Origin of the sequence: Thermohahella caldifontis, from assembly GCF_041153465.1 — a bacterium.
Taxonomy (GTDB): domain Bacteria; phylum Pseudomonadota; class Gammaproteobacteria; order Pseudomonadales; family Oleiphilaceae; genus Thermohahella; species Thermohahella caldifontis.
Genome location: NZ_CP154858.1, coordinates 1896327 through 1952752 on the forward strand (window position 1 = coordinate 1896327; position 56426 = coordinate 1952752).

Annotated in this window: 53 protein-coding genes and 2 pseudogenes (2 of these 55 cut by a window edge); 28 read left to right on the forward strand and 27 right to left on the reverse strand. The window is 61.2% G+C overall.

The genetic code is table 11. The features are described from left to right. Window positions 1-67 carry the end of a nucleotide 5'-monophosphate nucleosidase PpnN gene (gene ppnN / locus AAIA72_RS09175; RefSeq protein ID WP_369600022.1) on the forward strand. Its footprint begins 1322 nt before the window's first position, so only the last 67 of its 1389 coding nucleotides appear in the window; the start codon falls outside the window, past its left edge; its stop codon occupies window positions 65-67. Window positions 68-119: 52 nt separating this feature from the next. Here the strand turns inward: ppnN and AAIA72_RS09180 are convergent, their stop codons facing one another. Beyond that, a complete protein-coding gene (locus AAIA72_RS09180; protein WP_369600023.1) occupies window positions 120-446 on the reverse strand; it encodes a cytochrome c in 327 nt (108 codons plus the stop codon). Between the two features lie 189 nt (window positions 447-635). Between AAIA72_RS09180 and hemH the strand changes: the two genes are divergently transcribed. Both hemH and AAIA72_RS09190 read left to right on the forward strand, forming a co-directional pair. Further along, entirely contained in the window at window positions 636-1649 is a 1014-nt protein-coding gene (gene hemH, locus AAIA72_RS09185) for a ferrochelatase (RefSeq protein ID WP_369600024.1), read from the forward strand. Between the two features lie 175 nt (window positions 1650-1824). After that, entirely contained in the window at window positions 1825-2838 is a 1014-nt protein-coding gene (locus AAIA72_RS09190; RefSeq protein ID WP_369600025.1) for a helix-turn-helix domain-containing protein, read from the forward strand. On the opposite strand, the gene AAIA72_RS09195 is transcribed toward AAIA72_RS09190, so the two are convergent. The 4 genes from AAIA72_RS09195 to AAIA72_RS09210 form a co-directional block, all read right to left on the reverse strand. Next, window positions 2839-3957: a tetratricopeptide repeat protein gene (locus tag AAIA72_RS09195; RefSeq protein WP_369600026.1), complete on the reverse strand. Its 1119-nt coding sequence runs from the start codon at window positions 3955-3957 to the stop codon at window positions 2839-2841. It lies immediately after the preceding gene. Continuing rightward, window positions 3912-4454 carry a response regulator gene (locus AAIA72_RS09200; protein WP_369600027.1) on the reverse strand — a complete coding sequence of 181 codons (543 nt, stop codon included), beginning with the start codon at window positions 4452-4454 and terminating at the stop codon, window positions 3912-3914. Before AAIA72_RS09200 ends, AAIA72_RS09195 begins: the two co-directional genes overlap by 46 nt. Before the next feature lie 55 nt (window positions 4455-4509). Further along, window positions 4510-6336 carry an acyl-CoA dehydrogenase C-terminal domain-containing protein gene (locus tag AAIA72_RS09205; RefSeq protein ID WP_369600028.1) on the reverse strand — a complete coding sequence of 609 codons (1827 nt, stop codon included), beginning with the start codon at window positions 6334-6336 and terminating at the stop codon, window positions 4510-4512. Window positions 6337-6710: 374 nt separating this feature from the next. After that, a complete protein-coding gene (locus AAIA72_RS09210) occupies window positions 6711-7610 on the reverse strand; it encodes an AraC family ligand binding domain-containing protein (protein ID WP_369600029.1) in 900 nt (299 codons plus the stop codon). Window positions 7611-7716: 106 nt separating this feature from the next. Between AAIA72_RS09210 and AAIA72_RS09215 the strand changes: the two genes are divergently transcribed. From AAIA72_RS09215 to mmsB, 5 genes are all read left to right on the forward strand, one after another. Then, a complete protein-coding gene (locus AAIA72_RS09215; RefSeq protein ID WP_369600030.1) occupies window positions 7717-9213 on the forward strand; it encodes a CoA-acylating methylmalonate-semialdehyde dehydrogenase in 1497 nt (498 codons plus the stop codon). 12 nt (window positions 9214-9225) lie between these two features. Then, window positions 9226-10389 carry an acyl-CoA dehydrogenase family protein gene (locus AAIA72_RS09220; protein ID WP_369600031.1) on the forward strand — a complete coding sequence of 388 codons (1164 nt, stop codon included), beginning with the start codon at window positions 9226-9228 and terminating at the stop codon, window positions 10387-10389. Next, window positions 10386-11162, forward strand: coding sequence for an enoyl-CoA hydratase (locus AAIA72_RS09225; RefSeq protein ID WP_369600032.1), 777 nt, complete (start codon window positions 10386-10388; stop codon window positions 11160-11162). Before AAIA72_RS09220 ends, AAIA72_RS09225 begins: the two co-directional genes overlap by 4 nt. After that, entirely contained in the window at window positions 11147-12271 is a 1125-nt protein-coding gene (locus AAIA72_RS09230) for an enoyl-CoA hydratase/isomerase family protein (protein WP_369600033.1), read from the forward strand. Before AAIA72_RS09225 ends, AAIA72_RS09230 begins: the two co-directional genes overlap by 16 nt. A 69-nt stretch (window positions 12272-12340) precedes the next feature. Beyond that, window positions 12341-13234, forward strand: coding sequence for a 3-hydroxyisobutyrate dehydrogenase (gene mmsB / locus AAIA72_RS09235; RefSeq protein ID WP_369600034.1), 894 nt, complete (start codon window positions 12341-12343; stop codon window positions 13232-13234). 72 nt (window positions 13235-13306) lie between these two features. Here mmsB and AAIA72_RS09240 read toward each other — a convergent pair whose 3' ends face one another. Together AAIA72_RS09240 and AAIA72_RS09245 are read right to left on the reverse strand one after the other, a co-directional pair. Then, window positions 13307-14287: a DUF2931 family protein gene (locus AAIA72_RS09240; protein WP_369600035.1), complete on the reverse strand. Its 981-nt coding sequence runs from the start codon at window positions 14285-14287 to the stop codon at window positions 13307-13309. 190 nt (window positions 14288-14477) lie between these two features. Next, window positions 14478-15245 carry a PEP-CTERM sorting domain-containing protein gene (locus tag AAIA72_RS09245; RefSeq protein ID WP_369600036.1) on the reverse strand — a complete coding sequence of 256 codons (768 nt, stop codon included), beginning with the start codon at window positions 15243-15245 and terminating at the stop codon, window positions 14478-14480. Between the two features lie 285 nt (window positions 15246-15530). Between AAIA72_RS09245 and AAIA72_RS09250 the strand changes: the two genes are divergently transcribed. Continuing rightward, window positions 15531-16490, forward strand: coding sequence for a nucleoside recognition domain-containing protein (locus tag AAIA72_RS09250; protein WP_369600037.1), 960 nt, complete (start codon window positions 15531-15533; stop codon window positions 16488-16490). Between the two features lie 42 nt (window positions 16491-16532). Here the strand turns inward: AAIA72_RS09250 and AAIA72_RS09255 are convergent, their stop codons facing one another. From AAIA72_RS09255 to AAIA72_RS09265, 3 genes are all read right to left on the reverse strand, one after another. Continuing rightward, window positions 16533-17138 carry a response regulator gene (locus AAIA72_RS09255; RefSeq protein ID WP_369600038.1) on the reverse strand — a complete coding sequence of 202 codons (606 nt, stop codon included), beginning with the start codon at window positions 17136-17138 and terminating at the stop codon, window positions 16533-16535. Window positions 17139-17223: 85 nt separating this feature from the next. Then, window positions 17224-17823, reverse strand: a complete 600-nt coding sequence (locus tag AAIA72_RS09260) for an ankyrin repeat domain-containing protein (protein WP_369600039.1) — start codon at window positions 17821-17823, stop codon at window positions 17224-17226. Window positions 17824-17975: 152 nt separating this feature from the next. Continuing rightward, on the reverse strand, window positions 17976-18446 hold the full coding sequence (locus AAIA72_RS09265) for a host attachment protein (RefSeq protein ID WP_369600040.1): 471 nt from the start codon (window positions 18444-18446) through the stop codon (window positions 17976-17978). Window positions 18447-18647: 201 nt separating this feature from the next. On the opposite strand from AAIA72_RS09265, the gene AAIA72_RS09270 reads away from it, so the two are divergent. From AAIA72_RS09270 to AAIA72_RS09295, 6 genes are all read left to right on the forward strand, one after another. Beyond that, window positions 18648-20891, forward strand: coding sequence for an ATP-dependent helicase (locus AAIA72_RS09270; RefSeq protein ID WP_369600041.1), 2244 nt, complete (start codon window positions 18648-18650; stop codon window positions 20889-20891). Between the two features lie 86 nt (window positions 20892-20977). Next, window positions 20978-23164 (forward strand): PAAR domain-containing protein, encoded by a 2187-nt coding sequence (locus AAIA72_RS09275; RefSeq protein ID WP_369600042.1) that lies wholly within the window; start codon window positions 20978-20980, stop codon window positions 23162-23164. Beyond that, window positions 23157-23975, forward strand: a complete 819-nt coding sequence (locus AAIA72_RS09280) for a DUF2931 family protein (RefSeq protein WP_369600043.1) — start codon at window positions 23157-23159, stop codon at window positions 23973-23975. The genes AAIA72_RS09275 and AAIA72_RS09280 overlap by 8 nt, the downstream gene beginning before the upstream one ends. An 8-nt stretch (window positions 23976-23983) precedes the next feature. After that, window positions 23984-24802: a DUF2931 family protein gene (locus tag AAIA72_RS09285; RefSeq protein ID WP_369600044.1), complete on the forward strand. Its 819-nt coding sequence runs from the start codon at window positions 23984-23986 to the stop codon at window positions 24800-24802. Between the two features lie 8 nt (window positions 24803-24810). Further along, on the forward strand, window positions 24811-25629 hold the full coding sequence (locus tag AAIA72_RS09290) for a DUF2931 family protein (RefSeq protein ID WP_369600045.1): 819 nt from the start codon (window positions 24811-24813) through the stop codon (window positions 25627-25629). Between the two features lie 8 nt (window positions 25630-25637). Next, window positions 25638-26456: a DUF2931 family protein gene (locus AAIA72_RS09295; RefSeq protein ID WP_369600046.1), complete on the forward strand. Its 819-nt coding sequence runs from the start codon at window positions 25638-25640 to the stop codon at window positions 26454-26456. 103 nt (window positions 26457-26559) lie between these two features. Here AAIA72_RS09295 and AAIA72_RS09300 read toward each other — a convergent pair whose 3' ends face one another. Next, the gene (locus AAIA72_RS09300; protein ID WP_369600047.1) at window positions 26560-28128 is read right to left on the reverse strand and encodes an alkaline phosphatase; all 1569 of its coding nucleotides are present in this window, start codon (window positions 28126-28128) and stop codon (window positions 26560-26562) included. 365 nt (window positions 28129-28493) lie between these two features. Here AAIA72_RS09300 and AAIA72_RS09305 point away from each other — a divergent pair, with 365 nt between their 5' ends. Next, window positions 28494-30017, forward strand: a complete 1524-nt coding sequence (locus AAIA72_RS09305) for a diguanylate cyclase (protein ID WP_369600048.1) — start codon at window positions 28494-28496, stop codon at window positions 30015-30017. Between the two features lie 6 nt (window positions 30018-30023). On the opposite strand, the gene AAIA72_RS09310 is transcribed toward AAIA72_RS09305, so the two are convergent. Beyond that, window positions 30024-31811: an ABC transporter ATP-binding protein gene (locus AAIA72_RS09310; protein ID WP_369600049.1), complete on the reverse strand. Its 1788-nt coding sequence runs from the start codon at window positions 31809-31811 to the stop codon at window positions 30024-30026. Between the two features lie 141 nt (window positions 31812-31952). Here AAIA72_RS09310 and AAIA72_RS09315 point away from each other — a divergent pair, with 141 nt between their 5' ends. Together AAIA72_RS09315 and narL are read left to right on the forward strand one after the other, a co-directional pair. Beyond that, window positions 31953-33791, forward strand: a complete 1839-nt coding sequence (locus AAIA72_RS09315; protein WP_369600050.1) for a HAMP domain-containing protein — start codon at window positions 31953-31955, stop codon at window positions 33789-33791. Continuing rightward, window positions 33778-34422 carry a two-component system response regulator NarL gene (gene narL / locus AAIA72_RS09320; RefSeq protein ID WP_369600051.1) on the forward strand — a complete coding sequence of 215 codons (645 nt, stop codon included), beginning with the start codon at window positions 33778-33780 and terminating at the stop codon, window positions 34420-34422. The genes AAIA72_RS09315 and narL overlap by 14 nt, the downstream gene beginning before the upstream one ends. Window positions 34423-34463: 41 nt before the next feature. Here the strand turns inward: narL and AAIA72_RS09325 are convergent, their stop codons facing one another. Then, window positions 34464-35258: an SDR family NAD(P)-dependent oxidoreductase gene (locus AAIA72_RS09325; protein ID WP_369600052.1), complete on the reverse strand. Its 795-nt coding sequence runs from the start codon at window positions 35256-35258 to the stop codon at window positions 34464-34466. Window positions 35259-35628: 370 nt separating this feature from the next. On the opposite strand from AAIA72_RS09325, the gene AAIA72_RS09330 reads away from it, so the two are divergent. Together AAIA72_RS09330 and AAIA72_RS09335 are read left to right on the forward strand one after the other, a co-directional pair. Then, window positions 35629-36240 (forward strand): glutathione S-transferase family protein, encoded by a 612-nt coding sequence (locus AAIA72_RS09330; protein ID WP_369600053.1) that lies wholly within the window; start codon window positions 35629-35631, stop codon window positions 36238-36240. 164 nt (window positions 36241-36404) lie between these two features. Next, on the forward strand, window positions 36405-37025 hold the full coding sequence (locus tag AAIA72_RS09335; protein ID WP_369600054.1) for a PEP-CTERM sorting domain-containing protein: 621 nt from the start codon (window positions 36405-36407) through the stop codon (window positions 37023-37025). Between the two features lie 79 nt (window positions 37026-37104). Here the strand turns inward: AAIA72_RS09335 and AAIA72_RS09340 are convergent, their stop codons facing one another. Together AAIA72_RS09340 and rsd are read right to left on the reverse strand one after the other, a co-directional pair. After that, window positions 37105-38058, reverse strand: coding sequence for a WD40 repeat domain-containing protein (locus tag AAIA72_RS09340; RefSeq protein ID WP_369600055.1), 954 nt, complete (start codon window positions 38056-38058; stop codon window positions 37105-37107). Window positions 38059-38108: 50 nt separating this feature from the next. After that, window positions 38109-38582, reverse strand: coding sequence for a sigma D regulator (gene rsd / locus AAIA72_RS09345; protein WP_369600056.1), 474 nt, complete (start codon window positions 38580-38582; stop codon window positions 38109-38111). Between the two features lie 245 nt (window positions 38583-38827). Here rsd and AAIA72_RS09350 point away from each other — a divergent pair, with 245 nt between their 5' ends. Next, a complete protein-coding gene (locus AAIA72_RS09350) occupies window positions 38828-39235 on the forward strand; it encodes a flagellar basal body-associated FliL family protein (RefSeq protein WP_369600057.1) in 408 nt (135 codons plus the stop codon). Here AAIA72_RS09350 and AAIA72_RS09355 read toward each other — a convergent pair whose 3' ends face one another. From AAIA72_RS09355 to AAIA72_RS09375, 5 genes and pseudogenes are all read right to left on the reverse strand, one after another. Further along, the gene (locus AAIA72_RS09355; RefSeq protein WP_369600058.1) at window positions 39236-39445 is read right to left on the reverse strand and encodes a ribosome modulation factor; all 210 of its coding nucleotides are present in this window, start codon (window positions 39443-39445) and stop codon (window positions 39236-39238) included. It lies immediately after the preceding gene. Window positions 39446-39645: 200 nt separating this feature from the next. Beyond that, window positions 39646-41214, reverse strand: a complete 1569-nt coding sequence (gene gshA / locus AAIA72_RS09360) for a glutamate--cysteine ligase (RefSeq protein WP_369600059.1) — start codon at window positions 41212-41214, stop codon at window positions 39646-39648. Window positions 41215-41228: 14 nt separating this feature from the next. Then, window positions 41229-43534, reverse strand: a pseudogene (locus AAIA72_RS09365) (Tex family protein). 72 nt (window positions 43535-43606) lie between these two features. Beyond that, the gene (locus AAIA72_RS09370; RefSeq protein WP_369602990.1) at window positions 43607-44467 is read right to left on the reverse strand and encodes a putative bifunctional diguanylate cyclase/phosphodiesterase; all 861 of its coding nucleotides are present in this window, start codon (window positions 44465-44467) and stop codon (window positions 43607-43609) included. A gap of 39 nt (window positions 44468-44506) precedes the next feature. Then, window positions 44507-45344 (reverse strand): annotated as a pseudogene (locus AAIA72_RS09375) (diguanylate cyclase); the annotation flags it as partial. Between the two features lie 159 nt (window positions 45345-45503). Between AAIA72_RS09375 and rep the strand changes: the two are divergent. The 3 genes from rep to AAIA72_RS09390 are packed head-to-tail and all read left to right on the forward strand — an operon-like array spanning window position 45504 to window position 49172. Beyond that, complete coding sequence (gene rep / locus AAIA72_RS09380; protein WP_369600060.1) at window positions 45504-47525, forward strand: DNA helicase Rep; 2022 nt, start codon at window positions 45504-45506, stop codon at window positions 47523-47525. Further along, window positions 47525-48196 carry a zinc metallopeptidase gene (locus tag AAIA72_RS09385; RefSeq protein ID WP_369600061.1) on the forward strand — a complete coding sequence of 224 codons (672 nt, stop codon included), beginning with the start codon at window positions 47525-47527 and terminating at the stop codon, window positions 48194-48196. The genes rep and AAIA72_RS09385 overlap by 1 nt, the downstream gene beginning before the upstream one ends. A 19-nt stretch (window positions 48197-48215) precedes the next feature. Continuing rightward, window positions 48216-49172, forward strand: coding sequence for a cation diffusion facilitator family transporter (locus tag AAIA72_RS09390; protein ID WP_369600062.1), 957 nt, complete (start codon window positions 48216-48218; stop codon window positions 49170-49172). Here AAIA72_RS09390 and AAIA72_RS09395 read toward each other — a convergent pair. The 4 genes from AAIA72_RS09395 to AAIA72_RS09410 all read right to left on the reverse strand — a co-directional run bounded on the left by AAIA72_RS09395 (window position 49167) and on the right by AAIA72_RS09410 (window position 51066). After that, a complete protein-coding gene (locus tag AAIA72_RS09395) occupies window positions 49167-49643 on the reverse strand; it encodes a YchJ family protein (protein ID WP_369600063.1) in 477 nt (158 codons plus the stop codon). The genes AAIA72_RS09390 and AAIA72_RS09395 overlap by 6 nt on opposite strands. Further along, window positions 49621-50091 (reverse strand): nucleoside deaminase, encoded by a 471-nt coding sequence (locus AAIA72_RS09400; RefSeq protein WP_369600064.1) that lies wholly within the window; start codon window positions 50089-50091, stop codon window positions 49621-49623. The genes AAIA72_RS09395 and AAIA72_RS09400 overlap by 23 nt, the downstream gene beginning before the upstream one ends. Window positions 50092-50173: 82 nt before the next feature. Beyond that, a complete protein-coding gene (locus AAIA72_RS09405) occupies window positions 50174-50830 on the reverse strand; it encodes a DUF2959 domain-containing protein (protein WP_369600065.1) in 657 nt (218 codons plus the stop codon). Then, window positions 50827-51066 carry a hypothetical protein gene (locus AAIA72_RS09410; protein WP_369600066.1) on the reverse strand — a complete coding sequence of 80 codons (240 nt, stop codon included), beginning with the start codon at window positions 51064-51066 and terminating at the stop codon, window positions 50827-50829. Before AAIA72_RS09410 ends, AAIA72_RS09405 begins: the two co-directional genes overlap by 4 nt. 164 nt (window positions 51067-51230) lie before the next feature. Between AAIA72_RS09410 and AAIA72_RS09415 the strand changes: the two genes are divergently transcribed. Both AAIA72_RS09415 and AAIA72_RS09420 read left to right on the forward strand, forming a co-directional pair. Next, on the forward strand, window positions 51231-51977 hold the full coding sequence (locus AAIA72_RS09415) for a substrate-binding periplasmic protein (RefSeq protein ID WP_369600067.1): 747 nt from the start codon (window positions 51231-51233) through the stop codon (window positions 51975-51977). A gap of 177 nt (window positions 51978-52154) precedes the next feature. After that, entirely contained in the window at window positions 52155-52901 is a 747-nt protein-coding gene (locus tag AAIA72_RS09420) for a substrate-binding periplasmic protein (RefSeq protein ID WP_369600068.1), read from the forward strand. On the opposite strand, the gene AAIA72_RS09425 is transcribed toward AAIA72_RS09420, so the two are convergent. After that, window positions 52902-54281, reverse strand: coding sequence for an L-serine ammonia-lyase (locus tag AAIA72_RS09425; protein ID WP_369600069.1), 1380 nt, complete (start codon window positions 54279-54281; stop codon window positions 52902-52904). Between the two features lie 344 nt (window positions 54282-54625). On the opposite strand from AAIA72_RS09425, the gene AAIA72_RS09430 reads away from it, so the two are divergent. Continuing rightward, a complete protein-coding gene (locus AAIA72_RS09430) occupies window positions 54626-54835 on the forward strand; it encodes a cold-shock protein (RefSeq protein ID WP_369600070.1) in 210 nt (69 codons plus the stop codon). 303 nt (window positions 54836-55138) lie between these two features. Beyond that, entirely contained in the window at window positions 55139-55348 is a 210-nt protein-coding gene (locus AAIA72_RS09435) for a cold-shock protein (RefSeq protein ID WP_369600071.1), read from the forward strand. Between the two features lie 187 nt (window positions 55349-55535). Here the strand turns inward: AAIA72_RS09435 and AAIA72_RS09440 are convergent, their stop codons facing one another. Together AAIA72_RS09440 and AAIA72_RS09445 are read right to left on the reverse strand one after the other, a co-directional pair. Then, window positions 55536-56141 (reverse strand): hypothetical protein, encoded by a 606-nt coding sequence (locus tag AAIA72_RS09440; RefSeq protein WP_369600072.1) that lies wholly within the window; start codon window positions 56139-56141, stop codon window positions 55536-55538. An 85-nt stretch (window positions 56142-56226) separates the two neighbouring features. Further along, on the reverse strand, window positions 56227-56426 hold the end of the coding sequence (locus AAIA72_RS09445) for a TatD family hydrolase (protein ID WP_369600073.1). Its footprint extends 598 nt past the window's final position; the window shows 200 of its 798 coding nt (coding positions 599-798); its start codon lies beyond the right edge, outside the window — the gene reads right to left on this strand; it ends in the stop codon at window positions 56227-56229.

Below are 56426 nucleotides of genomic sequence, written 5' to 3' on the forward strand. Positions count from 1 at the left end.
CTTCGTGAAACAGGGGCGCATGAAGCTTCCGGGCTCGACGTACACACCCTGCTTCCGTGTGGTCTGACTGATCCGCCAGCCAAAGGCATCCCGGGCGGGATGCCTTTGCAACGAGAGGCTTACTTCAGGCTGGAGTAGTATGCCGCCAGGTTTTCGATGTCCTGATCGGACAGTGCAGCCGCCTGACCCTGCATGATGGCCGCCTGACCGCCGGTGCGCTGCTTGTTCTTGTAAGCCTTCAGGGCTTCGACCAGGTACTTCTCGTTCTGGCCAGCCAGATTGGGATAGGTCGGAATCATGGCCTTGCCGTTGGCGCCGTGGCAGGCTGCACAGACCGCTGCCTTGGCCTTGCCCGCCTCAGGATCTCCCGCTGCCTGAACGTTGAGGGTGAGGCCGGTCAGCGCCAGGCCAGCGATTGCAACGGATACTTTTCTCATCATGCTCATCAGGTTTTTCCTCTTTGTTGGAGTGCACGTTCCCGAAACACAAGGCTTTTATAGCACTTGCGGCCCGGTACAACAAGCCAGCCTGAAGTATTGCACAGGCTTTCTGAATACGCACTTAACATGGATCAAGAGTGCTTGCAGTCTGCGCCCCCTTCAACAAGAATACCGGTTCCGCAGCGAGGACAGGACATGACAGATCGTTCCAATCAGGACATCGGCATCTTGCTGGTCAATCTGGGTACACCCGACGCGCCTACTCCCCGGGCGATCCGACGTTATCTGCGCGAGTTTCTCGGCGATCCGCGCGTGGTGGAGATTCCGCGCCCGGTCTGGTGGCTGATTCTGAACCTGTTCGTGCTGCCCTTCCGGCCCAAACGGCTGGTTGAACCTTATGAAAGCATCTGGACCGAACGCGGCGCACCGATTCGCTATATCACCGAGAATCAGGCTCGGGCGCTGGAAACTTTGCTCAACAGCAGCGCCAGCGAAGGCGCCCGTTTCCGTGTCCTGCCCGCCATGACCTACGGTGAGCCGGCACTGACCCGTCAGCTGGAGGCCCTGCACCGGGAGGGTATCCGGCGGATTCTCTGCCTGCCGCTCTACCCCCAGTATTCCTGCAGCACCACGGCGGCCACACTGGATGTGCTCTACCGGGCGCTGATGCGCTACCGGGACATGCCGGAAGTGCGCACGGTACGCAGCTATGCGGATTTTGAGCCCTGGGTTGAGGCGCTGGCCAGCCATATCCGCCGGCATTGGGAGGCGTCAGGCCGGCAGGGCCATCTGCTCTTTTCCTTTCACGGCATTCCCCAGTCCTATGCGGACCAGGGCGATCCCTACCCCCTGCACTGCGAGCAGACCGCGCATGCTGTGGCCGGCCGGCTGGGGCTTCGGGACAGCGACTGGACCCTGAGCTATCAGTCCCGTTTCGGCAAGGCGCAGTGGCTGACCCCATACACGGATGAGACGGTTCGCCGGCTGGGCGCAGAAGGCTGCAAGGCGCTGGATGTGGTGTGTCCGGGCTTTGCGGCAGACTGTCTGGAAACACTGGAAGAGATTGATGTGGAGAACCGCCGGTATTATGAAGAGGCGGGTGGCAAGGATTTTCGCTATATCCCGGCACTGAACGATTCGCCCGGGCATGTGGCGGCGCTGGCCGAATTGATCCGGCGTCACTGCAGCGGCTGGCCGGCACAGCCCTGAGTCACACTACTCGCCTGATTTCAAATAGTTTATCCGCACACACCAGGCATTGCACCCGGCCATGCGCCGGGTGGCGGGTTATGACCGTGTTTCGGCAATTTACTACACCAAACCGTTTTACTTAAAATATGAATCATGGTTCAATTTTTCCATTCACTGCTGTATGGGAACTGCCATGATTGAAATCGCTGTAGGCCAGTGCCTGATTGCTCTTCAGGCTGCCATCCGTTCCGGTATGGACACTTCCGAGGCAAAGGAATTGCGTGCACAATTTGTCGCCCAGGCGAATGAGGGCCGCGTTCCGCTCGAGGTCTACAACGAGCTGGCGCGCACCATCTTCCGGCGCATGGGACGCCCTGATCTGGGGCTGGAGTTCGGCAGCAACATCCGTCTGGTGCTGCCCTATTTCATCGGTGATTTTTCGCCCGTGACCCACACGCTGAAGGATGCCATCCAGAACATCCTCATCAACAGCCAGATGCGCTGCAGCCACAACCACAATGCGAGCCTGCATGTGTGGTTCGAGGACGCCATCCTGCGCAGCCCCACCCATCTCGGGGATGACGATCTGCAGGCCTTTTTCGAGGATCTGTTCGTGTCCTGCTGGCTGCATTTCTTCAAGGAAGCCGGTATTCGCCAGTTTGACGGGTTCCAGGTGTTCATGAAGCAGCCACGGCAGAGCTGGCATGGTCAGCTCGAGGAGGCATTTGATGCCCGCTTCCACTGGAATCATACCGAAACCCGGATTCAGTTTCCGGCCCGTCTGCTGCATCAGGAGTTCAGCGTGGATCGCTTCAATCTCGAATCTCTGCCTCAGAAACTGGAACGTGCGGTACTGGAGAAGACCATGGGGTCGTCCGAGTACGTGGACAGGGTGGTGCGCCACATGCTGCAGGCCATTCTTCACGAGAAGGTGGCGTCACCCAATGCGGCGGACATGGCGCGGCTGATGCACACCAGCGCGTCAACCCTGCGCCGCCGTCTGGCAGATGCGGGCTGGTCTTACCAGAAACTGCTGGATCATGTACGTGCCCTGCTGGCTTCCGCACTGCTGGAGTCCCGCCTGATGAGCACCAAGGAAGTGGCCCACTATCTGGGCTTTACGGACACGGGCAACTTCCGTCGGGCATTCAAGACCTGGACAGGCTATTCTCCTGCCGAATACGTGCGCACCCGTCAGGCGGCGTGATCAGAGCCAGGCCGCTGCCTTTTCCCTCAGGAACTGGTAGCGGCTGAACTGCCGGTGATCCGGGCCGATGCGGCTGACACGCTGCAGGCAGTCCCGGATGAGGGCCCGGTCGGATGCGTCTCCACCGCTTTCCAGCTTTTTCAGCAAAACCTGCACGCAGTTGAGATTGAGCGCCACGTGCCGGGGCGAGTAGGTCAGCGCTTCCCGGAATGCGGCAATGGCCCCGGCCACATCCCCGTTTTCGAAGAGCTGAATGCCCCGGCGGTTGTGTCGTGCGGCCTCCGCCCGGGCGGCCTCGCTGACCGGTTCCTCGCGCATGGCGGCGATGCGCTCGGCATAGGCCGGGTCGTTCCCTGTCCGCAGCTGGATCTGGGTCAGCAGCATTTCCGCATCCATGTCCTTCTCGTAGGCGAGCAGTGTACGGGCCAGATCCAGCCCCGCCTCCACATCCTCGGCCAGTCCGACACGTTCGTACAACCCCAGCGCCTGATCCAGTGCGGCTTCCCCGCCATGCTTGTCGCCCAGTTCCAGACAGGCCCGGGCCCGGACCGTCATCTGTCGCATCCGGTCACCATCGGTCAGCTCAAAACGGTTCTCTGCCGCCGCCAGGATGCCGAGTGCCTCGGCGGCGGTGTGCTGACGCTGTTCCGGGGGCTGGGCACTGGCCTTCTCCACCAGCGCCTGAGCCAGCCCGATGTGGTATTCCACCTTGTCCAGCACGCTGTTGCGCCCCAGGTCCACGGCGTTGCGCCAGGCTTCGGCCGCCTCATCCACCTTGTTAACCTTCCAGCTCAGCTCCCCCAGCCGGCCGTGGCGATGTAACGACAAGGGTGAGCGTCCCACCGCATCTGTCATTAACGCCTGAGCTTCCTCAACCCGACCGAGATGTTCGAGGACCTCGGCCATCAGGTCGTAGGCAATCAGGCAGTGGGGAGACTGTTCGATGATGCGCCGGAGACTGTCTTGCGCCTGCTCCCATTCCGCCTGGGCCATGTACACGCGCACGCGCCCCACCTGCGCCCAGATGAGCGGGCGTTCCGCCAGGACTTCATCGTACACCCTGGCTGCTTCCCTCAGATTGTTTTCCCGAAGGTAAAGCTCGCCCAGGGTTTCTGGCACCAGCGGCTGTACTTGCTGCCCTTGATGATCTTTTCCTCGCAGCGCTGTATGGCCTCGCTCCAGCGCTGCATGTCCATCGCGTGCTTGATCTCGTAGAGCACCTCGTTGTCCACCAGCAGGGCATCCAGGCGTGCCTTGAGCACATCACAGGTAATGGGCTTGTTGATGTAGGCGTCCGGCTGATGGTCGATGGCCCCCAGCACCATCTCCCGCGTGGTTTCCGAGGACATCATGACGAAAAGGGAGGTATGCCGCAGCAACGCCTTGACGCGCAGCTCTTCCAGCACTTGCTGACCGGTGCGGCCCGGTAGCTGGTAGTCACAGATCACCACGTCGTAGAGGCCGCCGGCACACTTGCCGACAGCCTCTGCCCCGTCAGCGGCCAGATCAATGACCCAGGCGCCGAAGGATCTGAGATATTTTTCCAGGGTGAGACGCACCTTGAGGTTGGCGTCCACCACAAGAAAGCGCGAGTTCCGGTATTCCCGACTGAGCATGCATGGGTTCCTTTCATGGCCAGCCCAGACGGACCGCATCCTCGCCCGGGATCACTTATTCCAGATTAGCATGAAATCCCTCGTCAGCCAGGTGCATGAGGTTGCGCGCGCCGCTCATCATGCAGGCGTAATGCTGTTTGGTGCGGGGCAGGATGCGGTCGAAGTAGAACCAGGCCGTATCCACCTTGGCACGCAGGAAGGTTTCATCCCCTTCTTTACGGGCCAGTTGCTCCAGCGCCTTCTCCGCCTGCAGCAGCCACATGTAGCCAAGTACGATGTAGCCGGAATACATGAGGTAGTCGTAGGCGGCGGCGCCCACTTCATCCCGGTCGCGCATGGCACTGAAGCCCACGCGCAGCGACACGTAGGCCCACTGCCGGTTGAGCCAGGTGAGGCGCTGAATGAGCGGCTTGATCTTCTTGCGGTGCTTGCCGGTGACAAACGGCGACTTGCCGCTGAGGTAGTCCGACAGTTCCTTGTGAAAACGGCGGAAGGCCTCGCCCTTGTCGAGGATGAGCTTGCGGCCCAGCAGGTCCAGCGCCTGAATGCCGGTGGTGCCTTCATAGAGCGTGGCAATGCGGGTGTCGCGGACAATCTGCTCCATGCCATGTTCGCGGATATAGCCGTGCCCGCCGAACACCTGCATGCCGAGATTGACCGACTCCCAGCCGGTTTCCGTGAGGAACGCCTTGACGATGGGTGTCAGGAAGCCCAGGGTGTCGTCGGCACGTTCGCGTTCGGCTTCGGTGGCGCCGTGAACGTATACATCCGCCGTACGCGCCACGTAGTACAGCAGTGCGCGGCCCCCTTCCACAAAGGCTTTCTGGGTCAGCAGCATGCGCCGGACATCCGGGTGCACGATGATGGGGTCCGCCGGTTTTTCCGGATACTTCTTGCCGCTGAGGGATCGCATGGACAGCCGCTCCCGGGCATAGCGCACCGCATTCTGAAAGGCCAGCTCGGCGGCCGCCGTGCCCTGCATGCCGGTACCGATGCGGGCGGTGTTCATGAAGGTGAACATGCAGGCCAGGCCCTTGTTGGGTGGCCCCACCAGCCAGCCTTTGCTGCCGTCGAAATTGAGCACGCAGGTGGCCGACGCATTGATGCCCATCTTGTGTTCCAGGCCGCTGCACACCACCTGGTTGAACTCGCCCACGCCACCACTGGCATCGGGCAGGTATTTGGGCACCACAAACAGGGAAATGCCGCGCGTTCCCTTGGGGGCGTCGGGCAAGCGAGCCAGCACGATATGAACAATATTTTCGGCCAGGTCATGATCGCCGGCGGAGATGAAGATCTTGGTTCCGGTGATGCGGTAGCTGCCGTCCGCTTCCGGTTCGGCGCGGGTGCGCACCTGTCCCAGGTCCGTGCCGCACTGGGGTTCAGTCAGGCACATGGTGCCCGTCCAGGTGCCTTCGATGAGCTTGCGCAGGTAGAGCTGTTTCTGCTCTTCCGAGCCATGCAGGTAGAGCGTGTTCATGGCACCGATGGAGAGACCGGGGTACATGCCCCAGGCCCAGTTGGCGGTGGCGATCAGTTCGGACTTGAGCACTCCGAGCGACAGGGGCAGCCCCATGCCACCGTATTCCGCCGGGTGCGACAGTCCCTGCCAGCCGCCTTCAATGAACTGCTGATAGGCTTCGCGGAACCCCCTGGGGGTGATGACCTTGCCATCCTCGAGCCGGCAGCCCTCCTGATCGCCGGACTGATACAGGGGGAACAGTACCTCCTCGCTGAAGCGCGCGGCTTCGTTGACGATCTGGTCCACCACGTCGGCGGGGGCGTCGCGGCCTTCAGGGAAGGTCTGATAGTGGGTCTGGAAATCGAACACGTCATTGAACAGGAACATCATGTCCCGCAGGGGTGCCTTGAATGTGGCCATACAACCTCCTCGTCCGGTCTTTGCCTGAAGATGGGACCAGTGTGACGCAGGCAGGCGGGGCTGACATTGACGGCAGCGACGGACTGGGTTGTCGCCAGAGCCAGAGGATGACGGATAAAACCTGTGCAGACGCAAAAAAGAAGAAAGGCGCGGAGTCCGTCCGCGCCTTGCAAGGGGTGCATCCAATGCGTGTCAGTCCATTGAGCTCGTTCTTCCCTGTACGTCCGTGTCCGGTTGCCCTGATCCTTCGGGCTGAACTGCCGTCCTGACTGCTCTGTCTTCCCTGAGCGGATGTCGTCCTGACACTGTCAAGCTTACGCCAGTGTCCCCGGGCCCTGCGAGTCGCGATGTCGCAAAAGCATGTAATACATTGACTACATCTGACCGCGGTTTTTTGCCCGGTAGGCGCTGGGAGACTGGCCCATGATCTTCCGGAAGACGCGTGAGAAGTAGAGCGGATCGTCATAGCCCAGCTCCAGGGCAATGGACTGGATGGGGCGGGCGGAAATGTCCAGCAGGTAGGCCGCATACTGCATTTTCATCTGCAGGAAGTGCTGCAGCGGAGTTTCACCGGTCAGCGCCTTGTAGCGCCGGTGCAGGTGCGCGCGGGAGAGACCGCAGAAGGCCGCCATGTCGTCGAGCCGGACCATGTCGCGCAGGTGCGCCTCCATCCAGCCGTGCAGGCGGTCCAGGTCCAGTCCGCCCGCCTCCCCTTCGTGAATGCCCCGGACCGCCAGCAGGGTCAGCAGGGCACGCAGCTGCTGGGCCAGATGCAGCGCCACCAGCGGGCGCTGGCCTGCCGTCCGGGCGCTGAGCAGGGACTGGAAGGCGGCGACGAGGGAGGCCGAGTCTCCGGCATGCCAGCACATGCCCCAGGTCTGCACGCCCGTTTCCCGGCCCAGGAGGACCAGGACGTGTCCCAGGTCCGTCCCCTGAAAATGCACCCAATACAGGGTCCAGGGGTCAGTATGATCCGCCTCGTAGGCATGGCGGACACCGGGAGGCAGGAGCACCACGTCTCCCGGACCGACGCTGACAGCCCCGGCATGATCCGCCATCCAGACGCTCCCCTTGCCCTCGGTACAGTACATGAGCAGACAATCGTCATGATGCGGGCGACGCATGCGGTGCTGCGCTGCACGGGGATAATACCCCATGACCGTGGGATACAGCCCGGCGCTGAGCGGGTGCCGGCGCAGGCTTTCCACCACCGCCGGTGGCAGCCGATAGCGGATGCCATCCGGCGGCAGGGGCCAGTTGGAAGGTTCAGACATGATGATTCATGCAACAATTGTCCATATCTGTGCAGTTTTATGGCATAGCCGCCGCTTTGCAAGCCCCGTATGATGGTTGAAACACAACAAGAACAAGGATCCGATCATGTCCCGCGTTGTTCCTCACTATATTGATGGCGAATTCACCGAGGGCACCGGCGAGCGCCGCCTGCCCAATCTCAACCCCGCCACCCAGCTGAATCTGTCGGATGTGCCCTGTGCATCCGAGGCGGACATGGAGCGCGCCGTTCGTTCCGCCAGACAGGCCTTTGCGGAATGGAAAGAAGTCCCGCCCATCGAGCGCGCCCGGCTGCTGATGCAGTACCAGGCCCGACTGAAGAAGGCGCACGAGGACATTGCCGAAATCCTGAGCCAGGAAACCGGCAAGACCTTCGAGGATGCCAAGGGCGACGTGTGGCGGGGCATGGAGGTGGTCGAGCAGGCCTGCAACACGCCCGCCTTCCTGCTTGGCGAGACCCTGGAGAATGTGGCCCGCAACATCGACACGGCCACCTATACCCAGCCTCTGGGTGTCTGCATGGGCATCACCCCGTTCAACTTTCCGGCCATGATCCCCCTGTGGATGTACCCCATCGCGCTGGCCTGCGGCAACACCTTCATTCTCAAGCCCTCGGAGCAGGATCCGCTGACGCCGGTGCGTCTGGCCGAGATCTTCGACGAGGTGGGTTTCCCCAAGGGGGTGTTGCAGGTGATTCACGGCGACCGGGAACAGGTGGACTACCTGCTCGGCCATCCCGACATCAGGGCGGTGTCCTTTGTGGGGTCCGCCGCCGTGGGGCAGGCCATCTACCGGGGCGCCACACAGCATCTCAAGCGCGTCCAGTGCATGACCGGCGCCAAGAATCACATGGTCATCATGCCGGATGCGGACAAGGATCAGGTGATCAGCCACCTGGTCGGCGCGTCTCTGGGTGCCGCCGGTCAGCGCTGCATGGCCATCAGCGTGGCCGTCTTCGTGGGTGAGGCCGCCAACTGGCTCCCGGACCTGCAGGAGGCCTTCGGCCGGGTCCGCCCCGGTCTCTGGAATGAGGAAGACGCCGCCTATGGCCCGCTGATCAGTGCCGCGGCACGGGACCGGGTCCGGGCCCTCATCCGGCAGGGCAAGGATGAAGGGGCCGAATGCCTTCTCGACGGCTCGGACTGGACCCACCCGGATGCCCCGGAGGGCAACTGGATCGGCCCCACCCTCTTTGCCAATGTCAGTCCCGACATGAGCCTGTACACCGAAGAAATCTTCGGCCCGGTGCTGGTCACCATGCAGGTACCGGATCTGGACGCCGCGCTGGCGCTGATCAATGCCAATCCTTATGGCAACGGCACGTCCATCTTCACCAATTCGGGCGGCGCGGCGCGTTACTTCCAGCATCACGTTCAGGTGGGACAGGTGGGCGTGAACGTGCCCATTCCGGTGCCGGCGCCCTTCTTCTCCTTCACCGGCTGGCGCGGTTCCTTCTACGGCGACCAGCACGCCTACGGCAAGCAGGCGGTGCGCTTCTATACGGAGACCAAGACCGTCATCAGCCGGTGGTTCCACCAGGGTGAAGAAACCCTGGGGCCGAACATGACCATCCACCTGCGCTGAACCGGAGGAATCATGGACTTTGCCCTGAGCGAAGAACAGCAGGCCTGCTTGGCCACGGCCCGGGCCTTTGCCGAAAAGGCGCTGGCCCCGAATGCCGCCGAATGGGACCGGACCGGCACCTTCCCGGTGGACACCATCCGGGCCGCGGCCGGGCTCGGATTCCTGGCCCTTTACACGCCCGAGTCCGAAGGCGGCCTGGGGCTCTCCCGGCTCGACAGCAGTCTGATCTTCGAGGCCCTGTCGGAAGGCTGCACGGCAACGACCGCGTATCTGACCATTCACAACATGGCCACCTGGATGATTGCCAGCTTCGGCAACCCGGCCACGCGAGCGACTTTTTGTCCGGATCTCGTCAGCGGGCGCAAGCTGGCCTCCTACTGCCTCACCGAGCCGAACGCCGGATCCGATGCCGCGTCCCTGCGCACCCGGGCCGTGCGTGACGGCGACCACTATGTGCTCAACGGCAGCAAGATGTTCATCTCCGGCGCCGGCAGCACGGATGTTCTGGTGGTCATGGCCCGAACCGGTGGCGAGGGCCCCAGGGGTATCAGCGCCCTGGTGGTACCGGCCGACACACCCGGCATCAGCTATGGCCGCAAGGAAGAGAAAATGGGCTGGAACTGCCAGCCCACGCGCGCCATCACCTTTGACAACGTGCGGGTACCGGTAGGCTGGCGCCTGGGCGAGGAAGGGGAAGGATTTACCTTCGCCATGAAGGGACTCGACGGAGGCCGCATCAATATCGCCACCTGCTCGCTGGGCACGGCAAAGGCGGCCCTGAAGCAGGCACACCGTTACCTGCAGGAGCGCGAGCAGTTCGGCAAGCCGCTGGCGGCCTTTCAGGCGCTGCAGTTCAGGCTGGCGGACATGGCGGCCGACCTGGCCGCATCACGCATGATGGTGCATCAGGCGGCCTGGCGTCTGGATCAGGGCGACCCGCAGGCGACCTACTGGTGTGCCCAGGCCAAGCGCTTCGCCACCGATGCCTGTTTCAATATCTGCAACGAGGCCCTGCAGTTGCATGGCGGATACGGCTATATTCGGGAGTACCCGCTGGAACGGCATGTGCGGGATGTGCGCGTCCACCAGATTCTCGAAGGCACCAACGAGATCATGCGCGTCATCGCCGCACGCCGGCTGCTGGCACTGGATTCACTGGAGGAACTGTTTGCATGAGTGACCTGCTGAAACTGGAGGTGGCCGAAGGCATCGCCCGGCTCACCATCGCCAATCCGCCCGCCAATACCTGGACGGCAGAGAGTCTGTGCGCACTGGAGCGCATGGTCAACGAACTCAATGGCCGCAAGGATGTCACGGCACTGGTCATCACCGGTGAAGGAGAGAAGTTCTTCTCCGCCGGTGCCGACCTGAAGCTCTTTGCCGATGGCGACAAGGCCCGCGCCCGCCAGATGGCCCGGCTGTTCGGACGCGCCTTCGAAGCTCTGAGTCACTATCAGGGCGTCTCCATTGCGGCCATCAATGGCTACGCCATGGGGGGTGGCCTGGAGTGCGCGCTGGCCTGCGATCTGCGGATTGCGGAGCGGCAGGCGGTGATGGCGCTGCCGGAGGCCAGTGTCGGTCTGCTACCCTGTGCGGGCGGCACCCAGAACCTGCCCTGGCTGGTCGGCGAAGGCTGGGCCAAGCGCATGATCCTGCTGGGCGAACGTGTGGACGCGGACACCGCCCTGCGGATCGGACTGGTGGAAGCGGTGGTGGATCAGGGCCAGGCACTGGAGACGGCGCTGGCATGGGCGCACCAGAGCCGGAGACAGAGTCCGTCCAGCCTGCGCGCCTGCAAGACACTCATTCAGGCCGCACGCCAGAATCCCATGGCGCAGGCCCTCCCCGTTGAGCGGGAACTGTTTGTGGATCTGTTCGACACGGAAGACCAGCGCGAAGGGGTGCAGGCCTTTCTGGAAAAGAGGAGTCCCCAATGGCGGAATCAGTAGCCCCCGTCCGGGTTGAGACGCGCCCGGTGGCCGCGGGTGGCGCCATCGGCGTGCTGACCCTCAACAACCCCAAGGCACTGAATGCCCTGTCACTGGACATGATCCGCATTCTGCAGCCCCGGCTGGATGCCTGGCGCCAGGATCAGTCCATCCGGGCCGTATTCCTGCAAGGGGAAGGCGAGCGGGCCTTCTGTGCCGGCGGCGACATTGTCCAGCTTTACCGGGCCATGACCGACCCGGCATCAAAACCCGAAGACGGTGATGTGTTCTTTACCGAGGAATACCGGCTGGATTATACCATCCACCGCTACCCGAAGCCGCTGATCGTCTGGGGCAACGGCATCGTCATGGGCGGCGGCCTGGGCCTGATGGCCGGTGCCAGTCACCGGATTGTCACGGAAAACACCACGCTGGCCATGCCGGAAGTCAGCATCGGCCTGTTCCCGGATGTGGGGGCCACCTGGTTTCTCAATCGCATGCCGGACGGCGTGGGGCTGTTTCTCGGACTGACGGGCGCACGTTGCAACGCCTCGGACGCGCGCTTCATCGGCCTGGCAGATGCCTGTCTGCCCGCCAACCTGCGGGACACGGTGCTGGAGGGTCTGACACGCATCACCTATACGGATCCGGAAAGCGACCGGGGACGGATCACGCAGATGCTGCACAGTCTGGAAGAGGCCCACCCCAACCAGATGCCGGCCTCGGAGCTCAGGCGACACCTGGATCTGATTCGCAAGGTGACCGGTGGCGCCTCGCTGAGCCAGGTGGTGGCGGCGCTGGCACAGCTGCCCGAGAGCGATCCCTGGCTCAAACATGCCCACGAGAACTTCTTCCGGGGCTGCCCGGTCACGGCCCATCTGGTCTGGCGACAACTGCACGGCAGCCGGGATCTCAGCCTGCCGGACGTGTTCCGCCGGGAACTGATCATGGCGGCCCAGTGCCTGCGCCATCCGGATTTTGCCGAAGGCATCCGTGCGCGACTGATCGACAAGGATCAGCAACCCAGGTGGTCCTTCCCGCGGGTCGAAGACGTGCCCGAGTCGCTGGTGGATGAGTATTTTCAGCCACCCTGGCCGGAGGGTGTTCATCCCCTGGCCGATCTGAAATGACCGGCCGACATCGTCGGGGCTGATCCAGCCCTGACCCGTTTGACCGGAGACAACAACAAGGAGCCGGACATGAAAACCATTGCCTTTATCGGACTCGGCCACATGGGGCTGCCCATGGCCCGCAACCTCCTGCGGGCAGGCTATGACATGAGGGTGTTTGACCTCAATCCTGAGCCGGTCGGTGCGCTGGCGGCAGAAGGCGCCCAGGCGGCCACCTCAACAGTGGACGCGGCAGAAGGCGCCGATGCCGTGATCACCATGCTGCCTGCCAGTGCACACAGCGAAGCCGTGTATCTGGGCGTGGACGGCCTGATCGCCCGCCTCCGTGCCCGGCCGCTGCTCATTGACTGTTCCACCATTGCCGCTGCCAGTGCCCGCCGCATCGCAGACGCCGCCCGCCAGGCCGGCTTTGCCATGCTGGATGCCCCGGTTTCAGGCGGTACCGCCGGTGCCGAAGCCGGCACCCTGACCTTTATGGTGGAGGGCGGGGAAGACGACCTGGAACGTGCGCGCCCGCTGTTTGACGTGATGGGCAGCCGGGCCATTCTCGCCGGAGGACCGGGGGCGGGACAGGTGGCCAAGATGTGCAACAACATGCTGCTGGCCATTCACATGATCGGCACGGCAGAAGCCCTGAATCTCGGTGTTCAGCATGGTCTGGATCCGGTCGTGCTCAGCGACATCATGCGCACCAGCTCCGGGGGCAACTGGTCACTGGAAAAGTACAACCCCTGGCCCGGCGTGATGGATAACGTCCCGTCAGCACGGGAATACGAGGGCGGCTTTGCTTCGGCGCTGATGAACAAGGATCTGGGACTGGCCATGGAGGGGGCGCTTGAAACCGGCTGCAGCACACCGTTGGGCGCCCTGGCCAAGCAGCTCTATCAGATGCATTGTGATCAGGGCGAGGCCATGAAGGATTTTTCTTCCGTGGTGCGGCTGATCTCCGGAGGACAGACGTGATGGCGCCCGATGATCGGGCAGCCTGCAAATGCTGATTGCGGCTTCCGGGTTCAGGCACTGGACGAGTTCATCTCAGCGATACTTCTTTTCAAGTTCCTTCCAGGAAGAGTACTTGTAAATGAACATCTGAGGATTGACTTCCACCTCGGGAGGCCTTTTGCGCCACGGGGTCATGTCCCCCTGCTTCCAGGCCTCCGGCGGCAGTTCTTCCAGTCTCGGGGGCATCCAGTAATCGCGGTCGTCCGGGTACAGTTTTATGCCGATGAAGTCACCGAGCAGAATCGTGTCATACGCCGTCCAGTGTTCCGGTGTCCACTCCGGATGCAACCCGTTGAGCTGCACGGCCCGCCCGTGCCGCCCTTCGCGGAAGGCCTTGTAATAAGGTGTCGTTTTAACAAACTCCGCCTGCCCTCGGCCGATTTCGATGGCATCCCGGAGATGGGCTCCTATCCAGACGATATATTGGCCTCCCGGCATAATCCCGAAACTGATGGCTTTACGATACGAGTTCTCCGCTTTGTCCGGGCCCCACCTGGTGTGAACTTTCTGGTACATCACCCGCTTGACGTGCGGCAGGATCTCAAAGCGAACGTGGTAGACTTTCTCCTCGTACAAGGACTGATACTCAAAGTCCACGATGTCCGGAATGGGGCCTTTCGTGATGTCGGCTGCGCCGCCCATGACCCAGCCATCCACAACGCCGGCAATGCTCCCGATGCCGGCAATCTGGCCGTTTTTCCAATAAGTCTGTATACCGCCTGGCGGAAAAGCAATCTCGTAATGCAAGGGTACGCCTACGTTGACCGAGTATTCCGTAAAATCCGCAGGGTACGCATAACCGTTGTGATCTCTCGTTGTGGCACAGCCCGACAGTACCAGGCTCAGACAGATGACAAGCAGCAGCGGGTAGCAGGTTCTGAGGTCAGGCAGATGCATCGTACCATCCCTGTTCCGGCAGAGACTGCGGGGACTCGCCGAGAGCCTGCCAGGCGTCTTGCCGTCCCGCATGGGGCATTGAGGGTCATCGCCGACCCTGACGATCCTGTTGTCCATAACTTCACTCCCTGAAACATGCACATCCGTGTCGGGCCGCTATTTAATCAGCCTTTTGAGAGCAGGGTCAAGGACTACCGCAGCCCAATCCCCAAGGGTTCAATTGACAAACCATCTGCAAATAAAAAAGGAGCCGCAGCCCCTTTTCTGTGACGACACAAGACCGGATTCACCCTGTCCCGTTGCCGGATTACTTCCGGCTGCGCAACCCGAGCCCTGCCAGACCCAGGCCCAGCAATGCCAGCGTAGCGGGCTCGGGAACCGTGGCATAACGGATGGCTTCCACATAGCCGCCGGGTGCGCTGTTCCAGCCCGTGGCAGCTACCGCCCAGTGGGTGTATGCGGAGGTGATGCCCGTCAGCAGGTATTCCTGATTCATGGGTGAGGTCTGCGGGCCTGTGGCCTGATATGCCACCCCATCTGCACTGTAAAACAGAGTGAACAATGCGTCGCCGGCATCATTACGCCCATTGTTCGTGAAGGCCGTGTGCTCGGTGTGCGAACCGTTGAACCATACGGTGTCCAGTACCACGGAGGTGCCGAAGTCAAAGAACAGGATTTCATCACCCACTGCGCCGGTGATCAGGTTGGGCTGCAGATTATCCGTATCGCTGTTGGCACCGCCGCTGGCAAGGCTCAGCGAGCCCAACCCGCCATGTTGCGGCTTCAGATCCTGATAAGGCAGGGAACCCATGGTGATCTGGTTATTCTTGTTGAAGTTCCGGCCGGCCAGATTGACACTGTGGGAAAACCCGCCCGTTACGGTAAAGTCGGAGAAGGTCAGTACCGGCCCCCATACGTCCCCCTGCAAATTGGTGTAGGCACCCACCGCAGTTTCCACACTGCCCGCCTTGGCCGCGCCGCCCAGATTGTCATCAAAAATCACCACCTTGGCCTGGGTTGTTGCCGCCAGTGTGGAAAGGGCCAGAATTCCTGCGGTCTGAATCAATGCTTTCATTACCATCATTTCCTTGTCTCGATTTACCGAAGCCATCCCGGGTGCGTATTCCGGCACCTTGAGAGCGTGACTACCTATACTCATCATATAAAGCACATTCCAGGCCAACTATTAAAAACGGCTTTATTTCATCTAGTTAGTGAACACGGCGTCATCATAAATAAACCAGTTTTGTAAATTTATCTGACATCCCTGTCACAAGGTCGTACGCATCTTCACGAACACCGTACGCCGCTCCACCCGACTAAACTGACAGCCTGCCCCGTTCTCAGACAGGATGCTTACATGCACAAGGGATTCAACCGGGCCTTTGCCGGCCTTCCCCGGGAATACCGGGATGTCTCGCTCAGCCTGTTCAGAATCATGGTTCCCGCCTTGATCATCATCCGGCTACTGGAAGGTATCGGCTTCATTTCATGGCTTGGGACCGTGCTGGCACCGCTGATGGCATGGGTAGGGCTGCCGGGTGAACTGGCACTGGTCTGGGTCACCACCATGGCCACCAATATCTATACAGGCTTGTTGATTTTCTTTACACAGCCTGATCTGAACCTGACGGTTGCACAGGTCACCACGCTCGGCGGCATGATGCTCATCGCGCACAACCTCATTGTGGAAGGCGGCATTGCGCGCAGTGCCGGTGTTCGCCTGCGCTTCACCCTGCTCTGGCGGGTGGGTGGCAGCCTGCTCTACGGCATCCTGCTGTTTCACCTTTACGGCATGCTGGACTGGCTTCAGACCCCGTGGACACCGGCCTGGCAGCCGGAAGCGGCCGACCCCTCACTCAAGGCCTGGGCCTGGAGTCAGCTACAGGGCCTTGCGATCATCGCCGGGGTCATTGCTCTCCTGCTGGTCGTCCTGCGCCTGTTGCGCTGGATCGGTGTGGAAGCGCTCTTGCAGCGTATGCTGGCGCCCTGTCTGAATCTGCTGGGGATTGGTCGTCAGGCGGCCAGCCTCATCCTCGTGGGGCTGACGCTGGGACTGGCCTTTGGCGGGGGCCTGCTGATCCGCGAAGCCCGTCAGGGACATATCCCGCCCCGGGACGTGACCGCTGCCATCTGCTTTCTGGGTCTGGGGCACAGCGTGATTGAAGATACTCTGCTGATTCTGGCCATGGGCGCGGACATTTCCGGCGTACTGGTTTTCCGGCTGGTGCTGACCCTGGTCTTCTCCATGCTGCTCGCCCGCGTACTCAAGGCCATGCCGGATACCCGTCTGGGCCTGATCACCCGGCCGTTGCGCTGACCGTCTCCTGACAGCCCTGTGCAGCACCGGGGGACTGAATCTTCAGGAGGCGCCTTGCTCTGGCGAGTCCTCCGCCATGAGCAGGGCGACCACGGCTTCCTCGAGCGCATCGTTGTCGAAAGGCTTGGCCATCACCCGATCCGCGCCCCGCTCCAGGGCTTCGTCCAAGTGAGCCTGACTCATGCCGGACAGCACCAGTATCCGCGTGCGCGCAAACTGCGGTTCGGTCCGGATGAATTCCAGCACCTGATAACCATCCATGCCCGGCATGGCCAGATCCAGAATCAGAAGATGCGGCATAAAGCCGGCCAGCTGCACACCGGCTTCAAAGCCGTCACAGGCGATCCGGATGTCATGGTCCAGGCGCTTGAGGCAGCGACGGATGGCGTTGGCCATGGAGAGGTCATCATCCACGATCAGGATGCGCCGGGTGTCATGGTCGGCCAGTGCCAGATCCGCAAAGGCTTCCGGAACGGGCATGTCGTGCTCCTTGAGAAAGCGCACAAATTCACGCACCTCGATCCGGTTGTCACCCCGGCCGGGCAACTGAAAGGCACGCAGATAGCCGCGCTCGATCCAGCGCAGCACCGTTCGGAAACTGACCCCGCAATACTGGGCGACTTCGCCTGTCGTCAACGCTTCTTTCATCATCCCGGCCTCCGGACAATCACCCTAACTATAGACGGGATTGTCCGGAATGCCAGAATATTTTACACAGTCGATCCGTTAAGAATCAGCCGCCGGCACCCCATTGCAGGAGCAGCATTTCAATATCCTTGTGCCCCCCCTTCTGGGCGGCTTCCAGGGGTGTCCCGGCGGCGCTGTGGAAATGCACGTCGGCGCCGGCTTCAAGCAGCACCTGAACCATCAGCATGGCACCACTTTCTGCAGCCTGCATGAGCACGGAGCGGCCTTCGGCCACCGCATTCACGTCTGCGCCGGCGCGAATGAGCGCCTTGGCCGCCGTCAGCTGGCCCCGTGAAACGGCCTTCATCAGCGGCGTCACGCCGCCCGGGCCCGGGGCATCAATGCGCGCACCGGCCGCCAGCAGCGCCTTGACCAGCACCGCATCCCCTTTTTCTGCGGCCAGATGCAGGGGCGACCAGGGCATCTTTTCAGTGGTGGCATTCGGATCGGCCTGTCCGGACAGCAGCGCCAGTGCCGTGGCCCGGTCACCTGCGGCAATCGCTGCCTGAAGCGGGGTCATGGTCTGAGTCTGCTGCGCGGAGGTCTGCGCAGCTTGCGCAGCCGTATCCGGCTTGCCTGCGCCCGTGGCGGCACATCCGGCGAGGAGGGAAAGGGCCAATGCCCCTGTCAGAAGGTATCCGGTCATGATCTGCGTCCCTGTTTGCTGTTTTCGGGGCATTGTTCACCCATCCTCATGCGCTGTAAAGGACACCGGTAACATTTCATGCAATTGACCGGCAAGCGACACCAGACCCCTGACCGGTATGCGCTGACTGCCATACCGGTCTTGACGTCATCTTACAGAATTTCGGGTAACGCGGCACGGATCGCCTCCGCATCCTGTGCCGTCAGATCCTTGTCGATTTCACCGGCCAGGCGCTGCCGGATGGCATCCGTATAGTGCTTGCGCAGATATCCCAGAAAAACCGGGGTGGCGATCACATAGAGTTTCTCGTAGGCATCCTCCAATGCGCCCTGATGCAAGCGTTCCGCCAGCTCACGAGCAAAGGACTCTTCCACCGCATCCTTGGGATCCGTCGGCGGCTCCATGCCATGCCTCCCCTGCCCTGCACTGTCAAATACACGGCCAGGCGCATCCGTCACCAGATCCCGGCCATGCTTCCTGGCTTCCGGGTTGATCTGCACTTCTTCTTTCTCGAATGCGCCGCGCCCCGTCTTCCCCACCAGAATGCGGGCTTTAGCGCCATCGGCCACGACTACCCAGACAGGAAAACGGGGAACAGGAATGGGTTTGACTGCTGTACTCATGATGACACTCCTTTGTTGATTTGTCAGATGACTCACCTGCTTCAGGAATGGGGGCGATCCGGAACGCCATCAAGGGCTGGGGCGAACAATTTCTTCTGTCGTACTTTGCCGTCACGGGGAGGCTTGCCGTGCGTTTGTTTCTGACAACCGGATCGGAACATGTCATGCAATTTGGCGGGGCTGCCTTTACAATAGCGCCCCATGAAACTGACGGACGAACAGCGCGCCATTGTCGAGGCGGACTTCGAGCATGCGGTCATCACCGCCGTGGCAGGTAGTGGCAAGACCACCACACTGGCCCATCGCATCTGCTCCCTGCTGGACCGGGGACACGACCCCCGGCGCATCCTCATCCTCATGTTCAACCGGGCCGCACAGCAGGATTTTGCCGCCCGCCTGCACAAGGTCTCCGGCGGGCGCCATGACCGGTTACCGGAAGTCCGGACCTACCATGCCATGGGCCTGCGCCTTTACCAGCGCCTGATGCGCGAGGGCGCACTGCCGGTCTATGAGGGCGAACCCCTGTCGGACAAGGCGTTGCACCTGCAACTCATGTACGCCTTGCAGGCCCACCTGCCCGAGCACCTGCAGACGGAGTTTCGCCGCAACCGCAAGGAGTTCATTGAGCTGGCGGCGCTGTTTCATGATCTGGTGAAATCCACACTGCAACCGCCCGCCGAGGTTCTGGCCAGCATGGACGTGCCCGACGACCGCACTTTCCTGCTGCGGGTGCTGCAGCATTTTGAGCAGTGGCGCCTCTCCAACCGGCGTATCACCTTTGCCGACATGCTCTATCAGCCCGTGAAGGCCATTCATGAGCAGCCCGATCTGCTGGCCCTGGTCACCAACAAGATGGACATGATTCTGGTGGATGAGTATCAGGACACCAACGATATCCAGCACCGGCTGCTCAAGGCCATTGCCGGACACCGGGCCCGGGTGACCGTGGTCGGCGATCCGGATCAGACCATCTATGAATTCCGGGGCGCGGAACCGGCATTCATCCTCAATCGCTTTGGCGAAGAGTTCGAAAGCCCGCGGCAATTCACCCTCAGCTACAGCTTCCGTTACGGTCACCGCAGCGCCCTGCTGGCCAACCATCTCATCACCCACAACCGGGGCCGGCGGGATGTGCTCTGCCGCGCCCACCCGGGCAATCCGGACACCCGGATTCATGTGCTGCGGCCGCGGGATGAAGCCGGCGCGCTGGTACAGCAATGCAAGGCCCTGCTGGCCGATGGCTGCAACCCGGAAGAGATCGCCATTCTGGTGCGCACCTGGTCCCAGACGGTGCCCATTGAACTGGCCCTGCTGGCTGCCCGGGTCCCCTACCGGATTCCTGCCGGCAAGGGCGCCCTGAACAACCGGGATGTGGCCAACCTCCTGTATCTGGTGGAAATGCTGGCCGGCGTCTGGCCCACCTTGCCGGAAGCGGCCCGTCTGGAACGCTGGCGCAGCCTGCTGGCCTTCATGCGGCCGGGTCTGAAAAACGAGCACTGCGAACAACTGGCCCACCAGCTGGCACCGCTGAACGAAGGTTGGGGAGATGCCCTGCTGGACGCGGTGGATGAGCGCCTGCACCCCCTGCAGCGCAAGAAACTGCGCGAAACCGCCACGGCACTGACCCTGCTGGCACACAGCCGCGAACCCGTCTGGGTGGCCCTGCGCCGCTTCATGCACGACTGCGATCTGTTCAACCGGCTGACCGACAGCGCTCTGACCTATGATGCGGCCGACGAGCAGATCGAAAACCTGCTGGGTCTGCTGCGTTATCTGAGAACCCTGGAGCTGGATGCGCCGGGCATCCTGGCACACTTTGCGCAGCTCAGGGAACAGGCCGGCCACCCGTCCCGGACCGGAATTCAGCTCTGCACCATTCACCGCACCAAGGGACTGGAGTGGCCGGTGGTCATGCTGCCCGGATTTACCGACCGCTTCTACCCCTACAGCCCGAGACAGAGCGAACCCGATGCCTCCGCACTGGAGAGCGAGCGGCGCCTGGCTTACGTGGGCATCACCCGCGCCCGGGATGCCCTATACCTTTATACCGTGCCTGAAAACGGCAGTAGCGAAGCGCGCCCCAGCCCCTTCCTGGCCGAGATGGAAGCCGCCCTCAGTGACTGGATCGGTCAACATCTGCACCACACTCCGGAGAATACCGCGCTCGAACCCACCCGTCGCCTGACGCCGGTTGCCCGTCGTTATCTGATGCAACTGGGACGAACCTTTACGGAACCGCCGCCTCCTGCCGGGGAGAGCACAGAGGCCGGCTGGCTGGGTGCCCGGGTCCGTCACCCGCTGCTCGGCAAGGGTGTGGTCACTGCCGAGCTGGACGATGCGCGGACGGTACAGTTCGAAACCGGCGAGGCCATGAACTTCAGCCTGCGCTCCTGGCATCTGTTTTTTGTGCGGGTGACGGAAGACAGCGCCGGGACGCTGCACTGAGCCAAAGCCTGCGCCTTGACCCGCAACTCGATAAGCTGATTAAATACTGAGCCAACACGGATGTGTATTTTTCATGGAGTGAAGCGATGGGCAAGAAAATCGTCCGGGTGGGCGATTACCACCAGTGTCCCCTGTGGGACGGCAAGACACCCCACGTTGGCGGTCCGGTTCTCGACGGTATCCCCAATGTGCTCATCAATGGCAAACCCGTTGCCGTGGTCGGCTCCCGCGCACAGTGCAACGGCGGTGTGGATACCATTGTTTCGGGGGATCCGCGCCTGCTGATCAATGGCCTGCCCGTAGCGGTGGAGGGCTCGCCCACTGCACATGGCGGGCTGGTTGTCGAGGCCAGTGGCAATGTCGGTACCGGTGGAAGCCTCCGGCTGCCCAATCAGGAGGCCCTTCGTGCGGAGTGGGAAAACGCACTGGCCGCACTCGGTGATCACCATCCTGCGGCGGACGCCATCCGCCAGTGCCTGAGTTATCTGGGCCCCAAATCTGAAAGCCTGACCGACTACCCGCCCGTGGCCATGATGGAGCCCGGCAAAATCCTGCCGGACCCTTACCCGCCTGAAGGCCAGGCACACCTCAAGCCGGTCAATCCAGCCAATTCGCCTCGTCTCTCCGGAATGGCCGCCAAAGGAGAGACAGCGCCCACAGAAGACCGTGAAGGGGATAACAAGACCGGGGACGGTGAGCCCAAGCGTGTTGTGATCAACGCCGGATTTTTCTTTGACGGCACGGCCAACAACCGCTTCAACACAGAGGATGCCGCTCCGAACAGGCCGGATTTTCTCAGTGTCAGGCGCCGGTTCGGCAATGACGCCAGAGCCGCATGGGAATCCGACGACATCAGGCACTGGCGGGAAGGGATCGGTAAACGCGGCCGCAGTTATGGTAATGACTATACCAACATTGCCAAGCTGCAGCGGTTGTATTTTGATGCGATCCAAAACAAGGATCGTGAAAAGCTCATCGGGCTATCAATCTATATTGAAGGCATCGGCACCATCCCCCACGACAAGGACAGACAGCTGGGCCTGGCTACCGGACTGGGCGAAACCGGCGTGATCGCCAAGGCAATGCGTGCGCGGGAAGAATATATCAAGCGTTTGAATCAGATTAAAAATGAACTGAACAGCGACTATGAACTCATCGTGGATGTCTTCGGCTTCAGCCGGGGCGCGGCAGCAGCCCGCCACTTCGTCAACATGCTGGCAGATGACAAGCAGCGACTGCAGGCGGGGCAGACCACGATGGATCACTACCCGTCCGACAGCTTTCTCAGACCCGTTCTGGAGGCCCGCCTGCCCGTTCCGGAATCCATCACAATCCGCTTTCTGGGCCTTTATGACACAGTTCCTGCCGTTGCCAACGTCCCCGATGGAGATCTCTCACCCCATGATGACGATAACCACCCGGTGCGCCTGCAAGTACGCCCGGAGCATGTCGGTTACGCGGTACAGTTCTGTGCTGCCGACGAGTTCCGCTATAACTTCTCATTGACCAGCCTGCCTGATGCAAACGGCAATCTGGCACCCAACTGTCGCGAGTATGTGCTGCCCGGAGCCCACTCTGACATCGGAGGCGCCTACCATCATCATGACATTGACGCCGTCTGGCTCATGCCGGATGTGACCGTGCCTGACATCCGGGGACCACAGGATCAGGCACCCTATGATCGCACCCCCGAATATCTTGAGCGAAAGGCCCTGATGGAAAGACTGGTCAGGGAGGGCTGGTGTGATGACAGGGATATCGTCCTTGAGGTCAGGCCGCTTCCGGGTGCCCCGGAAAATGGCGTGCATGAGGCCACGACCGTCGAGCCGGACGGAACAGTTCGCAAGCGGACACTGATCGGCACCCGGCGTCAGTACCGCCTGAAGCAAAGAATGTATCGCTTCGTCCACGGCGACTATGCACGCATTTCCCTGTACCTCATGCACGAGGCAGCACAGATCCAGGGTGTGCCGTTCATGGATCTGGAAAAACCCAGCCTGCATACAGACGTTAACAATCCCGATGCAGTGCCTTATCAGGATTCCAGAAAACTGAATGGAACGCGACTCTCGGGCGTGCTTACTGTGTTCTGGAAGCAACTGAGAATGCAGATGAGGGTGGGCAACCCTTGCACGTTCGATGACAATCAGCTCCTTTCCCTGCGCAGGCACTGGCTGCACTACTCGGCCAACTGGGAACCCGTTTACAGCATTATCCACCCCAATGCACCAGTCGTTTCCACAAAAAAACGTGCGGTATACCCCAATGCCTGACTTCAGAAAAATACCCGGCCTGCTGGCCAGCATCTGTATCAGCCTCGTCCTGTCTGCCTGTGCCACGGCCCGGGATCCGAACGGCTATGCCTATCCGGCAGACTTCACCGACTACTCGGTCAACGTGGGTGTGCCGTTTCATTATGAGGTCAGTATCGGCAGCATCACCACCTGGTGGAAAGATGGCAGCATTGCCGGTGGCAAGCCCATTGGAAGCCGAATGAATGGCTGGGTCATGGGCGGCACCGCCGGCATCATGGACGGCCCGGTTCCGGATATTGTTGATTTCAAATATCAGGCGCTGTACGAGGAGAAAATCTACCACATCCGCTTCGAAATCCCGCCCCATGTCAAGCGGGTGATGTACGAAAAGTTTTACACCCGCTGGCCGGAGGATGGCCCTCTGACGCCCCATTACCGGAACAACATCAGTTTTGGCATCATGCCCGGCGGGCGTTACGTGGTCTGGATCGCTTATCTCAGGGATGATGCCATCGAGATTGCCCGCGGGCAGGCGGAGTTCATCGAAACGACCCCGTATTACGAAGCCTTCCGTGAAGGCCGGCATGGACACGCAATCCGGCTCAACGGGTTGCATCCGGAGTGGACACCGGAACACTGGACGGCGTATGACAATATTCTGACAGGCCACTTCTGGGAGCAAAACCGATACCCGGACAACCGTGATTACTGGATGCCCCCGAAACTGGAAGAGCTGCCGCCGGAGGCCTGGAAGCAGGGTGACATGACCCCGTGGCGCAAGCGCCCACCGGAAGTACAGGTGCCGCCAGGTATTTTCAGATATGAATGAGATTGATTGTGTCTGACTTCAGAAAAATACCCGGCCTGCTGGCCAGCATCTGTATCAGCCTCGTCCTGTCTGCCTGCGCCACGGCCCGGGATCCGAACGGCTATGCCTATCCGGCAGACTTCACCGACTACTCGGTCAACGTGGGTGTGCCGTTTCATTATGAGGTCAGTATCGGCAGCATCACCACCTGGTGGAAAGATGGCAGCATTGCCGGTGGCAAGCCCATCGGAAGCCGAATGAATGGCTGGGTCATGGGCGGCACCGCCGGCATCATGGACGGCCCGGTTCCGGATATTGTTGATTTCAAATATCAGGCGCTGTACGAGGAGAAAATCTACCACATCCGCTTCGAAATCCCGCCCCATGTCAAGCGGGTGATGTACGAAAAATTCTTTATTCGCAGGCCAGCCAATGGCCCCCTGCTGCCACGCTATCGCCGGGTTATCAGTTTTGGCATCATGCCCGGCGGGCGTTATGTGGTGTGGATCGAGTCACGCAGAGCGGATGCCATCGAGATTGCCCGCGGGCAGGCCGGGTTCATCGAAACGACTCCGTATTACGAAGCCTTCCGTGAAGGCCGGCACGGACGTGCAATCCGGCTCAACGGGCTGCATCCGGAGTGGACACCGGAACACTGGACGGCGTATGACAATATTCTGACAGGCCACTTCTGGGAGCAAAACCGATACCCGGACAACCGCGATTACTGGATGCCCCCGAAACTGGAAGAACTGCCGCCGGAGGCCTGGAAGCAGGGTGACATGACCCCGTGGCGCAAGCGCCCACCGGAAGTACAGGTGCCGCCAGGTATTTTCAGATATGAATGAGATTGATTGTGTCTGACTTCAGAAAAATACCCGGCCTGCTGGCCAGCATCTGTATCAGCCTCGTCCTGTCTGCCTGTGCCACGGCCCGGGATCCGAACGGCTATGCCTATCCGGCAGACTTCACCGACTACTCGGTCAACGTGGGTGTGCCGTTTCATTATGAGGTCAGTATCGGCAGCATCACCACCTGGTGGAAAGATGGCAGCATTGCCGGTGGCAAGCCCATCGGAAGCCGAATGAATGGCTGGGTCATGGGCGGCACCGCCGGCATCATGGACGGCCCCATTCCGGATATTGTCGACTTCACCTACACCGCATTGTATGAAGAAAGACGCTACCATGTCCGCTTCGAAATCCCGCCCCATGTCAAGCGGGTGATGTACGAAAAGTTTTACACCCGCTGGCCGGAGGATGGCCCTCTGACGCCCCATTACCGGAACAACATCAGTTTTGGCATCATGCCCGGCGGGCGTTACGTGGTCTGGATCGCTTATCTCAGGGATGATGCCATCGAGATTGCCCGCGGACAGGCCGGGTTCATCGAAACGACTCCGTATTACGAAGCCTTCCGTGAAGGCCGGCATGGACACGCAATCCGGCTCAACGGGTTGCATCCGGAGTGGACACCGGAACACTGGACGGCGTATGACAATATTCTGACAGGCCACTTCTGGGAGCAAAACCGATACCCGGACAACCGTGATTACTGGATGCCCCCGAAACTGGAAGAGCTGCCGCCGGAGGCCTGGAAGCAGGGTGACATGACCCCGTGGCGCAAGCGCCCACCGGAAGTACAGGTGCCGCCTGGCATTTTCAGATATGAATGAGATTGATTGTGTCTGACTTCAGAAAAATACCCGGCCTGCTGGCCAGCATCTGTATCAGCCTCGTCCTGTCTGCCTGCGCCACGGCCCGGGATCCGAACGGCTATGCCTATCCGGCAGACTTCACCGACTACTCGGTCAACGTGGGTGTGCCGTTTCATTATGAGGTCAGTATCGGCAGCATCACCACCTGGTGGAAAGATGGCAGCATTGCCGGTGGCAAGCCCATCGGAAGCCGAATGAATGGCTGGGTCATGGGCGGCACCGCCGGCATCATGGACGGCCCCATTCCGGATATTGTCGACTTCACCTACACCGCATTGTATGAAGAAAGACGCTACCATGTCCGCTTCGAAATCCCGCCCCATGTCAAGCGGGTGATGTACGAAAAATTCTTTATTCGCAGGCCAGCCAATGGCCCCCTGCTGCCACGCTATCGCCGGGTTATCAGTTTTGGCATCATGCCCGGCGGGCGTTATGTGGTGTGGATCGAATCACGCAGAGCGGATGCCATCGAGATTGCCCGCGGGCAGGCGGAGTTCATCGAAACGACCCCGTATTACGAAGCCTTCCGTGAAGGCCGGCATGGACACGCAATCCGGCTCAACGGGTTGCATCCGGAGTGGACACCGGAACACTGGACGGCGTATGACAATATTCTGACAGGCCACTTCTGGGAGCAAAACCGATACCCGGACAACCGTGATTACTGGATGCCCCCGAAACTGGAAGAGCTGCCGCCGGAGGCCTGGAAGCAGGGTGACATGACCCCGTGGCGCAAGCGCCCACCGGAAGTACAGGTGCCGCCTGGCATTTTCAGATATGAATGAGATTGATTGTGTCTGACTTCAGAAAAATACCCGGCCCCTTGCGGAGCCGGAGTGTACACCGGTGCAAGGCCTGCCCGGCGGGCGCCGGATCAGGCCTCCGGGCTCACTTGTCTGCTCCCAGTGCGGCATTGATCACCTGCCCCACCTGTGTCGCATGCTGAATGCGGCTGAAGGCCATCTCCCAGCCCTGCGGGCCCAGCGCGGTAACCGTCACGGGGGTGCTGGTGTGCGTGCCGGTTCCCCAGACCACATTCTGGTCTTCGGCAATCATGCGGGCGAGCAGATCCGTGCGCACCTCGTCGCCATACACATAGAAGGCCTTGAAGTCGCAGACTTTCGGGAAGGTTTCCGCATCGAGATAGCTGTGCCCCTTGAGCCGGTAGGTGTTCGGTTCATCCGCCAGGATGGCCCTGGCCTCGTCCAGCGTGATGTCGAACTCGCTGTTGGCATTGACGATGGCCATCAGCCGTTCGGGAGTTTTCTCGCCGCTGCGCCATTCATCAAACATGTCGGCAAAGCTCAGCTTCTGGTTGTAGATGCGATCCAGCAGGCTGAAATCTCCGAAATTGAAATTGGGCCGGTACGGGTGATTCCTGAACACTTCACCCTTCAGGTTTTCCGGCGTGGGAATGTTGGCCCGGGAGTAGCTGAAACCGAAGCTGCCGGTTTCGTGGTCAGCGGTGAGCACAACCAAGGTATCCTTCCGGTTTTTTGCCCAGTCGATCACGACCTGGACGGCTTCATCAAACTTGAGCATCTCGTGCAGCATCGTGGCCGCGTCGTTATTGTGGCCGGCCCAGTCGATCTGTCCGCCTTCCACCATCAGAAAGAAGCCATCCGGGTCACGGCTGAGCACGTCCAGAGCCTTGCGCGTCATCTCTGCCAGACTCGGCTGCCAGCGCCCGGGATCGTTCTTGCTGTGCGTGTAGCGGATGCCATCATCCATCCCCGAGTAGGCATACAGCCCCAGCAGCTTGTCACCCTTTGCCTGCATCAGTGAGGTGCGGTCAAAGCTCAGCGCATACCCCTTCGCCTCGGCCTCGGCCAGCAGGTTGCGCTCATCCTTGCGCTTGGACTTGATTTTGATATGACCACCCGTTTGCTTGCGGATGGCGTCATGGGTGACGCCCTTTTCGTTGACCGATTTGGGAATCCAGTGACGCAGGCCACCGGAGAGCATCACGTCCACATCCGCGTTCAGCAACTGCACGGCGATCTCGTTTTCCTGTGACCGGTGGGCAACATGGGCACCGAAGGCCGCCGGTGTAGCATGGGTGATCCGGGTATCGGACACCAGACCTGTGGCCTTGCCCATGCGCTCCGCGCGTTCCAGCACGGTGTCCACCACGTGACCGTCCTCATCCACTCCCAGTGCCTCGCTGGGTGCCAGCTTGCCCGTCGCCAGCTGGCTCGCGGCTGCCGCCGAATCCACCACCAGCGCATGGGCCGGATTGGTGCGGACCACACCTGTGACGCCTTCATTCATGAGCTGCTCAATGGCCGGCGTGCGTCCGTTGTAGACCGAGTGGGGGGCGTTGTGGGCATAGTAGGAAAGCAGCCCGATCTGCTGCGGTCCCATACCGTCACCGATCAGCAGAATGACATTCCTGACCTTGTCCGGATGGGTGGGATTCGCCGCCTGGACAGCTTCAGGGGAAGTCAGTGCCGCCATGAATCCTAACGCCAATACTGTTGCTCTAAGCATGTGATTCCTCTTGATGTGTGGTTGGGTGTGTCCCGGCGAATTGTGGAAGGTCAGCGTTGCAGTTTTCTGACCGTTCGGTGACAAAGCGGTTTCAGCCCGCCGCACGGTGGGTTTGATTTCCGGAAGGGCCGGAAAGTGCGCTATACTGAAACATTACGCGACAGGACCGTTCATGTGATCCAGCTTCTTGCAGTCGTGCTGCTGGTGTTCGGTGTCTTGCATGCCACCGCCAATGCACCCGGCGACGCCGCACAGGCCTCGCCCGATCCGGCTCCGGTTCTGTACTGGTCCGCGGAGGATCCCCGATCCCGCCGGAGACCGGCTGGGATCGGATGGCCGGACAGCCGTTTCAGGCCCTTGAGGGGCCGGTTCTCAGCCGCGGCATCGGCCGCACGCCCGTCTGGCTCAGGCTGGACGCCATCAACGCAACGGCCCGCCCTCTGACCCGCATTCTGGTTCTGAGCACCACCTGGCTGGACAATGTGGAGGTGTACCTGGTTCAGGCCGGCCGCCTGATCCACAAGGTGCACACGGGAGACCGGCAGCCTTTCGATCCGGCCACCTTTGTCCCGCATCGCATTGAAATCCCGCTTGAACTTCCGCCTGGCGACAACCGCATCCATATACGCGTGCAGACGCCGGACGTCATGACCTTCTCCACCCGCCTGCTGACACCGGCGCGAGCGGCATCCGAACGTACGGCACAGCGCTACCTCTATGGCGCCCTGTACGGGTTCCTGCTGGCGCTGGTCCTCTACAATCTTGTCCTCTATCCCGGGCTCAGGGACCGGCGTCACATCCTCTATGCCCTGTACGTGGGCGCCTTCGCACTGATGAACATGGGCTATACGGGGCACGGCTTCATGTGGTTGTGGCCGGAAAGCCCGCTGATTCAGCAGTGGGCCCAGCCGGTGCTCATGGTCCTGTTTGCCTGCAGCGGGCTGATGCTGGCACTGGCCTTTCTGGATGTCCCGGCCACCCACCCGCGTCTTGCACGGGGCATCCGTACCGGCATGGCTGCCGTCATCGGCCTGCTTGCCGTGCTCGTGCTGGCCGACCGTCAGGCCGCCGCCGTCACCCTGGCCTTCGGTGCCGCCACGGCCTATGGCGTGCTCATGCTCGCCCTGGGCATCGTCTGCCAGCGCCACGGTGCACTGGCCGCCCGGTACTTTCTGGTAGCCGTGGCGTTCGGCTCTGCAGGCGCGCTGACGACAGCAATGGCCGTATGGGGCTGGATGCCCTTCACGGGACTGACCTGGCACGCCGCGGAAGCCGGCATGACCGTCGAGGCCATTCTGCTGGCTGCAGCGGTCTCCGCCCGGTTCTGGGAAATGCGTGCCGAACACGACCGCACACGCCGCCAGGCTTCACTGGACCCCCTGACCAGTCTGTTCAACCGCCGCGCCTTCTACGTCCGCAGTCAGTCCTCCGCGAAATCCGGATCCGCAGAACCCTTCCGCTATGCCATCGTGATGCTGGATATCGACCACTTCAAGCAGTTCAATGATCAGTGGGGACACACGGTGGGCGATGACATGCTGGTCGCCGTCGGTGAGGCCCTGAAGGCGGCCGTCAGGCAGGCGGACGTGGCAGCACGCTGGGGTGGAGAAGAATTCATCCTCTTTCTGCGCGACTCCGACCTGCATCACGCGAGCCATCTGGCGGAGCGGCTGAAGCAGGCCATCCGCGCCATCCGCCTGCCGCATCAGGACCGTGACCTCACCGTCTCCGTGAGCATGGGCATTGCCCAGAACAAGACCACCGACACCGACATTGACGCCACCATTGCCCGGGCAGATCAGGCCCTTTATGCGGCCAAGGCCAACGGGCGCGATCAGGTCATGGTCGCCGCCTGAGACGGCTCAGTGCTGACGATCACCGTAGAGCTGGGCATAAAGCCCGTTGCGTCGCAGCAGCTCGTCGTGATGACCTTCCTCCACCACATAGCCATCCTCGAACACATAGGCCCGCTGGGCCTGTTTCACGGCGCTCAATCGGTGGGCAATGATGAGGGTGGTGCGACCCTGCAGGAAGGTATCCAGCGCCCGGTGCAGGCGGTATTCGGTTTCCGCGTCCAGTGCCGAGGTGGCTTCATCCAGGATGACCACTTTCGGATCACTGAGCATCATGCGGGCGATGGCCAGGCGCTGCCGCTGACCACCGGACAGGCGTACCCCGTGCTGGCCCACCTGGGTCTCCAGTCCGTCAGGCATGGCCCGGACCGTGTCCGCCAACTGGGCCACCTCCAGCGCCTGCCAGAGGGCCTCATCCGGCAGGTCACGGCCCAGCGTCAGATTGGCACGCACGCTGTCATTGAACAGGGCCGGGTGTTGCAGAACGGTGGCCACATGCTGGCGCACCACATCTAACCCGATGTCCTCAACCGGTACGCCACCGTAGGCAATGGTTCCGCTATCCGGGCTGTAAAGCCCAAGCAGCAACTGCACCAGCGTGGACTTGCCGCCGCCGCTGACACCCACCAGCGCCACTTTCTCGCCTGCTGCGATGTGCAGCGACACGTCATTGAGTATGGGGGCGTCATCGTAGGCAAAGCTGAGGTGATCCACGGTTACGCTGACCGTCTTCTGTCCCTCGAACGGGTTCTGACGATGCGGCCAGACCGGTTCCGGCTGCAGGGCCAGCAAGCCGTTGATGCGTTGCAGGGCGGCTCTGGCGGCAAACAGTTTGTACTGCATGTTGATGATTTCCTGAACCGGCAGGAGCATGAACCAGAGGTAGCCGAAGACCGCCAGCATGTAGCCGACGGACAGATCCGAATAGAGTACGGTCAGCATGGCTGCGGCCCGGAACACGTCAATCCCGAACTGGAAGACGGTAAAGCTGAAGCGGCTGGCAGCGTCACTTTTCCAGTGGTAGCGGGTGGCGTGATCGCGCACTACCCGCGCCAGGCCGGCCAGACGCTTGAGGTAGTGGGGCTCCCGGTTGGCCGCCCGCAACTGGGCCATCGCATCGAGGGTTTCGGTCAGCACGCCCTGAAAGCGCTCCGTGGCCTGGTTTTCCGCCTTTTTCAGCGCCTTGACCCGCCGGCCGATCCGGGTTGCCATCAGAATGACCACAGGGTTCAGCAGCAGGATCAGCAAGGCCAGCTTCCAGTGCACCCAGATCAGAATGGCCGCCGTCCCCAGAATGGTCAGCAAGGCCACCACCAGCCGACTGATGGTGGTGCCGAGAAATTCATCCAGTGTATTGATGTCGGTAATGAACCGGGATGCCACCGCACCGCTGCCCAGCTGTTCGTATTCGCGCATGGCCACCCGTCCCATGTGGTCCAGAAGGCGGGTACGCATGCGATAGACAATGTCCTTGGAGATGCGGGTGAACTGCCGTGTCTGCCATACATTCAGTGCCAGCGAGAGCAGACGCAGCCCCAGTGCACAGAGCACCATCAGTCCGATATACACGGCAGGCCGGCCCCAGCCCTCCGGCAACAGCGCGTGCATGGCCGGCAACACGGGACCGGGCTGACCGAGCAGCACTTCGTCCACCAGCACGGGCAGCAGCAGGGGCACCGGTACGGCCGCCAGGGTGGCGCCCACGGCTATCAGGTTCGCCAGGATCAGCTCGCGGCGGTGGGCCAGCACCCGTTGCATGAGATCACGCCAGGAATACTGAAAAGCAGGTCGGGACACGGGGCACCTCAATCACTCAAAGTGGATTATTGTACCCGTTCTGAGTTCATGCTGAATTCCAATTCGAGCTTGACTGTTCGGGATGGTCCACGGAGAGTATATCCTTTGAGAAATATGCAGCCATCTGCGGAGGTAGTCAGTGTGATACGTTTGTCGAGCCGGCTACTTGCATCCGTTTCCTACCAGATTCTGGGCGCGTTTGCGCTCGTCGTCCTGGCCGCACTGGCCGGCTATACCGCTTCTCTGACGGCAACGGAACAAATGAGCCAGGACGCCGAACGCATCGATATCGCCGGCTCCCTCCGAATGCTCAGCACCCGGGCTGCCCTGACGTACTACACCGCCTATACCACTAGAGATACCGAGCGGGTCAATAACGTACTCCAGTCGCTGAAGGCGCGCCTTGAAAACCCGGTACTCGATGCCGGCAGCCCCGAATCACAACGCCAGTTGGCCGCCATACGCCAACACTGGGCAGAGGCTGAAGCCCATTTCGAAAAGATGGCGCTGCCTCCGGAATACATTCGGGTATCTGTCGAGAAGCTGGTGGATGAAATTGATCAGTTCGTGCTCAGTGTTCAGCGGGATTCCGAAGAAAAGGTCTCCCGGATGCGCACCATTCAGTTGCTGGCTCTGCTGACGGTTCTGCTGACCAGCGCACTCATGGTATATCTCATCCGCAACCGCGTTCAGGCCCCCCTGTCTCAGCTGGTCAACGCTCATCAACGGCTGGAGTCCGGCCACTTTGACACCCGTCTGAACCTGACCCGCCAGGATGAGTTCGGCAGTCTGGCGGCCAGTTTCAACGCCATGAGCGCACAGCTGGACAAGCTCTATCACGAGCTGGAAGAAGAAGTGGCCCACCAGACCCGGGCCCTCAATGCCCGAAACGAAGGGCTCAACGCCCTCTTTGCCATCAGTGGTGATCTGCACGCCGAACCCATCAGCAGTCACACGCTGCGCGCTGCCCTCATCCGCATGAAAAAGGCCATTCACGCCCGGGAGCTGATTCTCTGTCTGGCGGAATCGGAAACTCCGGTTCAATACTGTCAGTTGCACACGGAAAGCAGCCCGGTACTGCGTGGCCTGACCGCGCCCGATATTGACCAGACCAGACGGGACTGCGAACAGGCACCGGAAACCCGGCTGTGCTTCCCGCTCAGCTCGGCCAAGGGGGAACTGGGCCTGCTCATCGTGCACTTCAGCCAGCCGGCCGAACCCTGGCAACACCAGGTTTGTGCCATGCTGGCCTCCCTCATCGTACAGGCCCTCAGTGACCACCTGGAGCACGAGCACAGCACCCGGGCGGCACTCCACGAAGAGCGGACGGCCATTGGCCGCGACCTGCACGACTCCCTGGCCCAGTCTCTGGCCTATCTGAAAATCCAGCTCACCAAGGGACACCGACTGCTGGAGCTGGCCCGGTACGATGATCTGCGAGCCACCCTTGCTGAAGCCCGGGAAGGCCTCAATGCCGCATACAGCCAACTGCGCGAACTGCTGACCACCTTCCGGCTTCAGATCAGCGAACCCGGACTCGAACAGGCCCTTCGCGGCGCCTGTGCCGAATTTGCGGCCCGGGGCGAGAGCCTGGAAATTCAGTTGAGCTGGGAAGTGAGCGACTACACACCGGATGCCAACGATGAAATCCACCTGCTGCAGATCGTCCGGGAAGCGCTCGCCAACGTGGTCAAACATTCCCGTGCCACGAAAGCGTTGGTAAAATTGAGTGATACCCAGGACGGCAGGCTGGAACTTCTGATAGAAGATAACGGGTGCGGCCTGGACACCGGCAGTTCGCCCCTGCACCATCACGGTCTGCGCATCATGGAGGAGCGCGCCCGGGCATTGCCTGACGGGACCATTGAAATCGGTGCCATCACGGAGAATGGCCGCACCGGCACACGCATCCGCGTCACATTTACCCATCAGCGTCAGGCTGAACTGTTACTGAAGGTGGTACCTCATGTCGTCCAATGACACCGTGCACATACTGATTGTTGATGACCATCCCATGATGCGCAAGGGCATCCGGGATCTGCTGGAACTGGAGCCTGATCTCGAGCTGGCCGGCGAAGCGGCCACAGGGGAGGAGGCCATTCGTCAGGCCGTGGCCAACGAGCCGGATGTCATTCTGCTGGACCTCAACATGCGGGGCATGGGCGGACTGGACACCCTGCGCAACCTGCGCGAGGCCGATGTGTTCTGCCGCATCCTGGTCTTTACCGTTTCAGATAACCGACAGGATGTGCTGGCCTGTCTGCGCAACGGTGCCGACGGTTATGTGCTCAAGGATGCCGAGCCGGAAGATCTGCTGGACAGCATCCGGCGCGTGGCGGCCGGGCGAACGGTGATCAGCGATGAACTGGCTCATGTGCTCGCCGATGCCATCCGTCAGCGCGACAACGGGCCGTCCAGCAAGCTCGATCTGCTGACGGCACGCGAACGGGAGATTCTGGTGAAGATCAAGGAAGGCCTGAGCAACAAGATGATCGGCGCGCAGCTCAACATCACCGAAGGCACCGTCAAGGTACATGTCAAGAATCTGCTCAAGAAGATGAATTTCCGCTCTCGTGTGGAGGCGGCCGTCTGGGCAACCGAGAACCTCTGAGCCCGGTTGCCCGGTCGTCATGCCCGGACTGAACCCGACACTCAATCCTTCATGACCACCTTCTGCTTCGCGGCCACCCGCTCGCGCATGCTGTAGGGCATCAGGCGCATGAGTCCGACCAGCGCCTTGTTGACCCAGCCGGTCACGCACACGGTCTGGCCGCGCATGGACGCTTCATAGCCCAGCCGGGCCACCTCATCCGCATCCATCCACATCCAGGACGGCACACCCGCCAGAGCCTTCTTCACCCCCATGTTGTCGTGGAACTCGGTGTGGGTGAAGCCGGGACAGACCGCCGTGACATGCACGCCCCGGGGCTTGAGCTCCAGAGCCAGGGCTTCCGTGGCGTGGAGCACGTAGGCCTTGGCCGCGTTGTACAGATTGCCCGGATATTCCGGTGCGTGAGCGGCAATGGAGGCCACATTGATGATGCGCCCGAATCCGCGTTCCACCATGGCCGGCGCAAAACGGTGGCAAAGCTCGGTGAGGGAGACCATCAGCACCTGCATGAAGGCCCGGTGCTCTTCCCAGCTGGCCTCCAGAAACTTTTTCTTCAGGCCGTAACCGGCGTTGTTCACCACGCCGTCAATGCTCAGCCCCGCCTCCTTCACAAAGGCTTCAATCTTTGCCGGTGCCCCCACTCTGGCCAGGTCGGCCGCAAAGACCCGGTGATCTCCCCCGTATGCCTCCGTCAGCTCTGTTGCCAGCGCCTGCAACCGGTCTTCGCGCCGGGCCACCAGCACCGTGTCCCAGCCGTTTTCGGCAAACACCCGCGCAAAGCTCTTGCCGATGCCTGCCGATGCGCCCGTAATCAATACCCTTCGCCGTTCAGTCATGGTTGTCGTGCTCCCTGTTTGTCCTGTTCAGTGCCATCACACTGACGCCTGCCGGACCCCGTGCCCTGCCCGGTCAGGGGCAGGACACCACAGCATCGTCAACGCAACACATTATCATTTTTCAGCCTCTGCTGACCAGCGTGAACGCATATAACGCGCTGATTGACCGCCGGTTTGGGAGCTGCCATCATTCCCGATCCATCACTCGGAAACGGAAACCGCCATGCCGGCTGATGTCCCGGACATGCTCAATCCTATCACCTCTCCGGACAGCCCGCTTGCACCGGACCGGCAAAGTGTGATGACCTATGCCTGAGCAAGTCCATCAACCCTCTGAACAAGAACAAGACAGGAACCGCAGGAAAAGACCATGAAAATTCATGAAATGCGCATTGCCCCCAATCCCCGTCGCGTCCGGATCTTTCTGGCCGAGAAAGGCATCACGGATATCGAATATGTACAGGTGGACCTGAGCAAGGGGGAGCATCTCACGCCCGAATTCCGGAAAATGAATCCCTTCTGCACCGTACCGGTGCTGGAACTGGACGACGGGACCTTCATTTCCGAAACCATCGCCATCTGCCGGTATTTCGAAGCCCTGCACCCGGAACCCAACCTGTTCGGGCGCGACGCACGGGAACAGGCCCTGGTGGAAATGTGGCAGCGTCGCATCGAGTTCTATTTCATGCTCCCGACCGGCATGGCCTTTCAGCATCTGAGCGACTATTTCAAGGCCTACAAGCCCCAGGTCCGGGAATGGGGAGAACTGTGCCGCGACCGCGCCGAAAAGATGTTCGGCATGATGGATGCCCACCTGGCCACCACCCCCTTTGTGGCCGGTGACCGGTTCACCGTGGCCGACATCACCCTGCTCTGCACCGTGGACTTCAACAAGGTCAACAACCTGCGGCTGACAGACGCGCACCCGAACCTCAGGCGCTGGTACGACGAAGTCTCGGCCCGGCCCAGCGCACAAGCCTGACATCTGTCAACATCCTTTACACCAACCCGGGGCCCGCGTACGGCCCCCTCCCTGACGACCACGCCAACTCGCTGGTTAGCATGGATTGTCGGCCTCACGGCACGGCGCTTGCGTTCATGTTCACACCGCTGAACAGCCACAGCACGATAACCAGGAGTCACCTCATGTTTACCCTGATCCGCTCACTCAGTCTGATCCTTTCCGGCGTCGCCCTGTCACACATGGCCATGGCCTCTCCCGTACTCTTCTGCAAGGACGGCCCCGCGATAGATCTGGTGGCTGACGGTTGCATTTCCGGTTCCTCATCCCACTATCCCAATGGGGGAGACGGTATCTATACCAATACTGGAGGCGGTGACTCCGAAAGCGCCGTCGAGGCTGCCATTCTGGGCGCAACCGGCGTGGTCACGGACATCAGCCTGTTCGGGGAATTTACACCTCCCCCTCCGGCTCCGGTCCCGTCAGTTTTCTTTACAATCGTGCCGAGCGTGTCTGTCAGCTCCAGTGATTGGCTGACGGGAACCTGGATGACCTCTGCCCCCGTCGACTTCATCACTCTCAAGGGCGCAAACAGCTTTGCGCTCTTTGATGTCCAGGGTGCCACATCCGGCAGCTGGAGCATGAGCGGCATACTGAACAATGGCGGCAATACCCCGCAGCTTTCGCACCTGCGGGCCTGGGTGAAGGTGGTGAGTGTGCCTGAGCCGGATACTCTGGCCCTGCTGGTGTTGGGTGTCGCGGGCCTGATACTGGGTCGGCGGACGCGCAGGGTCCGGTCAGCCTGATACGGTACGCTCCGAAACCGTATCCCCCACGCCATGAACGCACAACGACCCGGCCATTGGCCGGGTTTTTCATGATTCGCTAGCGGCTGAAACGCTGCACCTGGCCATCCGACGTCACCGCCACCAGGCCATTACCGGTAAATGCCAGCGCATCAATGGCCCTGGAGCCGCGCCCGACCACTTTCTTCGGCTTCATGCGCCAGTGCCCGAGCTCACTGCCGGAGCTGACATCCATCAGATAGACATCCCCCTGAAAGCCACCCAGCGCAAGCTGGCGGTCATCCCGGGAAAAGCGTGCCGAGACAAAGTTCTTGTAGGTGAAGGGCAGCCGGTTCCGGGCATTGCCGCTCTCCGTATCCCAGATCACCACATCCTCGCGTTGTGACGTGGTGAGGGCCAGCCGCCCGTCGTGACTGAGCGCCACCGTCTTGACCTGATTGCGGTGCTCGAAGGTCTGCACCCGCTCTCCCGTATCCAAACGCCACAGGCGAGCCTTGAAGTCATCCGAGCCGGTCAGGGCAAAGCGGCCGTCGGCACTGAGCGCCACACCGTAGACTTCGGCTCCATGATCAAAGGCATAGAGCGTCTGCCCCTGTTCCACATCAAAGTAGATGGCCTGATTGTTCTGCAGCCCCAGCAGGGCGTGACGGCCATCTTCCGAGAGTGTGGCCGAGAGCACCTTGTCGGGGGCGCGCCAGAAGTGCAGGGCCTGGCCATTCGTGGCATCCCAGACCACCATATCGCTTTCGCGGATGGTCAGGGCACGGCGGCCATCCCCGGAAATGGCCACTGCACGCAGCACGGTGAATTCGCCCGACTTGTGGTTCCAGTTATAGACACGCGAACGGGAGGTGACGTCCCAGAGGCTGCCACCATGATGGATGGATGCGATGACGGCCTTGCTGCCGTCTTCGGACAGGGCGCTGTCCAGCACGCCCTGAACTGCCACCTCAAAGGTTTCTGCGGGCCCTTTTGCCTCACAGCCGGCAAGCACCAGCAAGGCGAGCAAAAGGACCCATCTACGGATTTGCATGGAATTTCCTGCACCTGCACGTTTTCAGATCGTACAAGTGTAGCGCAGATTCAGGCGACTTGTGAGGCGTGGGCGCGGTGAATTTTCTCGATCAGGACATCTTCCAGCGAGAAACGCTCTTCCAGCGTCTCACCGAGCTCGCCCAGCTGAACCAGCAGCGCCTTGAGCGCTTCCATCTCTTCGGGCGTCTGGTCGAATTCGTCGTTGAAGTCCAGCAACTTTTCGGTAGTGACCTGAATTTTGGGCAGAAGCTCGTCGGCGATCTGCTCGCAGCCATCATTGAAGGCCCGTGCTTCGGCAATCAGCTGATCAAACACTTCGAAATGACCGGCAGATGCGTAATCCACCAGCAACTGACAGAATGTCCGGAGATGCTGAACGGCCGCTTCCACGTCGGGAAAGCTGTCCACGGAAACCAGATCGTAATAGCGCACGATCAGTTCCTGACGCTCCTGAAGCCAGCGGTCAATGATCTCGCTGACGCCTCCCCAGCGTTCTTTGGCACTCTTGCAATTTTCCAGCATCGTACGTGTCCCCCTGCCCGATGGCTACTGCGTGTTTTGACTGTTATCGTTATCGGCTATCCAATATACGCAAAAGGGTACGGGCGTCTCAAGGCCAATTCGTGGCAAATTTGAAAGTTTTACGCTTTGTTCCGTGTAAGTGTTCACTTTGCAGACAGTTACACGCCTGCTATTGACGTATCGCACGGCCTGAACTAGGCTCAGATGCAAAGCCAACCCATTGATTCGGCATGTACATGACACTGATGACGCTTCGCATCCCATCCTTTCTGCTGGCCCTGTCGCTGATGCTCGCTGCCGCGAGTACCCGTGCGGCCGAGGCGCCGGATGACCTGCTTCAGTACATCGACCTCAAGCCCTCTTTCGTGCTCAATGTGCAGTCACCGGGGGGCAAGATGCGCTTTGCCAAGGTGGATGCGTCCGTGAAGGTGCTGACCCGCTCGGCGGCGGCTCTAGTGGAGCAGCACATGCCGTACATCCGCAATATCATGGTCATGCTGCTGACGGCAACGCCGGCAGACCAGTTGCGTTCCGTGGAGGGACGTGAGGCGGTGCGAAAGGAAGCCCTGAAGCGTGTCCAGGCGTTCTTCAAGAAGGAGGAGAACCGCCCGGTCGTGGATGACCTGCTGTTCACCTCCTTTGTAGTGCAGTAATCAGGCGATCTTGTTCTCGCCGTTGCCGCGGGCTTCCTGCTCGGCCACGCTGAGTCCGTCTTCCCAACCGGCTTCCCAGGCGGCGACCACGACATCGCCACGATACGGACACTTGCTGCGGTCGAGCTTCAGCAACCCGGCCATGTACCCCTGGCGGTACGCCTTGTTCAGTGTTTCCAGATTCCAGTTCAGGCTCAATTGATTGGCCATGGCCGCGCTCTCTCTGTTCGTTTCTTGTGATTATAGGTCTTTTGGTCTATTCCTGACCCGTATTGAAACGATCCTACCTGTTCAGCCCTGCCGGCAACATACGTAAATGTTTGTATCCTTACCTGTAATCAAATGTAACAGAGATTGACCAAAGATCCAGTGCAACAGATCGCACTTTCTTCATTCGGCTCCGGGGCCGGTCAGCAGGGGCTGAGCGCTTCCTGCATGTATTGCGCCAGATAGGCATCAAATGTGAGCGCATCTTCTTCCTCCAGGCGCGTCTGAGCCGCCAGTGACGCTTCGGACAGGGCCCTGAATTCGGCCTGTTCATCCGCTGTCAGCCCTTCCTCGCGCAAGGCCTGCTGATGCAGCTTCGCCAGCCCCATCATGAAACTGTTATGGCAGGTGGCCTCGGCCCTGATCCCCGCTGCCACACGCGCAGCCGGTGTCAGTTCCGGTGCCATGAGCCAGTCATGTGCCTGATCCACGGCCTGCCGGTAACGGGGTTCTCCGGCATCCGCAAGCCAGTCCGCCACACGCCGGATCTTCCGGATCAGGCGCTCCCCTTCATGCTCCAGGGTATCCCCCACCCGTTCCAGCCTGAGTCCGCGTTCGCGTCCGCGGCTGACTGTCAGGGCAAAGTCCCGGTCAATGTGATCGCATTCCTCATCCGGCACCACCGGTGCATCGTCCAGCAGGCAACAGAGCAGAAATGCCTCGATGAAAAACACCTGCCAAGGCTTGATGCCCAGCGGTGCATAGGGGTTCAGGTCCAGACAGCGCACCTCGATGTATTCCACACCGCGACGGCACAGGGCCTGCAGGGGCTTTTCGCCCGGCTGGGTGACCCGTTTGGGCCGGATGGTGCTGTAATACTCGTTCTCGATCTGCAGAATGTGGGTATTGAGCTGGCGGTACTCCCCGTCTACCTTGACGCCGATGGCCTCGTAGGGCGGGTACGGTGTGTGAGTCGCCTTGTACAGCGTGCTGTGATAGCTGCTCAGGCCGTTGAAGCAGACCTTCAGCGAGGCCTGGGCATGGTTCTGATATCCCAGATCGCTCATGCGCAGGGAGGTGGCATGGGGCAACCCGAGCGTCGCCGGTCCCATGCGAAGGAGATTGTGGGGCTTGCCGTCCACAAAGCTTTCGTCTGCCACGGGCGAGCCCCCGAACAGGCGCATGAGCAGCCAGCTGTGGCGGCGGAAGTTGCGGATGAGGTCAAAGTAGCGGGCAGACTTGAAGTCCTGGAGGCTGTCCGTGTTGCCTTCCACATCCTGGAGCGTCATCCAGAAGCGGTCCGTGAGGCTGAAATTGAAATGCACCCCGGCAATGGCCTGCATGATGCGGCCATAGCGCCAGTGCAGCCCGCGACGATAGACATGCTTGAGCTGCCCCAGGTTCGACGTGCCGTATTCGGCAATGCGGATGCTCTCGTTGCCCGCCAGCCGGCAGGGCATGGAAGCCGGCCAGAGTACCTCGCCTTCCGGCAGGTTGGCCTGAACAAAGCGGTGGATACGGCCGAGTGCATCGAACAGGTCGTCGACGCTCTCCGTCACGGGCGTGATGAGTTCGAGCAGCGCTTCGGAATAGTCCGTCGTGATGTTCGGGTGTGTGAGGGCCGAACCCAGTACCTTCGGGTGATCCGTCTGGCTGATGAAGCCCTCCGCATCCACCCGCAGGCCTTCCTTCTCCACGCCGCGGCGCAGGGTCTGGAGGATGTTCAGGCGTTGCCCGCCGAGGGCGTCAATATGCTGCTCGAGTCTGCTCATTCCGGTTTCCTGTTTCAGCGTTTCTTGCGCCGGGCGTTCAGCAGGGCCTGTGCCAGTGCCCCGGTGGGCGCGGGACCCGCCGGCTTGCGTGGCTGCTGACGTGTACGGCCCTCGCTCCGGTTGCCTGTCCGCTTGTCCTGCGGGGCCGGGGTATCATCCAGGCGCATGGTCAGTGCAATACGCTTGCGTGCCATGTCCACTTCCAGCACCTTCACCCGCACGATCTGGCCCGCCTTCACCACTTCCCGCGGATCCTTGACGAAACGATCCGACAGGGCGCTGATGTGCACGAGGCCGTCCTGATGCACGCCGATATCCACGAAGGCACCAAAGTTGGTCACGTTGGAGACGGTGCCTTCCAGGACCATGCCGGGCCTGAGGTCGGACAGGCTCTCGATGCCGTCTGCCAGTCTGGCCACCTTGAACTCGGGGCGCGGGTCACGGCCGGGCTTGTCCAGCTCGCGCAGGATGTCCCGCACGGTCAGTTCGCCAAAGGTGTCATCCACAAAGTCCCGGGGGTTGAGGCTGGCGAGAAAGGCGCTGTCCCCGATCAGGCTCCTGATGCTGCGTCCGGTTTTCTCCGCAATGCGCTCGACCACGCCATAGGCTTCCGGGTGCACGGCCGAGGCATCCAGCGGGTTGTCTGCGTTCATGATACGCAAAAAGCCGGCGGCCTGTTCATAGGTTTTTCCCCCAGGCGCGGTACCTTGAGCAGTGTCTTGCGGTCACGGAAGGGGCCGTTTTCGTCGCGCCAGCGCACGATGTTTTCCGCGATGCCTGCCGTCAGACCGGAAACCCGGGTCAGCAGGGGAACGGATGCGGTGTTCACGTCCACACCCACGGCGTTCACACAGTCCTCGACCACGGCATCCAGCGCCCGGGCCAGCCGGACCTGGGACACATCGTGCTGATACTGGCCCACACCGATGGATTTGGGGTCGATCTTGACCAGCTCCGCCAGCGGATCCTGCAGGCGCCGGGCGATGGAGACGGCCCCCCGGATGGTGACATCCAGATCCGGAAACTCCCTGGCGGCCAGTTCCGAGGCCGAGTACACGGATGCCCCCGCCTCGTTGACGATGACCTTGGTCAGTCCCAGTTCCGGATAGCGCTTGATGACCTCCCCCACGAAACGGTCGGTTTCCCGGGAGGCGGTGCCGTTGCCGATGCTGACCAGCTCCACCTTGTGGGCACGACACAGCTCGGCAACGATGCGGACAGCTTCTTCAAAGCGATTCTGGGGCGGATGGGGGAAAATGGCCGTGTGTGCCACGAGCTTGCCGGTGGGGTCCACCACCGCCACCTTGACGCCGGTTCGCAGGCCCGGGTCAAGGCCGATCACCGCACGCGGTCCGGCTGGAGGGGCCAGCAGGAGGTCCTTGAGGTTGGCGGCAAAGACCTTGATGGCCTCCTCCTCGGCACGTTCGCGCAGGCGGCCCATAAGGTCGGTTTCCAGGCTGGACGAGAGTTTGACCCGCCAGGTCCAGCGGACCACTTCCTGCAGCCAGGCATCCCCCGGTCGCCCCTGGTCGCGGAATCCGGCCCAGGCGATGATCTTCAGTTCCGCCGGATGGGGTGTGCGCCGGTCTTCCGGCTCGTCCGGCACGCCGATGTTGTAGGTCAGCACCCCTTCATTGCGGCCGCGGAATATGGCCAGTGCCCGGTGAGAGGGCACGCCCTTGAGCGGCTCGTCGTGCTCGAAGTAGTCACGGAACTTGGCACCTTCGGTTTCCTTGCCCGGTACCACCCGCACACGCAGGATGCCTTCGTCCCAGAGCCAGTTGCGCAGCAGTTCCAGCAGATCCGCCTGCTCGGCCAGGGATTCCATGAGTATGTGACGCGCCCCTTCCAGGGCAGCATCCACATCGGCCACGCCCTTGTCGGCATTCACATAGGCTGCCGCTTCCTGTCTCGGATCCAGTGCGGGATTGTCCCGCAGTGCCAGCGCCAGGGGTTCCAGTCCGGCTTCCCGGGCAATCTGCCCCTTGGTCCGACGCTTGGGCTTGAAGGGCAGATACAGGTCTTCGAGGCGGTTCTTGGTGTCCGCTTCCAGAATGCGCGCACGCAGCTCGTCTGTCAGCTTGCCCTGCTCCTCGATCGAACGCAGGACCGTCTGCCTGCGGTCTTCAAGCTCACGCAGATATGTCAGCCGCTCTTCCAGCGTACGCAACTGGGTGTCATCCAGCGCACCGGTCACTTCCTTGCGGTAACGGGCGATAAAGGGCACCGTGGCCCCTTCGTCCAGCAGCCGGACGGCTGCTTCCACCTGAGCGTCACGGACGCCCAGTTCCTCGGCAATTCGGGTATAAATGCTGTTCATTGCACTCTTCATGTTGACGGGCAAAGCGGCATTATAGCCGAGCGGGGGGGCACGGAAAGCAGAAAATCCGGTTCAGGCGTCCGAAGCCTGATGAAGGGGGGCATCCAGCTGCACCAGCAGCTCGTCCAGCGGCACCGCGCGGCTGTAGAGAAAACCCTGCCCCAGATCGCAGCCCCAGCGGGCCAGGATGTCATGCTGGGCCGGTCGTTCCACGCCCTCCGCCACCACATGCAGGCGCAGGCTGTGGGCCATGTCGATCATGGAGCGCACCAGGGCACAGTCGTCCTCCGACTCGGGGATGCCTTCCACGAAACTGCGGTCAATCTTGATGGTAGAAACCGGCAGCTTGCGCAGGTAGTTGAGCGAGGAATAGCCGGTGCCGAAATCATCCAGCGCAAAGCGCACGCCGATACGTGACAACTCCTCCATGCAGCGCCGGGTATGGGTCTTGTCCGCCAGCATGGCCGATTCGGTCAGTTCGAACTCGATGACATGGGCCGGAACCGGGCTGGCCAGCAGCAGCCGCATGACCGTTTCCGTGAGCTTGGGATCCTGAAACTGCCGGCTTGACAGGTTGAGGGCACAACCCAGCTCATCATGCCCGTGCTCGCGAATCCGCGCCATGGCCTTCAACGCCTGCTCCAGCACCCAGTACCCCATGGGGACAATCATGCCGCTGCGCTCGGCCAGCTCGAGAAAATCACCCGGGTACAGCAGGCCATGCTCGGGGTGCGGCCAGCGGATCAGCGCTTCCACCCCGGCAATGCGGCCGGTTTCCAGATCCACCTGAGGCTGGTAGAAGAGCTGGAGCTGATCGCTGCGTAGGGCATGGCGAAAGTCCGCCTCAAGTTCCAGACGATAGCTCAGTTCCCGGTTGATGGAATCGTTATAAAAGCGGAACCCGGTGCCTTCATCCATCTTGGCTTCATGCATGGCTGCCTGGGCATGGCGCAGCAGCTCCTCTGCCGTACGCCCGGAACGGGGCCAGACGGCCGCCCCCATGCTCAGCCTCAGGATGACCCGTTTCTGCCCGAGCACGAAGGGTTCCCCAAAGGCGCGGCGAAGCTTGCGCATGACCTCGATGACATTGAACAGTTCATCCGCGTTTTCCACCAGAATGGCAAACTCGTCCCCCCATGCGGGCGACCATGTCGCAGCTGCGCAGGGTGTCGCGGATACGCAGTGCCACCATGCGGATGAGCTGGTCGCCAGCCCGGAACCCGAGGCTCTGGTTCACACGCCGGAAGTCATCCACATTCAGATAGACCACGCCCACGCTGTGGGATTCCCGCTCCGCCCTGCGGATGGCCTGTGCGGCCTGCTCATAGAAACTCTCCCGGTCGCTGATACCGGTGAGGTTGTCAATGCCCTCCCGGAAGCGCCGGTCCCGGAGCGCCGTGTACCGAGCCACGGCACGATCCAGTGTCCGCGCCAGCAAAGCCGGCGTGGCCTCCCACCAGCCGACCACATCCTGCGCACCCGCAACCAGGCAGTTGCGGATGGCCTGATCATCCCGGTCGCCGGTCATGACGATGACGGGTGCATCCAGATGGGACACGATACGGCGCAGGCTGTCCACCATGGAATCCTGGGTCAGCTGGCTGTCCCACAGCACGGCAGCGAACTGACGCCGGGTCAGCACATCCAGCCCCAGACTGAGCGACTGGCACCACTGGACGCGATAGCCCGGTGCGGCTTCCGCCAGCATGCCCTGGATCTGGGCATAGCGGCCATGGTCCTCCCCAAGAAAGAGAACCGGTTGCCGACTCAATCCTGCCATGTCGTCCTGACGGGGGTGCTGCGTATCCATGATCTGACCTGCCTGTTCCCGCCGCAATGGCGTTTTCTCGGGTGATGTTGCCTTGTATTAGGTTTAGTTCAGGCGCTGGCATTTCACAATGTTTTTCATTGGGGGACAGGTCACAGATTGTGTACGGGACTGGTATAATGGTGGTTTACCGGAGATCCCATGAATCGCCTCAACGATCGTCAGCGCGCGTCTGTCACCTATATTGATGGTCCCTTGCTGGTGCTGGCCGGTGCCGGCAGCGGCAAGACCTCCGTCATCACGCAGAAAATCGCCTGGCTGATTCAGGAGTGCGGCTACGCGGCCCGGCATATTGCGGCCGTGACCTTCACCAACAAGGCCGCGCGGGAGATGAAGGAGCGGGTGGCCAGACTCGTGTCCGGCCCCGTGGCACGCGGGCTGATCGTGGCCACCTTCCACAATCTGGGCCTGAACATCATCCGCTCGGAACGTGAACGCCTGGGCCTGCGCAGCGGTTTTACCATCTTTGATCAGGAAGATGCCCGCAGCCTGATCCGCGATCTCATCACCCGTGAATACCCGGATACCCCCCAGACGCCGGACGAACTGCTCAACCAGTTCTCGGCATGGAAGAATGATCTGCTCACGCCCCAGGCCGTGCGGCGCAAGGCCCTGTCCGACGATGACGTGCACACGGCGGAGCTCTTCGAACGCTATACCGCCTACCTGCGCGCCTACAACGCGGTGGATTTTGACGACCTGATCCTGCTGCCGGTGCTGCTCTTCCAGCAATATCCCGAAGTGCTGGAACGCTGGCAGAAGCGCATTCGCTACCTGCTGGTGGACGAGTACCAGGATACCAACCACAGCCAGTATGAGCTGGTCAGGCTGCTGGTGGGGCTGCATGCCCGCTTCACGGTGGTGGGGGACGATGACCAGTCCATCTATGCCTGGCGTGGCGCCCGGCCGGAGAATCTGGTACGGCTCCAGAAGGACTTCCCGGGTCTGAAGGTCATCAAGCTGGAACAGAACTACCGCTCCACGGCCCGGATCCTGAAGGCGGCCAACGTGCTGATTGCCAACAACCCGCACGTGTTCGAAAAGCAGCTCTGGAGTGAGCTGGGCATGGGCGAACCCATCCGGGTACTGCGCTGTGCCAACGAGGAAGCCGAGGTGGAACGCATCGCCACCGAGATAGTTGACCAGCACCTCAAGCGCAAGGCGCGCTACCGGGATTTTGCCGTGCTCTATCGCAGCAACCATCACAGCCGCCTGCTGGAAGTGAAGCTCCAGGCCTTCCAGATTCCTTACCGCCTCAGCGGCGGCACCTCGTTCTTTGCCCGTGCCGAAATCAAGGATGCCATGGCCTATCTGCGACTGGCCGTCAACCCGGATGACGATGCGGCGTTCCTGCGCGTGGTGAATGTGCCCCGCCGGGAGATCGGGCCGACCACCCTGGAAGGGCTGAGCCAGTGTGCCCATGCGGAAGGTTGCAGCCTGTTCCGGGCCATTGACCACCCCCGGCTCACGGACTGGGTGAAGGATCGCGGCATCCAGCACCTGCTGGCGTTCCGCGACCTGATTCTCGACGTTCAGCAGCATCTTGATGACGAGGACCCGGTACCGGCGTTGCGCAAGCTCTTCGTGCGGGTGGATTACGAGGACTGGCTGCATCAGACCAGTGCCTCGCCGGCCCAGGCCGAGCGCCGCCTGAAAAACGTGCATCTGCTGCTGGATCAGATCGGCCGCATGATGGAATTCGATCCGCTGGATGACGAGCCCCTGTCCCTTGAGCAGGCCATCAACAAGCTTGTGCTGCGCGACATGCTCGATCAGCAGGAGGACGATGATGACGACGACCGGGTGCAGCTGCTGACGCTGCACGCCTCCAAGGGGCTGGAGTTTCCCCACGTGTTCATCATGGGGCTGGAGGAGGACATTCTCCCCCACCGCAACAGTATCGAAAGCGATCAGGTGGAGGAGGAGCGTCGGCTCATGTATGTGGGCATCACCCGGGCCCGCAAGACCCTGACCCTGACCCTGTGTGCCCAGCGGCGCCAGTTCGGGGAAAAGCTCGAACCCACCCCCAGCCGCTTTCTTGACGAACTGCCACAGGAAGATCTGGAGTTCGAGGGCTTCGGGCAGTCGGATCCGGTCCAGTCCAGACGCAAGGCACGAGCCACCCTGGATGCCCTGTTTGACGACCTGAGCAAATACACCTGATGCCTGTCATTCTATTGCTGCTTTTCATCGTCCTGTTCACAGGCCCCGGTCTGTGGGTCCGGTACGTGATGAAACGCCATGGCCAGCCCATTCCGGACATGCCCGGAACCGGCGGCGAGCTGGCAGAACACCTGATCGAGCGTTTCGGACTGGAAGGGGTGCGCGTCACCGAGGCGCCGCAAGGTGTCAATGCCTTCGACTACAACCAGCGACAGGTACTGCTGAGCCCCGACATTTACCACGGCAAATCGCTGACCGCCGTGGCGGTGGCTGCCCACGAAGTGGGTCACGCCATCCAGCACGCCCGTCAGGAACCGCTGGTACGCTGGCATATCCGGCTCTGGCCTTTGGCCACCACACTGCAGCAGGTCGCACGCTGGATGATCCTCGCCCTGCCCCTGATCCTGCTCCTGTTCCGGGCCCCTCAGCTCATGCTGCCGGCAGCCCTGCTCTTCGTCGGCGCGCTCGTGACCTCCGCCCTGCTCAAGGCGGTGCTGCTGCCACTGGAGTGGGACGCCAGCTTCAACAAGGCACTGCCGATTCTGAGGGAGGGCTACATACCGGATCATGCCGTGCCGGCCGTGCGCCAGGTGCTGCGCGCGGCAGCACTGACCTATGCGACCTCGACGCTGTTTGATATACTGCTCATCTGGCGCCTCATTCGCCGCTGAATACAGGGACAGATACCTCATGGGACACGCACACGATCACGACCACGACCACGCCGGACATCACCATGCACCGAAAAGGTTTGACCGCGCCTTTGCCCTGGGCGTGGCGCTCAATACGGGATTTGTCGTGGTGGAAGCCGCCTGGGGCGTGTGGGCCGGTTCCCTGGCCCTGATCGCCGACGCAGGACACAACCTGAGTGACGTGCTCAGCCTCCTGCTGGCCTGGGGTGCCGCTACCCTGGCCCGACGGTCGGGCAGCCAGCGGCGCACCTACGGTCTGCGCAAGACGACCGTGCTGGCGGCGGTCATCAGTGCCCTCATGCTGCTGGTGGCGCTGGGGGCCATGACCTGGGAAGCGCTGGAACGGCTGGCCAATCCGGCGGAGGTGGCCAGCATGCCGATGATTCTGGTGGCGCTGGTGGGTGTTGTCATCAACACGGCGACCGCCCTGCTCTTCCTGCGCGGTCAGGAGACGGATCTGAACGTGCGGGGTGCCTACCTGCACATGGCCGCCGATGCCGCCGTATCACTCGGCGTGGTCATCGCCGGCATCCTGATCATGCAGACCGGATGGTTCTGGGTGGATCCGCTGATCACGCTGATCATCGTGCTGGTCATTCTTGTGGGGACCTGGCAGCTGCTGACCGAGTCCCTGGACGCCCTGCTGGACGCCACACCGCGCCACATTGACCTGGACGCGGTGCAGGAGGCCTTGCTGGCCCATCCGCAGGTGACCGGGTTGCACGACCTGCATGTCTGGCCCCTGAGCACGTCGGAAACCGCGCTGACCGCACATCTTCAGGTCCGGCAATGGCCTTCGGACAACCGGCTCATACAGGATCTGAACGGAATGCTGAACCAACGGTTCGGTATCCGCCATGCCACGCTCCAGATCGAAACGGCGGATGACGGCCCGGCCTGTCACCTGGATCAGCCGAACTGTAGCGCACCGTCCGAACAGTCCCGGGCGTCATGAACGCCCCAGGCAACACTTCTTGAACTTGCGGCCACTGCCGCAGGGACAGGGCGCATTGCGCTCCGGATGCAGCGGGTACTCGCGCGTCTCTCCGCGGGTGTAATACCAGAGCCCGTTCTCGCGCACAAAATCGGAGCGCTCTTCCAGGCATCCCCAGTCGTTGCCGGAGCGCCACGTGGCCACGAAGTGAACTTGGGCCGAGAAGGACTGTTCCCGGGCAGACAACACCTCAAGGCGCACCCATTCGGGACTCCCGGACAGATCCAGCTGATCGGGACAGAAATCCGGGTGCCAGGTGGTGATCAGATAATCCTTCAGCCCCAGTGCAAAGGCACTGAACCGGCTGCGCATGAGGGCCTCGGCCGTCGCCGGCGGCGTGCCGGCATGGGCGGGGCGGCAGCACTCGCCATAACTGCGCCCGCTGCCGCAGGGGCACGGGCGCGCGGGATCAGTAGGGGTGCTTGTCAGCATTGGCAAGCCAGTCGTCGAACACTCTGGAGGCAGAAGGCAGCGGACGATGCTCCATCCGGACCAGACGCTTCAGGTCACCGCTTTGCAGCGCCTGATAGAGGCGATCGTCATCAAACCCGGCACGGGCCGCACCGGAGCGGGTCTCGGCATAGACCACCCGATCCACCCGGGCCCAGACCGCCGCCGAATAGCACATCGGGCAAGGCTCGCATGAAGAATACAGCGTGCACCCTTCCAGAGCGTGAGTGTCGAGCACGCGGCAGGCTTCGCGAATGGCCACCACTTCGGCATGGGCCGTGGGATCCTTGCCACTGACCACCCGGTTCCAGCCTTCGGCCACAACCTTGCCATCCTTTACAATCACCGCACCAAAGGGTCCGCAGTCTCCCGATGCAGAGTGTTCTGCAGCCAGTGCCACCGCGCGTTCAAGAAATGCCGCTTCGTCCATTACACCTCGCTCCAGACGTTGTCAGGCCAAACCTCTCCATGGTACCGCACTGGCCCGGCGGCACGATACGCGCTTGCCGAAGTCAGGGGCCGAGCGTCCGGATAAAGGCATCCGATTCGCGAATGGCGGCCTGGGTATCCCGGATCACCCGCTCCACATCCCGGCGCACCGCCGATAGTTCCTTGTCCAGGGATCCGACAGCCTGAGCATTCAGGTTATGCTTGAGATACAGGACATTGTCACGAAGCGCATCCAATACCGGCTCCATGCGCGCTTCCGCCTTGCGCATGGCACGGATCAGTCGGGTATAACGGGCGCGGGTTTCCCTGAGCTTGCGGGCACTGTCCTGACGGTAGCGGGCATTGGTGTACTGACTGATTTCCTCCTCCCACTCCGCAAACAGTGCCTCTGCCACCTCCTCCACCTTGTCGATGCGCTTGCGTACCGCTTCGGCCGCATCCACGCTGTCTTCGTACCGGGCCTTGAGCGCCTCGTAGGCATCCTGCAGGCTGCCGCCCTCATACCCGGTCAGCTGATTCAGCGCCTCCAGCGCCGAGGTGAAGGTTTCACCTGCCTCCGCCTGGGCATCACGCGCGGACTCCACCCGGTCTGCCAGAATGTCCCGCTTCTCGAAGCCGATCTTCTCCATGGCCGCATAGTAGGTGCTCTGGCACGCACTCAGAATGATGGCCATGCATACCGGCCACAGCCAGCGTCCCGCGTGGCGCACCCCCGTCATGACGCATCCTCCGGCCTGAACCGGGCTGCGTCCACGATGGACCAGAGATGCAGCAGCGCCCCGGGTACCCACATGAAAATCAGGATCACGGTTGCCGCCAGTGCATAACAGACCGACACCCCCACAAAGAACATGAAGGCAGCGAGCAATCGCCCCTGAACCAGTTGCCCCAACCCGGGAATGAAAAAACTGCAAATGGCTGCCAGCACGTTGCCACCGGAACCTTGCCCTGCCATATTCAAACCTCCGAAAATCTGATTTCGGCCGCAGTGTAACATCCGCTTACAAAAAACTGCCAGCCTACCCTCCTGTCAAGCCCCGATTACCCCGTATTGCCGAGTGAGAATCGGCCAAAGCGCCACTATACTGTGCCTGACGTCAATCGGGAGGAACCGCAAACATGACACGTTACCTGCTTCTGGCCCTGTCCCTGCTGGCCAGCACCGTGGCACTGGCCGCATCAAAGGAAGACAAGCTGTACCTGTACACCGAGAGCTTTCCGCCTTACAACATGAGTACCACCGGCAAGGTGTTCGAACATCATGCCGACGGGATCTCGGGCCTGTGCACGGACATGCTCAAGGCCATCCTGGCGGAAGCCAAGGTGCCCTACTCCATGAAGCTGCGCAACTGGGACTACAGCTACGACAAGGCGCTGAAAAAGAAGAATCATGGTGTATTCTGCACCACTTACACGGAGGATCGCGCGCCCCTCTTCAAATGGATCGGACCGCTGGCGGAAAACGAATGGACGGTCTTTGCACCGCCTGGCAGCACGCTCAGACTCAGCAAGCTTGAAGACGCCAAGGGCATGACCATCGGCGGTTACAAGGGCGACGTGATGACGGAGTACCTGCTCAAGCGCGGCTACACCGTCTCCCAACTCGACAGCGACGACCTCAACCCCAAGCGCCTGGTGCTGGGGCAGATTGACCTGTGGATCGCCGACCGGCTTGCCGGACCCTACTTCGCGGCACAGCAGGATATCGAAGATCTGGTGCCGGTCTTCTCCTTCAACAAGACCGAGCTGTTCCTGGCCCTGAATCCGCAAACGGACGATGCGCTGGTCCAGAAGCTCAAGGCCGCCTACGACCGTATCCGCAAGAATGGCATGTTCGACTCCATCCGGACCAAATACGGACTCTGAGCGCATGCGCTGACCACCACGCCGGGGCGCTGACCCCGGTTTTCCACTATCCCTTTCAGCCTAACGGAAATTCCGACTTCACATCCCTTTCCGGCCCGATAGGATGTCCGGCTTCTTGGGGGAATGTGCCACTCAATCCACACACCCTCATGCACAGAAGTCTTCAGGAGATCACCCATGCGCAAGATTGCAGTCGCGCTGCTGGGCGTGCTCGTCAGCACCCTGTCGCTGGCCGCCGCCAAGGAAACCAAACTTTACCTCTACACGGAAAACTTTCCGCCCTACAACATGAGCGCCACCGGACGCGCCTTCGAGCACGACGAGAAGGAAATTACCGGCCTGTGCACGGACATGGTCAAGGCGATCCTTGCCGAAGCGAAACAGACCTACATCATGAAGCTGCGCAACTGGAGCTACGGTTATGACCGGGCCGTGCGCAAACCCGACCACGGCGTATTTTGTGCCGCACGAACCGAAGCTCGGGAAAAGCTGTTCAAGTGGGTGGGACCGCTGGCCGAAAATCAATGGACCCTCTTTGCGCCGCCGGGCAGCACCCTCAAGCTCAGCAAGCTTGAAGACGCAAAAGGCATGACCATTGGCACCTACAAAGGGTCGGTCCGGACCAAATATCTCGAAGAGCGGGGCTACAAGCTGTCCGTGCTCGACAGCGACGACCTCAATCCCAAGCGGCTGGCCCTCGGGCAGATTGACCTCTGGATTGCAGAACGACTGGCGGGGCCCTACCTGGCCTCCCAGCAGGACGTGGAAGGACTGGTGCCGGTACTTTCCTTCAACCGCACCGAACTTTATCTGGCCCTGAATCCGGAAACGCCCGATGCGGTCGTGCAGGCCCTGCAGGCCGCGCTCAAGCGCATCCGGGACAATGGCCTCTATGCCTCGATCCAGACCAAATACGGACTCTGATCAGCATTCCGGATAGTTGACCGCGAGACCGCCTCTGGCGGTCTCCTTGTATTTGTCTGCCATGTCGGCACCGGTTTCCTTCAGCGTCCGGATCACGCGATCCAGCGATACGAAATGGAAGCCGTCCCCCCTCAGGGCCAACTGTGCCGCATTGACCGCCTTCACGGCAGCGATGGCATTGCGTTCGATGCAGGGTACCTGCACCAGCCCCTTTACCGGATCGCAGGTCAGTCCCAGATTGTGCTCCAGTCCGATTTCGGCCGCATTCTCCACCTGACGCGGTGAGCCACCCAGGGCTTCGGTCAGACCGGCTGCCGCCATGGCACAGGCCGACCCGACCTCTCCCTGACACCCCACCTCGGCACCCGAGATGGAAGCATTGCGGCGAATCAGGCTGCCCACCGCCGTGGCCGCCAGAAAGAAGCGCTCAATGGCATCCGAATCGAGTGTATCGGTATAGTGGGTGAAATAGTGCAGTACCGCGGGAATGATACCTGCCGCACCGTTGGTCGGCGCGGTAACGACCTGTCCGCCGGCGGCATTCTCCTCGTTCACCGCCAGCGCATACAGATTGAGCCAGTCCATGCCCTGCATGGTGGTGGCGATCAGGTTTGCGGTCGCCCCGGATTGCAGTGCCCGGTACAACCCCGGGGCGCGCCGGCGTACGCGCAGCCCGCCGGGGAGCGTCCCCTCGTTGCGCAGCCCGCGTGCAACACAATCCTGCATGACCCGCCAGATCTGGCTGATCCCCTGGCTCAGCTCCGCTTCGGATCTTCGCGCCAGCTCATTGGCACGCACCACCTCGCTCACCCGCATGTTGTGCTTCTTGCACAGACGCATCAGCTCGACGGCGGTATCAAACGGGAAAGGGACTTCGGTCACACCGGACGTTTCCGGGTTTTCGTCCTCATACCTGACCACCCCGCCCCCCACGGACCAGGCATTGAGTGCATGGCATGTCATGCCCTCGGCATTCAGGGCCTCAAAGCGGATGCCATTGGGGTGTCCCGGAAGCAGGTCGTCGGGCCGCCAGAGCAGATCCGTCTGCGGATCGAAAGGCAGGACGCGGTCACCGTCGAGACGCAGCCTGCCCTGACGGATGTCCTCCAGCACCCCGGCCTGAGCCTCCTGCGTGATGGCCTCGGGCAAAAGCCCCGACAGCCCCCAGAAGACGGCCTTGTCCGTCGCATGCCCCTTTCCGGTCGCCGCCAGGGATCCGTACAGTGTGATTCTCACCCGCGCCATATCAGCCAGCGACCGGACCTGAGCCGCAAAGCGCCGGGCCGCCACCATGGGCCCCATGGTATGGGAACTGGATGGCCCCACGCCGATTCTGAACACATCAAATACGGAACAGGGAGTGCCCGTACGTCCTGGCATGACTCACCTCCGGCAGTGCTGCAGGGATTGAATCTTTAATGTACGCCTTTCAGGACCCGCTTGCCTGCGCGGGCACCCTGTGGAAAGTACGTAGCCGACAAGGCTCCTGCAGTCCGGAAGGCACTGCCCGTCAACCGGATTGAAAAAAATGAAAAAGCGCTGGACAGCCCGTCCGGGGGCAGGTACACTGCCTGCCAGCTAGAAAGAAAGCGCAGTCAACAACCTCATTTCGCTGTATCACGTAGTTGTCACACGTTCTGAAGTTTTGAAATTCCTGCCTTGTTTTTATGCGATTTATCAGCCTTGTGTAAGGCACACATCAAATTGATTCAGGATATACAATTATGTCAGATACAGTAAAAGGTACCGTCAAGTGGTTCAACGAATCCAAGGGCTTCGGTTTCATCCAGCAGGAAAACGGCCCGGACGTATTCGCCCACTTCAGCGCCATCTCCGGCTCAGGTTTCAAGACCCTGGCTGAAGGCCAGCAGGTTGAGTTCACGATTGCCAACGGCCCCAAGGGTCCGCAGGCCGAGAACATCGTCGCGCTCTGAAGCGCACGATCAGCCTGAAAGAAAAGGCGTCTCCTCCGGGAGGCGCTTTTTTTATGCGCTCGCCCCAACGTCCCCATTCTCATTCCTGCCCATGCACTTTTTTAATAAAAATGAAAATACTGCTGGACACTCAAACCCATCTCCCGTACACTGCTCGACAGCTGGAAACAAAAGCGCACTCAACAACCTCATTTCGCTGTACCACGTAGTTGTCACACGTCCTGAAGTTTTGAAACACCCGCCTTGTTTGTATGCAACAACCGCCCCCAGGGGCACATTTGAAATTATTCAGGAAATACAATTATGTCAGGCACAGTAAAAGGTACCGTCAAGTGGTTTAACGAGTCCAAGGGCTTTGGTTTCATTCAGCAGGAAAATGGCCCGGACGTGTTCGCACACTTCAGCGCCATCTCCGGCTCAGGATTCAAGACCCTGCTCGAAGGTCAGGAGGTGGAGTTTTCCATCGCCAACGGCCCGAAGGGTCTGCAGGCTGAAAACATCGTCGCGATCTGATCGCACGAGCAGTCTGAAGGAAAAGGCGTCTCCCCCGGGAGGCGCTTTTTTCGTTTTGGTCCGCACACATCCAGCCCCCCGATCAATCATAAAAATAAAGCGTTTCATGGATCGCGCTTTTGTAACTCACCGCTACGAGCTGCTATGTTCAAGTGCTGGCTGAGGGCCATAAAGGGACTCAACAATATCAAGAACGTACTGCTTCTCCTCGAGTGTCAGACTCAAAGACATTACTTAAGCACGCCTTTGGCCAATCCGCCCAGGACATCGCCTCGGTCAAACCCCTCGCACAAAGCTGTCCGAAATGCCCGGCATCTTCCGGTGTGCTGACAAACAGACAGGACTGCTCTTTCTCAAAGCGCACATAAACCACATTGGACAGGCCCCGCAATGTGACAGGTGGTTCCGGCAGGGTTGAGCCTGAACTCTCAAGCACCCTGTTCAGATCTTCCCGAAGTCTTCCATCAGAAATGATATCTGTATTCCCAGTACCCAGGGCTTCAGCCACCTTGTTCATGGGGGCCCCCGGGTAACCAAAACTCTCTCCGGAGAAGGTTTTGAACGACAGATCCTTTCCCCGTCCCCAGAGCAAAACAGGCCCGTCCGTTGCAACAATGCGCAATCCCTTGGCCAGGCCGGGCGGAAGGCACAGCTCCAGGTAGCCGTCCGTCACGATGAGCGCCTCCGGGCGACACCCGGAAGCCGACGGGGGTTCAGCAAAGGCTGAGGGCGTCAGGAAAAACAAGCAGGCAATACTCGCGGCCCTGAAGTACCCTGACTTTCTTTTCTTCATGGCGTACGTCCTTGCACAATTCTGTGTGCACGAATGATAAGCTACCTCCTGTTGACACGCATCATCCGGTCTGGCTAATCCTCCCTCAACCTGACAGATCAAGCCCGAACAGGCGGATGGCATTGCGTGTGGTGATGGCCATGAGATGTTCCAGGGTCTGGCCGCGAGCTTCTGCCACCCTGCGCGCCACCCAGGGCAGAAATGCCGGCCGGTTGCGCTTGTCGCGCGGGGGATCGGGCAGGTTGTGGGGCAGCAGATAGGGTGCGTCCGTTTCCAGCAGGAGGC

Excerpts from the sequence above, each read along its gene's own strand:
- AAIA72_RS09180 (WP_369600023.1), bottom strand. The coding sequence starts at position 446 with ATGAGCATGATGAGAAAAGTATCCGTTGCAATCGCTGGCCTGGCGCTG.
- hemH (WP_369600024.1), top strand. The coding sequence starts at position 636 with ATGACAGATCGTTCCAATCAGGACATCGGCATCTTGCTGGTCAATCTG.
- AAIA72_RS09190 (WP_369600025.1), top strand. The coding sequence starts at position 1,825 with ATGATTGAAATCGCTGTAGGCCAGTGCCTGATTGCTCTTCAGGCTGCC.
- AAIA72_RS09200 (WP_369600027.1), bottom strand. The coding sequence starts at position 4,454 with ATGCTCAGTCGGGAATACCGGAACTCGCGCTTTCTTGTGGTGGACGCC.
- AAIA72_RS09205 (WP_369600028.1), bottom strand. The coding sequence starts at position 6,336 with ATGGCCACATTCAAGGCACCCCTGCGGGACATGATGTTCCTGTTCAAT.
- AAIA72_RS09210 (WP_369600029.1), bottom strand. The coding sequence starts at position 7,610 with ATGTCTGAACCTTCCAACTGGCCCCTGCCGCCGGATGGCATCCGCTAT.
- AAIA72_RS09215 (WP_369600030.1), top strand. The coding sequence starts at position 7,717 with ATGTCCCGCGTTGTTCCTCACTATATTGATGGCGAATTCACCGAGGGC.
- AAIA72_RS09220 (WP_369600031.1), top strand. The coding sequence starts at position 9,226 with ATGGACTTTGCCCTGAGCGAAGAACAGCAGGCCTGCTTGGCCACGGCC.
- AAIA72_RS09225 (WP_369600032.1), top strand. The coding sequence starts at position 10,386 with ATGAGTGACCTGCTGAAACTGGAGGTGGCCGAAGGCATCGCCCGGCTC.
- AAIA72_RS09230 (WP_369600033.1), top strand. The coding sequence starts at position 11,147 with ATGGCGGAATCAGTAGCCCCCGTCCGGGTTGAGACGCGCCCGGTGGCC.
- mmsB (WP_369600034.1), top strand. The coding sequence starts at position 12,341 with ATGAAAACCATTGCCTTTATCGGACTCGGCCACATGGGGCTGCCCATG.
- AAIA72_RS09240 (WP_369600035.1), bottom strand. The coding sequence starts at position 14,287 with ATGGACAACAGGATCGTCAGGGTCGGCGATGACCCTCAATGCCCCATG.
- AAIA72_RS09245 (WP_369600036.1), bottom strand. The coding sequence starts at position 15,245 with ATGAAAGCATTGATTCAGACCGCAGGAATTCTGGCCCTTTCCACACTG.
- AAIA72_RS09250 (WP_369600037.1), top strand. The coding sequence starts at position 15,531 with ATGCACAAGGGATTCAACCGGGCCTTTGCCGGCCTTCCCCGGGAATAC.
- AAIA72_RS09255 (WP_369600038.1), bottom strand. The coding sequence starts at position 17,138 with ATGAAAGAAGCGTTGACGACAGGCGAAGTCGCCCAGTATTGCGGGGTC.
- AAIA72_RS09260 (WP_369600039.1), bottom strand. The coding sequence starts at position 17,823 with ATGACCGGATACCTTCTGACAGGGGCATTGGCCCTTTCCCTCCTCGCC.
- AAIA72_RS09265 (WP_369600040.1), bottom strand. The coding sequence starts at position 18,446 with ATGAGTACAGCAGTCAAACCCATTCCTGTTCCCCGTTTTCCTGTCTGG.
- AAIA72_RS09270 (WP_369600041.1), top strand. The coding sequence starts at position 18,648 with ATGAAACTGACGGACGAACAGCGCGCCATTGTCGAGGCGGACTTCGAG.
- AAIA72_RS09275 (WP_369600042.1), top strand. The coding sequence starts at position 20,978 with ATGGGCAAGAAAATCGTCCGGGTGGGCGATTACCACCAGTGTCCCCTG.
- AAIA72_RS09280 (WP_369600043.1), top strand. The coding sequence starts at position 23,157 with ATGCCTGACTTCAGAAAAATACCCGGCCTGCTGGCCAGCATCTGTATC.
- AAIA72_RS09300 (WP_369600047.1), bottom strand. The coding sequence starts at position 28,128 with ATGGCGGCACTGACTTCCCCTGAAGCTGTCCAGGCGGCGAATCCCACC.
- AAIA72_RS09305 (WP_369600048.1), top strand. The coding sequence starts at position 28,494 with ATGGCCGGACAGCCGTTTCAGGCCCTTGAGGGGCCGGTTCTCAGCCGC.
- narL (WP_369600051.1), top strand. The coding sequence starts at position 33,778 with ATGTCGTCCAATGACACCGTGCACATACTGATTGTTGATGACCATCCC.
- AAIA72_RS09325 (WP_369600052.1), bottom strand. The coding sequence starts at position 35,258 with ATGACTGAACGGCGAAGGGTATTGATTACGGGCGCATCGGCAGGCATC.
- AAIA72_RS09330 (WP_369600053.1), top strand. The coding sequence starts at position 35,629 with ATGAAAATTCATGAAATGCGCATTGCCCCCAATCCCCGTCGCGTCCGG.
- AAIA72_RS09335 (WP_369600054.1), top strand. The coding sequence starts at position 36,405 with ATGTTTACCCTGATCCGCTCACTCAGTCTGATCCTTTCCGGCGTCGCC.
- AAIA72_RS09340 (WP_369600055.1), bottom strand. The coding sequence starts at position 38,058 with ATGCAAATCCGTAGATGGGTCCTTTTGCTCGCCTTGCTGGTGCTTGCC.
- rsd (WP_369600056.1), bottom strand. The coding sequence starts at position 38,582 with ATGCTGGAAAATTGCAAGAGTGCCAAAGAACGCTGGGGAGGCGTCAGC.
- AAIA72_RS09350 (WP_369600057.1), top strand. The coding sequence starts at position 38,828 with ATGACGCTTCGCATCCCATCCTTTCTGCTGGCCCTGTCGCTGATGCTC.
- AAIA72_RS09355 (WP_369600058.1), bottom strand. The coding sequence starts at position 39,445 with ATGGCCAATCAATTGAGCCTGAACTGGAATCTGGAAACACTGAACAAG.
- gshA (WP_369600059.1), bottom strand. The coding sequence starts at position 41,214 with ATGAGCAGACTCGAGCAGCATATTGACGCCCTCGGCGGGCAACGCCTG.
- AAIA72_RS09370 (WP_369602990.1), bottom strand. The coding sequence starts at position 44,467 with ATGCATGAAGCCAAGATGGATGAAGGCACCGGGTTCCGCTTTTATAAC.
- rep (WP_369600060.1), top strand. The coding sequence starts at position 45,504 with ATGAATCGCCTCAACGATCGTCAGCGCGCGTCTGTCACCTATATTGAT.
- AAIA72_RS09385 (WP_369600061.1), top strand. The coding sequence starts at position 47,525 with ATGCCTGTCATTCTATTGCTGCTTTTCATCGTCCTGTTCACAGGCCCC.
- AAIA72_RS09390 (WP_369600062.1), top strand. The coding sequence starts at position 48,216 with ATGGGACACGCACACGATCACGACCACGACCACGCCGGACATCACCAT.
- AAIA72_RS09395 (WP_369600063.1), bottom strand. The coding sequence starts at position 49,643 with ATGCTGACAAGCACCCCTACTGATCCCGCGCGCCCGTGCCCCTGCGGC.
- AAIA72_RS09400 (WP_369600064.1), bottom strand. The coding sequence starts at position 50,091 with ATGGACGAAGCGGCATTTCTTGAACGCGCGGTGGCACTGGCTGCAGAA.
- AAIA72_RS09405 (WP_369600065.1), bottom strand. The coding sequence starts at position 50,830 with ATGACGGGGGTGCGCCACGCGGGACGCTGGCTGTGGCCGGTATGCATG.
- AAIA72_RS09410 (WP_369600066.1), bottom strand. The coding sequence starts at position 51,066 with ATGGCAGGGCAAGGTTCCGGTGGCAACGTGCTGGCAGCCATTTGCAGT.
- AAIA72_RS09415 (WP_369600067.1), top strand. The coding sequence starts at position 51,231 with ATGACACGTTACCTGCTTCTGGCCCTGTCCCTGCTGGCCAGCACCGTG.
- AAIA72_RS09420 (WP_369600068.1), top strand. The coding sequence starts at position 52,155 with ATGCGCAAGATTGCAGTCGCGCTGCTGGGCGTGCTCGTCAGCACCCTG.
- AAIA72_RS09425 (WP_369600069.1), bottom strand. The coding sequence starts at position 54,281 with ATGCCAGGACGTACGGGCACTCCCTGTTCCGTATTTGATGTGTTCAGA.
- AAIA72_RS09430 (WP_369600070.1), top strand. The coding sequence starts at position 54,626 with ATGTCAGATACAGTAAAAGGTACCGTCAAGTGGTTCAACGAATCCAAG.
- AAIA72_RS09435 (WP_369600071.1), top strand. The coding sequence starts at position 55,139 with ATGTCAGGCACAGTAAAAGGTACCGTCAAGTGGTTTAACGAGTCCAAG.
- AAIA72_RS09440 (WP_369600072.1), bottom strand. The coding sequence starts at position 56,141 with ATGAAGAAAAGAAAGTCAGGGTACTTCAGGGCCGCGAGTATTGCCTGC.